Source organism: Pedobacter sp. Leaf194 (genome assembly GCF_001423945.1).
Taxonomy (GTDB): domain Bacteria; phylum Bacteroidota; class Bacteroidia; order Sphingobacteriales; family Sphingobacteriaceae; genus Pedobacter.
Window position 1 is genome coordinate 230,327 of the sequence record NZ_LMPU01000010.1, and the last position, 57,671, is coordinate 287,997.

At 39.2% G+C, this 57,671-nt stretch carries 49 protein-coding genes and 1 pseudogene (2 of these 50 running past the window's edge); 28 read left to right on the top strand and 22 right to left on the bottom strand.

Translation table 11 applies throughout. The features are described from left to right. A protein-coding gene (locus ASG14_RS15590; RefSeq protein ID WP_056871991.1) for a hypothetical protein crosses the window boundary here: on the top strand, window positions 1-358 show its final stretch. Its footprint begins 2,102 nt before the window's first position; 358 of the gene's 2,460 nt are visible here — the last part of the coding sequence; the start codon falls outside the window, past its left edge; it ends in the stop codon at window positions 356-358. A 42-nt stretch (window positions 359-400) separates the two neighbouring features. Here ASG14_RS15590 and rsgA read toward each other — a convergent pair whose 3' ends face one another. Continuing rightward, window positions 401-1,321 carry a ribosome small subunit-dependent GTPase A gene (gene rsgA / locus ASG14_RS15595; protein ID WP_056871992.1) on the bottom strand — a complete coding sequence of 307 codons (921 nt, stop codon included), beginning with the start codon at window positions 1,319-1,321 and terminating at the stop codon, window positions 401-403. 188 nt (window positions 1,322-1,509) lie between these two features. Between rsgA and ASG14_RS15600 the strand changes: the two genes are divergently transcribed. Further along, a complete protein-coding gene (locus ASG14_RS15600; protein WP_056871993.1) occupies window positions 1,510-1,959 on the top strand; it encodes a GyrI-like domain-containing protein in 450 nt (149 codons plus the stop codon). Window positions 1,960-2,078: 119 nt separating this feature from the next. Here ASG14_RS15600 and ASG14_RS15605 read toward each other — a convergent pair whose 3' ends face one another. After that, complete coding sequence (locus ASG14_RS15605; protein WP_056871994.1) at window positions 2,079-3,662, bottom strand: peptide chain release factor 3; 1,584 nt, start codon at window positions 3,660-3,662, stop codon at window positions 2,079-2,081. Window positions 3,663-4,288: 626 nt separating this feature from the next. Between ASG14_RS15605 and ASG14_RS15610 the strand changes: the two genes are divergently transcribed. Both ASG14_RS15610 and ASG14_RS15615 read left to right on the top strand, forming a co-directional pair. Next, complete coding sequence (locus tag ASG14_RS15610) at window positions 4,289-6,559, top strand: helix-turn-helix domain-containing protein (protein ID WP_056871995.1); 2,271 nt, start codon at window positions 4,289-4,291, stop codon at window positions 6,557-6,559. Between the two features lie 59 nt (window positions 6,560-6,618). After that, complete coding sequence (locus ASG14_RS15615) at window positions 6,619-7,230, top strand: SprT-like domain-containing protein (RefSeq protein ID WP_056871996.1); 612 nt, start codon at window positions 6,619-6,621, stop codon at window positions 7,228-7,230. A 47-nt stretch (window positions 7,231-7,277) separates the two neighbouring features. Here the strand turns inward: ASG14_RS15615 and ade are convergent, their stop codons facing one another. The 15 genes from ade to pdxA all read right to left on the bottom strand — a co-directional run bounded on the left by ade (window position 7,278) and on the right by pdxA (window position 24,206). After that, window positions 7,278-8,915 carry an adenine deaminase gene (gene ade, locus ASG14_RS15620; RefSeq protein WP_056871997.1) on the bottom strand — a complete coding sequence of 546 codons (1,638 nt, stop codon included), beginning with the start codon at window positions 8,913-8,915 and terminating at the stop codon, window positions 7,278-7,280. A gap of 86 nt (window positions 8,916-9,001) precedes the next feature. Continuing rightward, window positions 9,002-10,978, bottom strand: coding sequence for a thiamine pyrophosphate-dependent enzyme (locus ASG14_RS15625; protein ID WP_056871998.1), 1,977 nt, complete (start codon window positions 10,976-10,978; stop codon window positions 9,002-9,004). 268 nt (window positions 10,979-11,246) lie between these two features. Then, window positions 11,247-12,635: a LutB/LldF family L-lactate oxidation iron-sulfur protein gene (locus ASG14_RS15630; RefSeq protein WP_056871999.1), complete on the bottom strand. Its 1,389-nt coding sequence runs from the start codon at window positions 12,633-12,635 to the stop codon at window positions 11,247-11,249. 90 nt (window positions 12,636-12,725) lie between these two features. Then, a complete protein-coding gene (locus ASG14_RS15635) occupies window positions 12,726-14,360 on the bottom strand; it encodes a M28 family peptidase (protein ID WP_056872000.1) in 1,635 nt (544 codons plus the stop codon). A gap of 27 nt (window positions 14,361-14,387) precedes the next feature. Beyond that, a complete protein-coding gene (rpiB, locus tag ASG14_RS15640) occupies window positions 14,388-14,825 on the bottom strand; it encodes a ribose 5-phosphate isomerase B (RefSeq protein WP_056872001.1) in 438 nt (145 codons plus the stop codon). Window positions 14,826-14,871: 46 nt separating this feature from the next. Further along, the gene (gene tatC, locus ASG14_RS15645) at window positions 14,872-15,753 is read right to left on the bottom strand and encodes a twin-arginine translocase subunit TatC (protein WP_056872002.1); all 882 of its coding nucleotides are present in this window, start codon (window positions 15,751-15,753) and stop codon (window positions 14,872-14,874) included. A gap of 70 nt (window positions 15,754-15,823) precedes the next feature. Then, window positions 15,824-17,164 (bottom strand): acetyl-CoA carboxylase biotin carboxylase subunit, encoded by a 1,341-nt coding sequence (accC, locus tag ASG14_RS15650; RefSeq protein ID WP_056872003.1) that lies wholly within the window; start codon window positions 17,162-17,164, stop codon window positions 15,824-15,826. 106 nt (window positions 17,165-17,270) lie between these two features. After that, window positions 17,271-17,747, bottom strand: a complete 477-nt coding sequence (gene accB / locus ASG14_RS15655; RefSeq protein ID WP_056872004.1) for an acetyl-CoA carboxylase biotin carboxyl carrier protein — start codon at window positions 17,745-17,747, stop codon at window positions 17,271-17,273. A 145-nt stretch (window positions 17,748-17,892) separates the two neighbouring features. After that, window positions 17,893-18,888 (bottom strand): beta-ketoacyl-ACP synthase III, encoded by a 996-nt coding sequence (locus tag ASG14_RS15660; RefSeq protein ID WP_056872005.1) that lies wholly within the window; start codon window positions 18,886-18,888, stop codon window positions 17,893-17,895. An 18-nt stretch (window positions 18,889-18,906) separates the two neighbouring features. Next, window positions 18,907-19,845 (bottom strand): phosphate acyltransferase PlsX, encoded by a 939-nt coding sequence (gene plsX, locus ASG14_RS15665; RefSeq protein ID WP_056872006.1) that lies wholly within the window; start codon window positions 19,843-19,845, stop codon window positions 18,907-18,909. A 100-nt stretch (window positions 19,846-19,945) separates the two neighbouring features. Further along, entirely contained in the window at window positions 19,946-20,137 is a 192-nt protein-coding gene (gene rpmF, locus ASG14_RS20060; protein WP_025143959.1) for a 50S ribosomal protein L32, read from the bottom strand. 15 nt (window positions 20,138-20,152) lie between these two features. After that, complete coding sequence (locus ASG14_RS15670) at window positions 20,153-20,683, bottom strand: DUF177 domain-containing protein (protein WP_056872007.1); 531 nt, start codon at window positions 20,681-20,683, stop codon at window positions 20,153-20,155. A gap of 271 nt (window positions 20,684-20,954) precedes the next feature. Then, window positions 20,955-21,797, bottom strand: coding sequence for a sulfurtransferase (locus ASG14_RS15675; RefSeq protein WP_056872008.1), 843 nt, complete (start codon window positions 21,795-21,797; stop codon window positions 20,955-20,957). A gap of 4 nt (window positions 21,798-21,801) precedes the next feature. Continuing rightward, a complete protein-coding gene (locus ASG14_RS15680) occupies window positions 21,802-22,980 on the bottom strand; it encodes a nitrate/nitrite transporter (RefSeq protein ID WP_056872009.1) in 1,179 nt (392 codons plus the stop codon). 146 nt (window positions 22,981-23,126) lie between these two features. Then, complete coding sequence (pdxA, locus tag ASG14_RS15685; protein WP_056872010.1) at window positions 23,127-24,206, bottom strand: 4-hydroxythreonine-4-phosphate dehydrogenase PdxA; 1,080 nt, start codon at window positions 24,204-24,206, stop codon at window positions 23,127-23,129. A 158-nt stretch (window positions 24,207-24,364) separates the two neighbouring features. Between pdxA and rsmA the strand changes: the two genes are divergently transcribed. Both rsmA and ASG14_RS15695 read left to right on the top strand, forming a co-directional pair. Then, on the top strand, window positions 24,365-25,150 hold the full coding sequence (gene rsmA, locus ASG14_RS15690) for a 16S rRNA (adenine(1518)-N(6)/adenine(1519)-N(6))-dimethyltransferase RsmA (RefSeq protein ID WP_056872011.1): 786 nt from the start codon (window positions 24,365-24,367) through the stop codon (window positions 25,148-25,150). Window positions 25,151-25,275: 125 nt separating this feature from the next. Next, window positions 25,276-25,872, top strand: a complete 597-nt coding sequence (locus tag ASG14_RS15695) for a thioredoxin family protein (protein WP_056872012.1) — start codon at window positions 25,276-25,278, stop codon at window positions 25,870-25,872. 2 nt (window positions 25,873-25,874) lie between these two features. Here ASG14_RS15695 and ASG14_RS15700 read toward each other — a convergent pair whose 3' ends face one another. After that, complete coding sequence (locus ASG14_RS15700) at window positions 25,875-26,156, bottom strand: ATP-dependent Clp protease adaptor ClpS (protein ID WP_056872013.1); 282 nt, start codon at window positions 26,154-26,156, stop codon at window positions 25,875-25,877. A 127-nt stretch (window positions 26,157-26,283) separates the two neighbouring features. Here ASG14_RS15700 and ASG14_RS15705 point away from each other — a divergent pair, with 127 nt between their 5' ends. The 4 genes from ASG14_RS15705 to ASG14_RS15720 all read left to right on the top strand — a co-directional run bounded on the left by ASG14_RS15705 (window position 26,284) and on the right by ASG14_RS15720 (window position 31,598). Then, window positions 26,284-27,330, top strand: a complete 1,047-nt coding sequence (locus ASG14_RS15705) for a 3-oxoacyl-ACP synthase III family protein (protein WP_056872014.1) — start codon at window positions 26,284-26,286, stop codon at window positions 27,328-27,330. Window positions 27,331-27,424: 94 nt separating this feature from the next. After that, complete coding sequence (locus ASG14_RS15710) at window positions 27,425-28,993, top strand: DUF1800 family protein (RefSeq protein WP_056872015.1); 1,569 nt, start codon at window positions 27,425-27,427, stop codon at window positions 28,991-28,993. Next, window positions 28,990-30,576 (top strand): DUF1501 domain-containing protein, encoded by a 1,587-nt coding sequence (locus ASG14_RS15715; protein ID WP_056872016.1) that lies wholly within the window; start codon window positions 28,990-28,992, stop codon window positions 30,574-30,576. The genes ASG14_RS15710 and ASG14_RS15715 overlap by 4 nt, the downstream gene beginning before the upstream one ends. Window positions 30,577-30,644: 68 nt before the next feature. Beyond that, on the top strand, window positions 30,645-31,598 hold the full coding sequence (locus ASG14_RS15720) for a Smr/MutS family protein (RefSeq protein ID WP_056872017.1): 954 nt from the start codon (window positions 30,645-30,647) through the stop codon (window positions 31,596-31,598). A gap of 102 nt (window positions 31,599-31,700) precedes the next feature. On the opposite strand, the gene ASG14_RS15725 is transcribed toward ASG14_RS15720, so the two are convergent. Next, entirely contained in the window at window positions 31,701-32,399 is a 699-nt protein-coding gene (locus ASG14_RS15725; RefSeq protein ID WP_056872018.1) for a hypothetical protein, read from the bottom strand. Window positions 32,400-32,693: 294 nt separating this feature from the next. Between ASG14_RS15725 and ASG14_RS15730 the strand changes: the two genes are divergently transcribed. From ASG14_RS15730 to ASG14_RS15740, 3 genes are all read left to right on the top strand, one after another. Beyond that, window positions 32,694-32,993 carry a hypothetical protein gene (locus tag ASG14_RS15730; RefSeq protein WP_056872019.1) on the top strand — a complete coding sequence of 100 codons (300 nt, stop codon included), beginning with the start codon at window positions 32,694-32,696 and terminating at the stop codon, window positions 32,991-32,993. Between the two features lie 135 nt (window positions 32,994-33,128). Further along, window positions 33,129-36,431: a preprotein translocase subunit SecA gene (gene secA, locus ASG14_RS15735; RefSeq protein ID WP_056872020.1), complete on the top strand. Its 3,303-nt coding sequence runs from the start codon at window positions 33,129-33,131 to the stop codon at window positions 36,429-36,431. Between the two features lie 190 nt (window positions 36,432-36,621). Then, window positions 36,622-36,834 carry a hypothetical protein gene (locus tag ASG14_RS15740; RefSeq protein ID WP_056872021.1) on the top strand — a complete coding sequence of 71 codons (213 nt, stop codon included), beginning with the start codon at window positions 36,622-36,624 and terminating at the stop codon, window positions 36,832-36,834. Between the two features lie 74 nt (window positions 36,835-36,908). Here ASG14_RS15740 and ASG14_RS15745 read toward each other — a convergent pair whose 3' ends face one another. Continuing rightward, a complete protein-coding gene (locus ASG14_RS15745) occupies window positions 36,909-37,442 on the bottom strand; it encodes a thioredoxin family protein (RefSeq protein ID WP_056872022.1) in 534 nt (177 codons plus the stop codon). 109 nt (window positions 37,443-37,551) lie between these two features. Between ASG14_RS15745 and ASG14_RS15750 the strand changes: the two genes are divergently transcribed. From ASG14_RS15750 to ASG14_RS15785, 8 genes are all read left to right on the top strand, one after another. Further along, entirely contained in the window at window positions 37,552-38,208 is a 657-nt protein-coding gene (locus tag ASG14_RS15750; RefSeq protein ID WP_056872023.1) for a TatD family hydrolase, read from the top strand. Window positions 38,209-38,513: 305 nt separating this feature from the next. Further along, complete coding sequence (locus ASG14_RS15755) at window positions 38,514-39,308, top strand: ThiF family adenylyltransferase (RefSeq protein WP_056872090.1); 795 nt, start codon at window positions 38,514-38,516, stop codon at window positions 39,306-39,308. Between the two features lie 114 nt (window positions 39,309-39,422). Further along, window positions 39,423-42,641 carry an exodeoxyribonuclease V subunit beta gene (locus ASG14_RS15760; RefSeq protein ID WP_056872024.1) on the top strand — a complete coding sequence of 1,073 codons (3,219 nt, stop codon included), beginning with the start codon at window positions 39,423-39,425 and terminating at the stop codon, window positions 42,639-42,641. Between the two features lie 9 nt (window positions 42,642-42,650). Continuing rightward, window positions 42,651-45,515 (top strand): PD-(D/E)XK nuclease family protein, encoded by a 2,865-nt coding sequence (locus ASG14_RS15765; RefSeq protein WP_056872091.1) that lies wholly within the window; start codon window positions 42,651-42,653, stop codon window positions 45,513-45,515. A 325-nt stretch (window positions 45,516-45,840) separates the two neighbouring features. Continuing rightward, a complete protein-coding gene (locus ASG14_RS15770) occupies window positions 45,841-46,398 on the top strand; it encodes a GNAT family N-acetyltransferase (protein ID WP_056872025.1) in 558 nt (185 codons plus the stop codon). A gap of 534 nt (window positions 46,399-46,932) precedes the next feature. Next, a complete protein-coding gene (locus tag ASG14_RS15775) occupies window positions 46,933-47,919 on the top strand; it encodes a pyruvate dehydrogenase complex E1 component subunit beta (RefSeq protein ID WP_056872026.1) in 987 nt (328 codons plus the stop codon). 327 nt (window positions 47,920-48,246) lie between these two features. Next, window positions 48,247-48,822: a pentapeptide repeat-containing protein gene (locus ASG14_RS15780; RefSeq protein WP_056872027.1), complete on the top strand. Its 576-nt coding sequence runs from the start codon at window positions 48,247-48,249 to the stop codon at window positions 48,820-48,822. Between the two features lie 32 nt (window positions 48,823-48,854). Continuing rightward, window positions 48,855-49,229: an iron chaperone gene (locus ASG14_RS15785; RefSeq protein ID WP_056872028.1), complete on the top strand. Its 375-nt coding sequence runs from the start codon at window positions 48,855-48,857 to the stop codon at window positions 49,227-49,229. Here the strand turns inward: ASG14_RS15785 and ASG14_RS15790 are convergent. After that, a complete protein-coding gene (locus ASG14_RS15790) occupies window positions 49,226-49,645 on the bottom strand; it encodes a hypothetical protein (RefSeq protein ID WP_157274954.1) in 420 nt (139 codons plus the stop codon). The two genes, ASG14_RS15785 and ASG14_RS15790, sit on opposite strands and share 4 nt — an antisense overlap. A gap of 425 nt (window positions 49,646-50,070) precedes the next feature. On the opposite strand from ASG14_RS15790, the pseudogene ASG14_RS15795 reads away from it, so the two are divergent. Next, a pseudogene (locus ASG14_RS15795) lies at window positions 50,071-52,361 on the top strand (Tex family protein). A gap of 68 nt (window positions 52,362-52,429) precedes the next feature. Here ASG14_RS15795 and ASG14_RS15800 read toward each other — a convergent pair. After that, window positions 52,430-53,509, bottom strand: a complete 1,080-nt coding sequence (locus ASG14_RS15800) for a mechanosensitive ion channel family protein (RefSeq protein WP_056872030.1) — start codon at window positions 53,507-53,509, stop codon at window positions 52,430-52,432. A 55-nt stretch (window positions 53,510-53,564) separates the two neighbouring features. Between ASG14_RS15800 and ASG14_RS15805 the strand changes: the two genes are divergently transcribed. The 6 genes from ASG14_RS15805 to nagA form a co-directional block, all read left to right on the top strand. Then, window positions 53,565-54,176 (top strand): ORF6N domain-containing protein, encoded by a 612-nt coding sequence (locus tag ASG14_RS15805; RefSeq protein WP_235528604.1) that lies wholly within the window; start codon window positions 53,565-53,567, stop codon window positions 54,174-54,176. A 459-nt stretch (window positions 54,177-54,635) separates the two neighbouring features. Further along, window positions 54,636-55,079 carry a 50S ribosomal protein L13 gene (gene rplM, locus ASG14_RS15810; protein WP_010602007.1) on the top strand — a complete coding sequence of 148 codons (444 nt, stop codon included), beginning with the start codon at window positions 54,636-54,638 and terminating at the stop codon, window positions 55,077-55,079. Window positions 55,080-55,082: 3 nt separating this feature from the next. After that, window positions 55,083-55,469 (top strand): 30S ribosomal protein S9, encoded by a 387-nt coding sequence (gene rpsI / locus ASG14_RS15815; protein ID WP_055913282.1) that lies wholly within the window; start codon window positions 55,083-55,085, stop codon window positions 55,467-55,469. An 18-nt stretch (window positions 55,470-55,487) separates the two neighbouring features. After that, window positions 55,488-56,348, top strand: a complete 861-nt coding sequence (gene rpsB / locus ASG14_RS15820) for a 30S ribosomal protein S2 (RefSeq protein WP_056872031.1) — start codon at window positions 55,488-55,490, stop codon at window positions 56,346-56,348. Window positions 56,349-56,451: 103 nt separating this feature from the next. Further along, window positions 56,452-57,297: a translation elongation factor Ts gene (gene tsf, locus ASG14_RS15825; RefSeq protein WP_056872032.1), complete on the top strand. Its 846-nt coding sequence runs from the start codon at window positions 56,452-56,454 to the stop codon at window positions 57,295-57,297. A 105-nt stretch (window positions 57,298-57,402) separates the two neighbouring features. Next, window positions 57,403-57,671, top strand: the 5' end (the start) of a protein-coding gene (gene nagA / locus ASG14_RS15830; protein WP_056872033.1) for an N-acetylglucosamine-6-phosphate deacetylase. 826 nt of this gene lie beyond the right edge of the window; only the first 269 of its 1,095 coding nucleotides appear in the window; its start codon is at window positions 57,403-57,405; its stop codon lies beyond the right edge, outside the window.

Below are 57,671 nucleotides of genomic sequence, written 5' to 3' on the forward strand. Positions count from 1 at the left end.
CTGGTCATCTTATGATAACAGCAGCGCACCTAAATTTGGTTATGATGTAGATTACAAAAAAGCGCAGACCGCCAAATCCTGGTATTTAAAGGCGAGAGCCTTAAGCACAAATGCTGATTTTAAAGCCAAGTGTACTTTCATGCTTGCAAAGTGTGCGCAGAAACAGATTATCATGAATTACAATACCGTTTCTTTCAGTTATTATGATACAAAAGATGTAAAATATCAAAACTTTTTAACTGCGAACTATCACAATCCATACTTCAAAGAGTTAAAACTTAAATATGCTAAAACGCCATTTTACAACACAGCAATTAGCGAATGTAGCTACCTGAAAGATTTTATTACGAGAAGATAAATTTCGGTTGTTTTATGATTTTGAACTTTGTTTAAGGCTAATTTAATGCCTTGTATCATTGCCATGATAAATGCTGAGGTAACTTTCGTAGCGTGACACAGCAATATCACCTTCGTTTACGGCTTCGATAACTGCACATCCTGGTTCATTAACATGCCGGCAATTGTTAAAACGACAATTGTGAGAGGTTTTGAAAATCTCAGGGAAGAAATGGCCAAGTTCTTCTTTTTCGATATCGATGATACCCAACTCTCTGATTCCGGGCGTATCTACAATAAAACCACCTTGCGGCAGTTCGAACATTTCGGCAAAAGTAGTGGTATGCTGCCCTTTATCGCTCCAATCAGAAACCTCGCCGGTACGCAAATCCCTGTCGGGCAATAAGGCATTAATTAAACTAGATTTGCCAACACCGGAATGGCCGGAAATCAGTGTAATCTTGTTGGTAATTAATTCCTGAATGACTGGAATGTTGATGCCTTTCAAAGCCGAAACTTCGTAGCATGGATAACCGATGTTTTCGTAAATATCCTTAAATTCCTGTAGTATTTCTAAACCTTCTTTACTAAACAAATCGAGTTTATTAAAGACCAGAACGGCAGGAACATCATAGGCCTCGGCGGTAACTAAAAATCTATCGATAAACCCTAAAGATGTTCTTGGAGATGCCAGCGTAACCAGCAAGATGGCCATATCTAAATTCGCGGCCAAAATTTGCGCCTGTTTGCTCAGGTTTATGGATTTGCGGATGATGTAATTTTTCCGCTGCATCAGTTCGTTTATCAAACCCTGGTTGCTATCCTTCTCGAGCTCGAATTTTACACGGTCGCCAACCGCAATCGGATTGGTCGTTTTAATACCTTTAATTCTGAATTTGCCCACAATACGGCAGTCGTAACGCTTACCATTATCGGCCAAAACGCTATACCAACTTCCGGTAGATTTAATAACTAAGCCCTGCATATTTTGTAACAAAGGTATAAAAAGGAGTTAAAAATGTGGCGCTAAAATAAAGATGATTCGGAAACCAATACCCTAAGTTTTGAATTAACCTTATCCCAGCCTTTTCGCTTTACTTAAACACAAGCGCTCAACGAAAAAACTGTCTGTTTAACCTCTCAATAAACACTATCTTCGTTCAAAATTTACCCATGGAAAACTTCAAAATTATCGGCATCTCAACGGAAACGACCAATCAAAACAATCAAGCTGCATCAGATTTGGGAAAACTTTGGCAACAGTTCTACCTCGAAGAAATTTTTAATAAAATCCCAAACAAAGAGAGCAACGATATTTATGCCGTTTATACGGATTACGAGAGTGATTATACCGGAAAGTATACCGCCATTATCGGCCAGCGGGTAAGCACCCTGAACATTATACCTGATGGTTTGGTGGGTAGAGAAATTACAAATGAAAAGCTTTTAAAATATAAAGCAAAAGGGGAAATGCCACAAGCAGTTGTAGCCATTTGGAAAGAAATCTGGGAAGATAACATCGCACTATATCGAACGTATAATGCTGATTTTGAAGTTTATAGCGAAAGATCTCAGCAAGGCGCAGATTCGGAAGTAGAAATTTACCTAGGTGTTAGAAAATAGGTAAACGCTGCCTGAAAGTTGTAGGCGCTTGAGTCCGGAACCTTAACGCCGTAACCCAAAAAACCTCATTAGAGTAAAATGAGGTTTTTGCTTTTCAAAATTTTCTATTCGATTATCAATTAGCTTTTGAACTCGCTTGTTTTATGGAAATCAATATCAGGATAATCCTGCTTGGTTAAATTAATCATGTATTCGCTATCCGATAAATAAACAGGATTTGCCTCTTTATCGAAACCGATATGCTGCTGCTTACGCTTTACAAACTCATCTAATTTTTTTCTATCGGTAGAAGTTACCCAGCTGGAACGCGTATAGCTTAGCGTACGAAACCTACATTTTGCACCATATTCATGCTCCAGTCTGAAATTAATTACTTCAAACTGTAATTCGCCAACTGCGCCAATTACTTTCCGGTTTCCGGGCTGCATCACAAATAGTTGCGCCACACCTTCATCAGTTAATTGCTCAATTCCTTTTTCCAATTGTTTGGTACGCATCGGATCCATATTTTCTACCTCTTTAAAAATCGACGGAGAGAAACTCGGAATGCCTTTAAACTGTAATTTTTCGCCTTCTGTTAACGTGTCGCCAATTTTAAAGTTGCCGCTATCATACAAGCCGACTACATCTCCCGGCCATGCCTCTTCAACAATACTTTTCTCATTTGCCATAAAATCCATCGGGTTAGAAAATTTAAGTTTCTTATCCTGACGGGTATGGTAGTAAAATTTATTTCGCTCAAATTTGCCAGAACATATCCTTAAAAAGGCAATCCTATCCCGGTGTTTAGGGTCTAAATTGGCATGAATTTTAAATACAAATCCACTAAAGTTTTTCTCTTCTACCAAAACGTCACGCTCTTCAGCTTCCCTGTGCCGCGGACTAGGCGCAATGTCGATAAACGTGTCCAAAAGTTCCTTAATACCAAAGTTATTTATCGCGCTCCCAAAAAACACCGGCGCTACCAAACCATCAGTATATAAATCTTTCTCAATTTTACCGTAAATGCCATCCACCAGTTCAACGTCATCTTTAAGGTTGTTTATTTCATTTTCCTTAAGGTAATTCAGCAAAGAAGGGTCATTCAAATCATTTGCCGCCACAACCGAATCAGTTACCTTGGTTTTATCAGAATTGAATAAATTTAAATGTTTATTGTAAATGCTATAAACGCCTTTAAAGGTGTGTCCCTGCCCAATAGGCCATGAAAGCGGGCATAAACTGATGTTAAGTTTTTCCTCAATTTCATCTAATAAATCGTAAGCCTCTTTCCCCTCGCGGTCCATTTTATTTATGAAAATGATTACCGGCGTATTCCGCATCCGGCAAACCGACATCAATTTTTCCGTCTGTTCCTCCACACCTTTCACACAATCTACAACCAAAATTACACTATCTACGGCCGATAAAGTCCGGTAGGTATCTTCAGCAAAATCCTTGTGGCCGGGGGTGTCTAAAATATTAATTCGCTTGCCGCTGTATTCGAAACCCATTACCGAGGTTGCCACCGAAATTCCACGCTGTTTCTCAATTTCCATAAAATCGGAAGTATTGCTCTGGTTCGCTTTGTTACGTTTTACCGCTCCAGCCGTATTAATTGCACCACCAAAAAGAAGAAACTTTTCCGTTAATGTGGTTTTACCCGCATCGGGGTGACTAATAATTGCAAAGGTTTTACGTTTTTCTATTTCAGGGTTAAGCATAATAAAATTTTGGGTAAAAAAGGGTGATGAAACCTAGGTTAAAGAAATTTAACTGCGATAAGATTTGAATAATTTTGTTTCATCAGCCTGCAAAGATAAGAATTATGGTTAACTGTTTAAACTGCTTAATTGTTTAATCTGCAAGCGCATGTTTGCAATAAACATTCTATCTTAAAAGCCTGATAAATATTTTTAGAAAAGCAAATTTAGTGTTGCTTGGGAACGACCGCCCCGCCATTTATTTCAATCTTTTTTAAGCTTCTGGTCTGCTCATAATCACGCCTCAAGCGGCATAACAAGTCAAAAATTCCTTTTCGTGAGCTGCATAAAAAAGTATTTTCATTACTGTCGGGTTTATTAAACCTCTTTTAGCGCTTCGTGGTTCCGTTTGCCCACCTAAAAGCGCCGGCCCAAACATTTTAAACCTGACTGGAGCGGCAGCCGCCGATTTTTCTTCGGCGCTACAGCGAAAGGTAAGCAGTTTACAATAGAAAGCCGAACGTAAATTTCCAGAAAAGAAAAATCAATTTTCCAGTCAGATTATGAATAAATCATGCCTATTTTTGTGCTAAAGTTGTTAGCTTTAGTAATCCCTCCAAAGTAAAGCAAACCAAAATTTTAAGTCGATGCCACAATTGGAAGAAATTTCTATGCCTGCAGAAATTGCTGCAAAATTTATTAATTACACTTCAAAACATGTTTTCTTAACCGGGAAAGCCGGTACTGGTAAGACAACCTTTTTAAGGAAATTAATCCAGCTTACCCACAAAAAAGCTTTAATTTGTGCACCAACGGGCATTGCGGCAATTAATGCGGCGGGGGTAACCATACATTCTCTATTTCAACTGCCTTTTGGGGCGTTCTTTCCTGATGCTGCAGGCAATTTAATTAATCAAAACATCACTTTTAATTTTAATACGCCGAGAACAATTGTTAAGCATTTAAATATGCAGGGCAATAAAAGGCGTATGATCCAGGAGCTCGAACTTCTTGTGATTGATGAGGTGAGTATGTTGCGTGCTGATATGCTCGATGCAATTGATTTTTCACTTCGGTACATTCGCAGAAGCAGAAATGTGCCCTTTGGCGGCGTGCAACTGCTTTTTATTGGCGATTTGCACCAATTGCCTCCTGTAGTTAAAAATGATGAGTGGCGGGTTATGGCTGGTTTTTACAAAAGCATTTACTTTTTCGATGCGCTTGCACTTCAAAATAACCCACCGGTATATATTGAACTGGATAAGATTTACCGGCAGGATGATGCCGTATTTATTGATCTGCTGAATAACCTTCGAAACAACAAAATAACACCAGAAGATACGGCTCTGCTTCGCCAACATTTTCAGCAGGATTTTAAGCCTGCCGCCAATGAAAATTACATCACGCTAACTACGCACAACAATAAAGCCGATGCGATTAACAGGGAAAGGCTGACGCAACTGAAAACAAAATCTTATTTTTTTGATGCCAAAATAACCGGCGAGTTTAGCGAATATGCTTATCCGAATGAAAAAAGTTTAGAGCTTAAAGTTGGCGCACAGGTAATGTTTATCAAAAACGACATGACTGCCGATAAACGCTATTACAATGGCAAAATTGGCGTTGTGCACCATATCGAAAAGGATATTATAGAAATTAAACTGCCGGAAGAGCAAACCATTATTGCCGTTTCGCCATATACCTGGGAAAATGTAAAGTATAAATTGAACGAAGCCACCAATGAAATTGCAGAAAATGTTGCGGGTTCGTTTGTTCAATATCCATTAAAATTAGCCTGGGCAATTACGGTTCACAAAAGTCAGGGTTTAACTTTTGATAAGGCAATAATTGACATTGGGGATGCATTTGCGCCCGGCCAGGCCTACGTCGCGCTTTCGCGTTTACGCTCGTTAAAAGGCTTGGTGCTCACTTCGCACCTGCGTGAAAATGGCTTACAGCAGGATCAAAACATTCATTATTTCTCAAACACCAAACAGCCTGCAGATATTCTTAAACAACAAATTAGTTTTGAGAGTTACGATTTTATTAGAACTTATTTACTTGCAGCTTTCGATTTTAACCTGGTTCGTTATTACCTGAAAGAGCATGTAGAAACCTTCGATAAAAGTGAGGCAAAATCGACCAAGCAACGTTATGACAGCTGGACGATGGATTTGTATAAGGAATTTCAGAAAATTACGGCTACTGCCGACACTTTCATTAATCAGCTCAAAAATCTCTTTTCACAACAAACTGAACACACTTTGTTTAACGTTTCGAAAAGAGTTGAGGCAGCGCTAAAATATTTTAATCCGCTTGTAAAAGAAGTATCTGATAAATTTTTGGCGCAAATTGAATCGGTAAAAGAAGAGAAGGGGATTAAAACTTACTTAACCGAACTCCTGGAACTAGAAATTCTTGTTTATGAACAGCTGAAAAAAATGCACAAAAGTAAGGCGTTATTGCTGGCCATTATCCATGGCAAAGAATTTAGCAAAGCGGATACAGATGCCTTGCTAAACATTGCTGAACGTAACAACCAGTTGCAAAAAGCGATTCAGCTGAAAGGTCAGGTTTTGAAAGTGAAGTCGGCTGTTGAAAAGAAGAAAAAGGAACCAAAGGTAGATACGAAGTTAATCAGTTTTGAACTTTTTGAACAAGGCAAAAGTTTAGAAGAAATTGCGAAAGAGCGTGGTTTTTCTGTTGGAACGATTGAAGGGCATTTAGCTTATTATGTGTCAACACAGCAAATTGATGTTTCGAAGTTAGTTAAGCAGAACAAAATTAAAAACATTAGTGACGCTGTTGAAAGCCAGAAAACAAAATCGATGGCCACCATTCGTGAATTTCTTGGCAAAGATTACTCCTTTGGCGAAATTAAACTGGTGCTGGCATCGTTATCTCCGTCTGAAGAATAGGGCGTTAAAATCGTGCAACTCGCTGAAACAACGAAAAACTTTGCGAACTTTGCGGTTAAATGGAGAAAGTTAACCTTTTAGCGCAATACATGCCCCCAGAGGCGGCGCCGCTAATTGCAAAGTGGATAGATTATTTTCAATGCGAATTTAAAATCGCGAAAACCCGTTCTACTAAGCTTGGCGATTACCGTCACCCTTTTCGGGATAAAGGCCACCGTATTTCAGTAAATTTTAATTTAAATAACTACGCTTTTCTGGTTACAACCGTTCATGAATTTGCGCATCTGCTAACCTGGAACGACTACAAAAACAAAGTAAAACCACATGGTTCGGAATGGAAAAAAAACTTTCAACGCATGATGGTGCCATTTTTCGACATGAACATTTTTCCTTCAGATATCCACAAGGCAATTGATAATTATATGTCGAATCCTGCAGCATCTAGTTGCTCGGATTTACATCTTTCGAGGGCTTTGAAAAAATATGATTCTGATAAAACTGAAACTTTACATTTAGAGCAAATCCCTAGAGATTCTGTTTTCAAGATAAAAGACGGGCGACGGTTTAAAAAAGGCGAAAGGATTAGAAAACGCTACCGCTGTGTCTGTCTCGATGATAAAAGGATATATCTTTTTAATCCTCTGGCTGAAGTTTTTCTTATTGAGCCATAGCGCCAATTATCAATTAATGTTTGTTTAATTTGAAAGCCTGTACAAATTTAAACAAACTCGAATTTATCTCCATCAAATAAGCCTTTGTCGCTGAGTTTTAAACGCGGGATAACCAGCAAAGCCATAAATGAAAGCGTCATAAACGGAGCAACCAGCGTAGAACCCAGTTCTTTTGCAAACTTATCAATCAGCGTATAACTTTCTGCAACTTTATAGCCGTTTTGATTGCTCATTAAACCTGCAACAGGCAGCGCCAGCACCTCTTCCCTTCCATTTCCAACCGCTACTACGCCCCCGGTTGCTTTAATAACCAGATTTACAGCATCGCAAATAGTTTCATCATCTACGCCTACGGCGATAATGTTATGGCTGTCGTGCGCCACACTGGATGCAATTGCTCCTTGCTTTAAACCAAAGTTTTTAACAAATGAAATGGCTATTGGCGCATCATGGTAACGGTTTAAAACAACCATTTTTAGAATATCATTCTTCAAATCGGAAACCATGTTTCCGTCTAAAACGAATGGCTTTGCCGAAATTCGATTCGTAATTAACTGACCATCCAATGCTTCGATAACAGGAATTGTATCTTGCCCGGTATAAGGGTAAATAAAATCTTTTACGTCTTTTACGCTACAATCGAACTGATTTACCGATGCGCCGTCATTGGTATGTTTTACCCAATCCCCAACAACATTACCGTTTTCGGCAAGCAGCACACCTTCAATATAAGTTTGCAAAACGTTGAAGTCTTGTAAATCCTGTACCACAATAAAATCAGCAGCATCACCAATTTGCAATACGCCTACATCAAGTTTATAGTGCTTAACAGGATTTATACAGGCAGCCTGAAGAACGTTGAAAATATTAATTCCTTTGGCAACTGCTCTGGCACAAAGTTTATTAATGTGGTTTTCCACTAAACTATCGGGATGCTTATCATCGCTGCAAAACATAATCTTTTCCGGCCAGTCATTTAGTAAATCAATTAAAGCCTCGAAATTTTTTGCCGCACTTCCTTCGCGGATAAGGATTTTCATTCCGCGTTGGAGCTTATCCAGTGCTTCTTCAGCGGTGAAACATTCATGATCTGTAGAAATACCTGCGTCAATATATTGCTGAACCGCATCGCCACGTAAACCTGGTGCATGCCCATCAACCGGCTTCCCAAGCGCATGCGCAGCAGCAATCTTTTTCAATACTTCTTCATCTTTGTAAAGCACGCCAGGGAAATTCATCATTTCACTTAAATATTTTATCTCTGGCCGCTGTAAAAGTAATTTAACGTCATCATGATTTAACTCCGCACCTGCGGTTTCGAAAATTGTTGCAGGAACACAACTTGGAGCGCCAAAATTAAATTTAAAAGGGACGGTTTCACCATTCTCAATCATAAATTCCACACCTTCCATACCGCAAACGTTGGCAATTTCATGCGGGTCGCTAACGGTAGAAACGGTTCCGTGAACTACTGCCAACCTGGCGAATTCACTAGGAATGAGCATACTGCTTTCAATGTGAACATGGCTGTCTATAAAGCCCGGAAGAATAAAAGGCGTATCAATTTTAGCACCCGAAATTTTACTAATGGCTTTTATTTTCCCATCCTCTACCTCAATTCCGCCGAAGTAAATATTTCGCAATTTGATATCGACTATGTTCCCCTCAACTTTAAAACTGCTCATTTATATTTTTTTAATTTAAAAAGGATTTACTGTTAATTGTTCCTAAAAGACGACTCCAACTGATAAATTTCAACAATAAACCAAGCCTAATATTTCAATAGCTTATCAATCGTTTCTGCCAGTCTTGCTTTAGCCAGGAAATCCTCTTCAAGCACTTTGCTCATTGGTATAGCGGTATCCAAACTGGCGCACCGTAAAATCGGCGCATCCAGATACTGGAAACAATGTTCGCTTATCCACGCCGAAATTTCAGCACCAAAACCATTTGTTAAGGTATCTTCATGTAAGATCAAAACTCGTCCTGTAGATTTTACTGTTGCTAAAACCGTCTCTTTATCCCAGGGCTGCAGGGTTCTTAAATCGATTAAAGTTGCACCGCAATCGGGGTTGTTTTTGATAAATTCCAATGCCCAATGAACGCCCAAGCCGTAGGTGATGATTGCAAATTTATTCCCATTCGCCAAGGTTGCGGCCTTTCCAATCTCTGTGGTATAGTAACCATCCGGAATAGGTGCAGATAAACTTCTGTACAGATATTTATGTTCAAAGTATAGCACAGGGTTTGGATCTTCTATCGCGGCAAGCAGCAGACCTTTTGCATCATCCGGGAAAGCCGGATAAACAATTTTCAACCCTGGTGTTTTAATAAACCAGGCCTCGTTACTTTGCGAGTGGAATGGCCCTGCGCCTGTGCCGGCGCCGGTTGGCATCCGAACTACAACGTCTGCCTTTTCACCCCAGCGATAATGGGTTTTTGCCAAATTATTTACAATTTGATTGAAACCGACCGTCACGAAATCGGCAAACTGCATTTCTACCACCGCTTTATAGCCATTAATGGATAAACCTAAACCTGCACCAACAATTGCCGATTCGCAAATGGGTGTATTCCGTACCCGGCCTTTTCCAAATTTTGCGGTAAAGCCGTCGGTAATTTTAAAAGCGCCGCCATAATCCGCAATATCTTGTCCCATTAGTACAAGGTTTGGATATTTTTGCATGGCCAAATCCAACCCATCGCTTATGGCATCTAAATATCTTTTTTCGGTGGATGACTGACCAGGTATAACCACCTTTTGCTGATAAGGAAAGTACATATCTGTCTCTTCCCGCACCGCGTTTGCCTCAGGCTCAGGTTCATCAAAGGCTTCTTCCACCTCCAATTCTATTTCTTTCTTGATTTCAGTTTTTATAGCACTTACTGAATCAGGCGTTAAAACACCTTGTTCAACCAGATAGGATTCGAAATTGCTTAAGGGATCTTTCTTCTCCCATTCATCGAACAATTCCTGAGGAACATATTTGGTACCAGAAGCCTCCTCGTGTCCGCGCATTCTAAACGTTAAGCACTCTACCAAAACAGGACGCGGATCTTTTCTCAATTCATTTGCCAGTTGATTAATGGTATCAAAAACTTCGAGAATATTATTACCATCAATCTGAACACCTTCAATGCCGTAGCCTATGGCCTTGTCGATAAGGTTTTTGCACTTAAACTGCTCTGATTTTGGCGTAGATAACCCATATCCATTATTTTCTATCAGGAAAATAACAGGCAGGTTCCAAACAGCAGCAACGTTAACTGCTTCATGAAAATCACCCTCGCTTGTTGCGCCGTCGCCAGTATAAACTAAAGTTGCCTTTTGCTGGTTGTTCAAAACGTCGGCCAATGCAATCCCATCAGCTAAAGCCATTTGAGGCCCGAGATGAGAAATCATGCCGATGATTTTATAATCTTGTGTACCAAAATGAAAGGAGCGGTCCCGGCCTTTGGTAAAGCCCGATTGTTTGCCTTGCCATTGCGCCATTAATCTTTTTAAAGGAATATCCCGGGAGGTGAAAACACCGAGATTTCGATGCATTGGCAGAATATATTCGTCGGCCTCCATGGCCAAAGTAGAACCAACGGCAATGGCTTCCTGACCGATTCCTGAAAACCATTTTCCAATTCTGCCCTGACGCAAAAGTTTAAGCATCTTTTCCTCCACCATCCGAGGATAAAGCAATCTTTTATATAAACTCAGTAAGAATTTGTCGTCTTTGTCCCGGCGGTTGAAATGCATATAAAATTTGAAAAAAAATCGACCATTCTTCAGCTTTAACTAAATCCTGATTGGTGAATTTAAAAAAACACTCGCGTCTTTATCTTAGGTTCTCTGTTTAAAATTAACATAGTATCTGCTCTTTAGACTTTAGCTCACGCAAATGAATTGACAGATGCTGCTTGCAATTGGAAAAAACGCCTTCAAAAAACACTTGCGATTGGGCGAAGCATTTTGCCGATACGCTATCCTGAATTTAGGAAATTGCACTCAACAATTCGAGTTCCCGTTAATTTTCCTTGCTCTTTTTCAACTCTTCCCATTGCTTCGCGAAAGATTTGTCTGCAACTTTAGGCATCTCGCGATATTTACCCCAACTTTTTCTAAAAAATGTTTTCAGCATGAAATTTTTAAATTTCCCACCAAAAAAATCCATCCATTTACGATTTTGCATCATACGGTTAAACATGCCCCAACCCACTTCTTCCACCTTTCCGTTTTCGTGGCTTGTTGCCGCATCTCTACGGTTCAGCAATAACATTTTATGAATATCGATTTTTACAGGACAAACTTCAGAGCATTTTCCGCAAAGGCTGGAGGCGTAGCTTAAATGTTTAAACTCTTCCATCCCTTTTAAATGAGGTGTAATTACCGAGCCAATTGGTCCGCTATAAGTGGTATTGTAAGTATGGCCGCCAATATTTTTATAAACAGGGCAGGCATTTAAACAGGCGCCACAACGGATGCAATACAAACCTTGTCGCTGATCTTTCTGAGCCAGCAAATTCGTACGCCCGTTATCTAACAAAATGACGTACATTTCTTCCGGTCCGTCAGTTTCATTCGGTTGGCGGGGGCCGCTTAAAATGGTATTGTAAACTGTTAAATTTTGCCCGGTGCCGTGCGAAGCAAGTAAAGGCCAAAACAAATCAAGATCTGCAATTGATGGTATTATTTTTTCTATGCCAACAATGGCAATGTGTATTTTAGGGAAAGTGGTGCTCAGGCGGGCATTTCCCTCATTTTCGGTAATGGCAATACTCCCAGTATCTGCAATTAAAAAGTTTCCGCCGCTAATGCCTATGTCGGCATTTAAATATTTATCACGAAGTAATTCTCTTGCTTTTTGAACGAGTTGAGGTGGGGTAGCGTCAATCGGTGTTCCGAATTTATCGTGAAATAACTGCGCAATGTCTGTTGCGCTAAGGTGCATTGCAGGGGTAACAATATGGTAAGGCGCCTGGCCGAGCAGCTGAACAATATATTCGCCTAAATCACTCTCTAACGATTCTATTTGATTACGCTCCAGGAAATCATTCAGGTGAATTTCTTCGGTCGTCATCGATTTAGATTTGATAACCGTTTTTCCGTTTTTTCTTCTGATGATTTTTAAGATTTCCTGCTGCGCTTCTTCGGCATCGTTTGCCCAGATAACTTTTCCGCCTCTGCGCTGGAAATTAGATTCAAACTCGGGCAGAAATTTATCGAGATTTTCCATCACACGCCATTTTACAACATGTGCTTTCTTTTTTGATGCCTCGAGGTTTTCGAACTTTGATAAGCCTCGCTCTACTGCCGTATTGTATTTGCCAATATTATAATTAATGGTTTTACGATGCGGTAAATCGAACGCTTTCTCATCAGATTTCTCTAAAAATTCTTCGGCAGTTTTCATCATATCTCAAAGATAGGAATTTCTATTGCCGCCAAAAGTAATGTGCATAAAAAAGCCTCCCGAATAATCGGGAGGCTCAATATTTTTACTTTATTATTTCTTTGGGTTACCTTTTCCATCCATATCAACAACCGGACGTTTAGCCTGATTAGCCAACTCCCATGCAATATAGTAGGTTAAATGTGCCCTTTTTGCTAATAATTCGAAGTTAATTTTGCTTACCTCATCACCTGGTCTGTGGTAGTCTTGTTGCAACATACCATCATAATAAAAGATAATCGGAATGCCTAATTTCGCAAAATTGTAATGGTCTGAACGGTAATAGATTTGCTCAGGATCTTTCGGATCATCGTATTTAAAATCCAGCTTCATTTTAGTGTAGGTTGCATTTACACGTTCCTGCAAATTAGCCAAATCGCTGCTCAACATTTTCGAACCAACGGAGTAGATGTAGTTTGCAGAATCTGGTTTACCTAAATATTCCTCGCCAATGCGGCCAATCATATCTGTGTTTAAGTCTGCAATTGTGTTCTCAACAGGAAATACCGGATGCTCTGAATACCACTCAGAACCCCATAAGCCTTTTTCTTCACCCACAACAGTCATAAATAAAATACTGCGCTTTTGCCCTTTACCTGCTTTTTTTGCATCAGCAAATGCTTTTGCCATTAACAAAACACCAGTTGTTCCAGAGCCGTCATCGTCGGCACCGTTATTAACTTTATCTGTCGCATTTGGGTCAGTAACCAATCCAATGTGATCATAATGACCTGTTAAAACCAATACTTCTTTTTTAAGTACAGGATCAGAACCTTCCAGGAAACCTAAAACATTTTCACACCGAACAGGCGTTTCAGTTTTTGCTGCACTGGCAGAAAATGGAACGTTTAGAACCTGAGAAGCCGGCGCCTGACTATCAACAATTTTCTTTTGTAAATCTGCAACTGTTGTGTTTGATGCTTTTAAGAGCTCGTTCGCCACAGTAGTAGAAATCGAAATACGCGGGATATCATTTTGCTTCTGCGCTTCTAAGGCAGCATTCGTTTTAACGAATACCCGTCCTTTGTTTAAAGTTTGCTTTGTGTTATCCGTAATTCTATCAACCATTGGGTCGATAAGAATAATGGCTTTTACCTGATTTTCAGCAAAATATTTTGCTCTTGATTCAAGCATGGCACGATAAGCTTGTCTGTCTACTCTCGTTCCGGCTTTCACAGTCGGATCACCCGCACTAAACATCATTACCACTTTACCTTTGATATCGGTTCCAGCGAAATCGTTGTAACCGCCTTTGTTTATTGCGTAACCCACAAAAACAATTTGATCAGTTGAAAACGTAAATCCTTTATCACTGATTAAGGTTGGAGAAACGATATAGTCTTTTTGATACTCTTTTGGCTGGCCATTTACGGTCAACTGACTTTGTTTAAGGGTAACATTTACCAGATCAATTTTCTGGAAATATTCGCCGTTAACCGGTCCTTTTAAACCGATTGATTTAAAATAGTTGCGAATGTAATCTGCTGCCATCCAGGCGCCTTTTGTACCAGTCTCACGACCTTCGTACTCATCAGAAGCTAAAACAGAAAGGTGTTTAAAGCCATCGGCAGGATTAATCGCCTTGCCAAATTTAATTGCATCCTTGTTGGCCACAAGTGGTTTAACTTGTGCAAAGCAGCCAATACTAAGTACGGAAGCTAAGCCAAGGGTTAAAAATTTTTTGTTCATTATATAGTAAAAGTTAGTTTCTGATAATTAGCAGGATATTTTATCAACCCTGTTTTGGTGGCGACCACCTTCAAATTTGGTAGTTAAAAAAGTGGTTGTAATCTCTGTTGCAAGCGCATCAGATACAAAACGTGCCGGAATACATAATACGTTAGCATTATTGTGCTTTCTAACTAAAGATGCAACTTCATTTTCCCAGCACAAACCGGCTCTGATTCCCTGGTGTTTGTTTGCCGTTATTGCAACACCGTTTGCAGAGCCGCAAAGTAAAATACCAAAATCAAAAGCACCGTTTTCTACAGCCGAAGCAACCGGGTGAGCAAAATCCGGATAGTCTACAGAATCTGCCGTGTGTGTTCCGAAATCCTCAACTTCATAGTCTGCCAAAAAATTTTTCAATAATTCCTTTTGGTCGAAACCTGCATGATCTGAACCAATTGCAATTTTAATTTTGGTGTTTGTCATCCGTCAAATTTATAGAGAAATATGAAATCTCTGCGTAATGTTTTTGTTAGTTAGCGTAGAACTCAGCCTCCGCTTTTTTCTTCTTTTTTTCGATGTATGCCGAAACAAAAATACTGGCCTCATACAATAAAAACAAAGGTGCAGCTACTGTAAGCATTGTTAAAATATCTGGTGTTGGCGTTACTATTGCTGCGATAATTAGAATAATAACCGCGGCATATCTCCTGCTCGAACGCATTAGCTTTGGCGTCATCAAGCCTAATTTCGATAAAATGAAAATAATGATTGGCAATTCAAAAATAATACCTGTTCCAAGTGTTAAAGTAGCAATAGAGGATACATATGAATCGACCGTGAATGTATTTTTAATTTCAGAGCTGACCGTGTAACCCGTTAAAAAGTTAATGGACAATGCGCAGATAATGAAATATCCGAATACAATACCGATGATAAAAAGTACCGATGCAAAAAACACAAATCCGCTTGCAGATTTACGTTCTTTCTCATGTAAAGCAGGCTTAACAAAGCGCCAGATTTCCCACAGGAGATACGGAAAACCGAGTACAATACCACACATAACACAAACGTTAAGCTGCAGATTAAACTGGCCTGCCATTTCAGTGTTGATAATTTCACCGTTGATTTTGGTGATACACATGTCTTTGCCTAAAGATGGGAAATGTTCAACCAGTTTACACATCATTCTGTAAGTCCAGAAATCTGGTTTTTTAGGCCCGAAAATTATCTTGTCAAGAATTTCTTCATTAAAGTAAAATGCGATTCCTGTAAAGACAGCGATGGCGATTACGGCTCTGATTAAGTGTTTACGGAGAACATCGAGGTGATCGAAAAAAGACATTTCTGCCTCGAGGGTTGTGCTCTTTTGTCCGATAGCTTTTGTAAGTAATGATTTTTTAGTGTCGCTCATGTTGAAAACAAAAATACCATTCTAAATGAATAGAATGGTATTTACGTGTTAAATATAGAAATAGTTTATATTATTCTGAAAATTCAAATGTTTCCATAAATTTTGTTGTGAAATTTCCGGCCCTAAAGTTCGGATCTTTCATTAACTGTAAGTGAAATGGAATGGTTGTTTTTACACCTTCGATTACAAACTCACCTAAAGCACGTTCCATTGTACAAATGGCTTCTTCCCTTGTTTGAGCAACGCAAATCAACTTTGCAATCATCGAATCGTAGTTTGAAGGAATTTGATAACCTGCATAAACATGGGTATCTACACGCACACCATGACCGCCTGGCGAGTGAAAATTGGTAATTTTACCTGGCGACGGGCGAAAATTATTTGCAGGGTCTTCTGCGTTAATCCGGCACTCAATTGCATGCATATCCGGAAAATAATTTTTACCTGAAATAGGGATTCCAGCGGCAACTTTGATTTGCTCCTTAATTAAATCGAAATTAATTACCTCTTCTGTAACCGGGTGCTCTACCTGGATACGGGTATTCATTTCCATAAAGTAAAAATTACGGTGCTTATCTACCAGGAACTCAATTGTTCCGGCGCCTTCGTAATTTACGGCCATTGCACCTTTTATCGCAGCTTCACCCATTCGTACGCGTAGTTCGTCTGTCATAAACGGAGAAGGAGATTCTTCAACCAATTTCTGGTGACGGCGCTGAATAGAGCAATCTCTTTCTGAAAGATGGCAGGCTTTACCAAACTGGTCGCCAATAATCTGAATTTCTATGTGGCGAGGATCTTCGATGTACTTTTCTAAATATAAACCATCGTTACCAAAGGCGGCACCAGATTCCTGGCGGGCACTATCCCAGGCATTTTCAAAATCTTCATCTTTCCAAACCACCCGCATACCACGGCCACCACCACCGGCAGTAGCTTTAAGTATAACCGGATAACCCATTTCATTAGCAATTCCAATACCTTCTTTAACGCTGGTAAGCAAGCCTTCAGAACCTGGAATTGTTGGTACACCCGCAATTTTCATGGTTTCTTTAGCCGAAGCTTTATCACCCATACCATTAATCTGCTCGGGCGTTGCACCGATAAATTTAATGCCATACTCGCGGCAAATATTCGAAAACTTAGCGTTTTCGGATAAAAAGCCATAACCCGGATGAATCGCATCTGCATTAGTTAATTCTGCAGCTGATATAATATTTGGGATATTCAGATATGAATCTTTACTTGGCGGTGGGCCAATACAAACAGCCTCATCAGCAAAACGTACATGCAAACTCTCCCTATCAGCAGTAGAGTAAACTGCAACCGTTTTGATGCCCATTTCCTTACAGGTACGGATAATACGCAAAGCGATTTCGCCCCTGTTGGCAATTAGTATTTTTTTAAACATGATTTTTTAATTGATGATTACACCCATGGATGGACTACACCGATTCTTTGACAATTACTATTGTAACTGAAACAGTGCACACACCTCAAATATGTGAAATCAATTTTTAAATAGGTTCTACTAAAAATAATGGTTGGTCGTACTCTACCGGCGAGGCATTATCAACCAGAATCTTAACGATACGGCCTGAAACTTCGCTTTCAATTTCGTTGAAAAGCTTCATTGCTTCAATGATACAAATTACTTTACCGGTTGCAACTTCATCACCAACGTTAACAAACATAGGCTTATCCGGACTTGATGAACGGTAGAAGGTGCCAATCATTGGCGATTTAATGGTAATGTATTTCGAGGTATCTTCTGCAGCTGGAACAGCTGGAGTTGAAGCTGCCGGTGCAGTAGGAGCTGTAGCAACCGGTGCTGCTGCCTGTAAAAGCGGAGCTTGCGGTACAGTTGCGTGCACAACCGTAGGCGCCTGGTTTGTTTTAATTGTAATTTTGAAATTCTCTTGCTCGATTGCAACTTCATTTACACCAGAACGAGAAACAAATTTAATCAGTTCCTGTATTTGTTTGATATCCATTTTTTAGGCTAGTTATTGTAAAAAATAGTGTTTATTGAATTAACTAAGTTATACTTTTTTTGTTTTAAATTTTAGTTGGTTAGCTGTTTGAGTGTTCTTATTTAGCAAGCCCCTTATTAATATGACGCTGCCTGAAAAAAACCGACTAACTGTTGTATGCCCACTTAAGGTAGATAGAACCCCAGGTAAAACCGCCACCAAAAGCAGCCAATACGATGTTATCGCCTTTCTTTAACCTGCTTTCCCATTCCCATAAACATAATGGAATTGTTCCGTTTGTGGTATTGCCGTAGCGTTCTATATTAATCATTACCTTATCGGTTGTTACACCCATTCGGTTTGCGGTTGCATCTATAATACGTTTGTTTGCCTGATGAGGCACTAACCATGCAACATCGTCAGCCGTAAGGCTGTTGCGTTCCATAATTTCTGCAGCAACATCTGCCATGTTTGTAACGGCAAACTTAAACACTGTTGGCCCTTCCTGATGCGCATAATGCTCTCTTGCATCAATTGTTTCGTGGGTTGCCGGCTTAACTGAACCGCCCGCCTTCATACCTAAGAAATCTCTTCCTGCACCATCAGTTCTTAAAATCGAATCCTGAATGCCGAGGCCTTCTTCATTTGGCTCGAGCAATGCACAACCACAGCCATCACCAAAAATAATGCAGGTTGTACGGTCTTCGTAATTAATTATCGACGACATTTTATCGCCGCCAACAACCAATACCTTCTTATGTCTTCCTGATTCTATAAAAGAGGCGCCTGTAGAAAGGCCAAAAATAAAGCCAGAACAGGCCGCTTGTAGATCGTAACCCCAGGCATTCGAAGCACCAATTTTATCCGCTAAAACGTTAGCCGTAGCAGGAAAAGTAAAATCAGGAGTAGTGGTGCAAAAAATAATTAATTCAATTTCCTTTGCATCAATACCTCTCTTTTTTAGCAAACCATTTACAGCATGAACGGCCATATCTGATGTTCCCAGCCCTTCTCCTTTTAAAATTCTGCGCTCTTTAATCCCAGTTCTGCTGGTAATCCATTCATCCGAAGTATCAACCATGGTTTCTAACTCTGCGTTTGTAAGCACATAGTCGGGGACGTAACCATTTACTGCTGTAATAGCAGCGTGAATTTTACTCATTTTAAAAATTTTAATGAATTATTTAAATGCCACTCTAATTTTTTCTACTAATCCGGTTGTTATCATCTCACGCGATTGCAGAACCATGTTTTTCACCGCCAGCGGACTTGAAATTCCGTGCCCGATTACAACCGGAGCATTAACGCCCAAAACGGGGCTGCCTCCGTATTGCTCGTAATTGAAACGATCGAAAAACTCATCTTTCATGCCTTTTTTTACGGTAAGCACATAAAATGATTCTGCTAATTTTAGCACTACATTCCCTGTAAAACCGTCGCAAACAATAACATCCGCTTTATCATTAAACAAATCCCTTCCCTCTACATTACCAACAAAATTGAATAAATTCGTGTCTTTCATTAAAGGGAAAGTGGCCATGCTGAGCATGTTGCCTTTTTCATCTTCTTCGCCTATATTTAATAACGCAACTTTAGGGGAATTTATTTGCCATAAATTTTCTGCATATAAACTTCCTAACACACCGAACTGCAATAAAATATCTGGCTTGCAATCTGCATTAGCGCCAACATCAAGCAATAAGCCTGTGCCACCTTTTATTTTCGGAAGAATTGTACATAAACATGGGCGGATAATGCCCGGAATTGTTTTAACGCTAAAAACTGCGCCAACAAGCATAGCGCCAGAATTGCCTGCACTTGCAAACGAATCGATTTTGCCTTCCTTTAAAAGGTTAAAGCCAACAGCTATGCTCGATTTAGGTTTCTGAACAATTGCTTTTGTGGGGTGTTCGCCCATACCAATTACTTCATCAGTATGAACGTATTCAAAATGATCCGGATTAAATCCTTCTTCTGCGAGAATTGGTTTAATCTGTTCGGTATCGCCGATAAGAACGAGGTGTTCTCCAGCGTTTAGCGATTGATGAGCTGCTATTGCTCCTAAAACAATTGCTTTAGGAGCATAGTCTCCGCCCATTATGTCGAGGCCTATTTTCATAGAAAAAATCTGTCTGTGTTAGTTTAGGTTAATCCTAAAAATTTCAGTTGACTAAGGTATGACTAAAGCCGCTGAAAACACAAACAATTTTTTAAGAAAATTACCCGATTTGAGTATTTTCGATAACCAATTTACCGTTATAGTATAGGTTACCATCAACGTTGTAAGCACGGTGAGGTACGTGGATAGCACCTGTTGCTGAGCATGTTGCTAAAGAAGGAGTCACTGCTTTATAGTGGGTTCTTCTTTTATTCTTTCTCTGTTTCGAGATTTTCCGTTTTGGATGTGCCATTGGTGTATAATCTAATTATTTTTTTAACTTATTAAGTGCTTCCCAACGCGGGTCGCTCGATTGTTCATTTTCTTCAGCCTGTTTATCGATAGAAAGTTGTTCTAATCTATCAATCATTTCCTGATCGCACTCCTTACCAGCTTGCTCACAGTTTTTAATATAAGGCACCGCTACGTTAATCATTTCGTATAAAGGCCCCGAAATATCAATTGACGTTTCCTTTCTGCTAAGTGAGATAATCTCGTCATCATCACTCTCCAGATTGTCGCCCTCAAATTTTACAATCTGCCTTTCGTACAAATTAACCGGCAATGGAAATTCAGATAAGCATTTATCGCAATCTAAACTTACCGTACCAATAACTTTGAATTTTAATAGCAACATGGTTTCTTGTTTCTCAAGTTCCAGGTTTACTTTTAAATTTCCACTTTTAATTAACGAGTACTCGAAGGCGTTAAAAAAGGTGTCATCAAGCTCATATTCAAACTGATGGCTTCCCAATTTTAATCCGGTAAACGGTACAGAAAATTGTTTTAGCGGGTTCAAAGTACTGTAAAATTTTAGCCTGCAAATGTAGGGATAAAATACTTAGATTAAAAATGTTTTTTTAAAAATTGTTGCCATTCTTAAAGCGAAATTTCAAAATCCCGGCCTGAAATATTATTTTTTTGAAAATCAGTGTCATTGCTAATCGGTCAGGAAACTCCCGCTTTCTGTTCAATCTTTTTTTTTACCTGTAAGCAGTACTATTAAAAAAAAAGTATTTTCACGGCAATCGGGTTTAATTAACAACGGCCTTTGCTAAAAAACCAAGCGCTTAATTTTTAGCCAAAACCATTTCTTTGTTGTTCCTGCTCCATTCGCTCCATGAACCAACATACAGCTTTGGGATGGGCAAACCTGCATAATTCATCGCTAAAAGCGTATGGCAGGCAGTAATGCCAGAGCCACAGTGAACAATTACTTGTCCAGGCTCAACACCCTCCAAAACTTTTAAATATTTGGCTTCTAAAACCTCAGGACTTAAAAAACGCCCTTCTGCATCTAAATTTTCGGTAAAAGGAATATTCGTTGCGCCCGGAATGTGGCCGGCTATTAAATCAATCGGTTCTGTTAATCCGGCGTAACGGTTTGCATCGCGGACATCAATAACCTTGTAGCCATCGGTTTTAGCTGCTTTTTCAACTTCGCTGATATCAGATAACGGTAAGGTCCAGTTTTGCACATCGTATTTTTCGACTGCTCTAGGGATTTCAACCTTATCAGTTACCGGGAAACCAGCTTTCACAGCGGCCTGGTAGCCACCATTAATCACCTGAACTTTTTCGTGCCCGATTGCGCTTAGCATCCACCATAATCTGGCGGCAGCGTTACCGCCATTTTTATCGTCGTAAACAATAACATGGGTATTTTTTGTAATGCCAAGTTTTTGTAAAACATTGGCAAATTGGTAAGAACCAGGCAATGGGTGGCGACCGCCCAAAGCAAAATCGCCAACATTAGCTAAATCTTCATTCACATCAGCGAATAATGCGCCAGCTAAATGCTCAGTTTCGTAACGCGTTTTAGAGCCGGCACTCGCATCAATAATTACAATTTCATCATCCTGGTTTAACCAGGTTAAATCTTCTGGCTGTATAATTGGAGAAAGTTTTGACATAAAGTTATTTTTTTGGCTTCGTTAATGCTATTAAGCCCAACACAGGCCCAATGGCTAACAACATATAAAGATAGTGTGAATTGATTTCTTTCGCGAACAAATTGATCATTTGAATACTGATGATTGTAATTGCAAACCCAATGCAATTAACCAGCGTTAAAGATGTTCCTCTTAATTTTTCCGGCGCATGCTTGGCCACAAGCGAAGAAAATAATGGCGAATCGGCGGTGCCGGATAAACCCCAGGTAAACAAAAAAGTCAGGAATAAATACATGGAGCTGCTAAAGAGAAATAAAGGAGAAAGTAAACAACATAAACCTGAAAGGGCGAGTGCAATTGTGGCGATTCTTTTTGCTCCAAATCTTTGCGAAAGTAATCCGCCGACCATACAGGAAATGCCTCCTGATGCGATTATCAAAAAAGAAAACAGCGATACGTTAATTGTTGCCGCCGGGTGCGTGCTATTGTAAAGCAGCAACATACCTGGCAAAAACGCCCAGAAAGTGTACAGCTCCCACATGTGGCCGAAATAGCCAAACGCTGCCGCTCTAAAACTCGCGTTTTTGAAACCACTTAACGATGCTACTAAATTAAATTGCTGTGCCGCTACTCGAAACGGGCCATCTGGAACGAGCATAAATATTAAAAATGCACCCAAAACTGCTAATGCGGACGTGGCATAAATAACGTACTCCCAGGCAAAACTGCCCGTAAAATTTTTTAGCAAATGTGGAAATGCAGTACCAAAAACCAGGGCGCCAACTAAAAAACCCAGAGATTTGCCTAAGCCATCCTTAAAGTAATCTGAAGCGATTTTCATACCCACCGGATAAATTCCGGCCAGCATAAATCCGGTTAAGAAGCGAAAAAGCAGCAAGACATTAACTTCTTTCACATCAAGGCAAATGCCTAGGTTAAATAGCGCCGCAGCAATACCGCAAACGAAAAAAACTTTCGAAGGCGAAAAAATATCGGATAGCGCAAAAAATGCAAAAACCAGCGTTCCGCCAATAAAACCAAGCTGAACCATGCTTGTTAAATTGGCTAAAAGGTTCATTTCTTGAGGAAAATTGCCCGTAATATCTGCCAGTACCGCATTACCGGCAAACCAAAGTGAGGTGCAGAGAAACTGCGAAATCACGATAATTGGCAAAATGTATCGATTTGTTGTGGCGCTCATCATTTTTGAGTTGCAAGCACAATTTTAGCCAAATAAACCTGATTGTACGAAAAGCCCCAATTTTTTAATTGGGCTTGCAGGGAAAGCAGGACTTTCGAAACCGATGAAATGCAACGCTTTGCTTTTCAAAAAAAAGCGATTAGTTAATTTTATGAAGCATCATCTTTAATGTCGAACTGTGTTTCGACAATTTTTCCGCCTGTGCGTAACTGGTTGCTTAACATTTCTTCTTGCTCCCTCCGGTTTTTTACGATATGAATTGCCGAAAATAAGGCTTCTGTAAACGAGGTAGAATCAGCCAAATCTTTGCCCGCAATATCGTAACCTGTACCATGATCTGGCGAAGTACGAACAAAATTTAAACCGGCCGTATAATTTACTCCGTTATGAAAAGCAAGTGTTTTAAAAGGAATCAAACCCTGGTCGTGATACATCGCCAAAACGGCATCAAACTGTTTGTAGCTGCCATTGCCGAAAAAGCCATCGGCGGGATAGGGCCCGAAACAAACAATACCCTTGTCGTAAGCTTCCTGTATGGCCGGCGAAATGATTTCAGCTTCTTCAGTGCCCAACAAACCGTTGTCGCTGGCATGAGGATTTAAACCCAAAACCGCAATTTTTGGTTTCTCAATCCAGAAATCTTTCTTTAAGCTTTCGTTTATAAGTTTTATTTTATTGAGGATTTTTTCTTTGGTAATTGCTGTTGGAACAGCCGCTACCGGAATATGACCTGTAACCACACCAACACGCAGATTCTCACTAATTAAAAACATCAGCACATCTTTACTTCCGCTTTTTTCTTGCAAATATTCGGTATGGCCGGGAAATGCAAACGTTTCCGATTGAATGTTGTGCTTATTAATTGGCGCAGTAACCAGGGCGTCGATATCGCCGGCAACCAAATCGGCTGTTGCACGTTCTAATGATAAGAGGGCATATTTTCCACCGGTTTCGGTTATTTGGCCAAGCTCAATTTTCACATCTTCCTCCCAGCAATTAATCATATTTGCTTTTTTAAGCTGCGCTTGATTGGCATGATTAATAACGTTAAAAGTAAAGTCGCCAAGGTTGTTTGCCTTTCTATGAAAAGACGAAACCTTTGTATGACCATAAACAATTGGAGTACAATAATTTAAAATAGCCGGGTTGGATAATGTTTTGATAATTACCTCTAAACCTATGCCGTTCACGTCGCCAATACTGATGCCAATTTTAAGTTTATTGCTCATAATTAATGGAAAATTTTAGCGCAAATTACTGATTTTCGGCTAAAGACATCAAAAAAAATGAAACGGCAAAGAACACTTAGTTATTCGCAAAGGAATATTAAGCCTATCTTTGCCAACAATTAAATTTTAAAAGGTCTTGAATTTTCAGGATTAAAGGTATGAGTTTAGTAAAAGCGAAAAAGCATTTAGGTCAGCATTTTTTAACCGATAAAGGAATTGCAAACCGCATTGTAGAAAGTCTGGTTAATACCGAAAAGTATAATCAGGTTTTAGAGGTGGGCCCCGGCATGGGAATTCTATCTGATTTTTTGCTGCAACGCCAGGATTTACAAACTTATTTAATCGATATTGATACAGAATCTTTTCATTTTCTTAATGAAAAGTACCCGCAACTGGGCGACCGACTTATAAATGGCGACTTTTTAAAACTCGATTTTGATTCTATTTTCCCTGGTCAATTTGCCATCATCGGCAACTTTCCTTACAATATTTCATCTCAGATTTTATTTAAAATTTTAGATAACCGCCATAAGGTAGTTGAAATGGTTGGGATGTTTCAAAAAGAAGTTGCACAACGGTGTGCATCTCCGGCAGGCACTAAAGATTACGGAATATTAAGCGTTTTTCTTCAGGCATATTATAAAATTGAATATCTGTTTACGGTTAAACCGGGCACTTTTAACCCGCCACCAAAAGTACATTCTGCTGTTATCAGATTAACAAGAAATGAAGTTGAAAATTTAGACTGCGATGAAAAGCTCTTCTGGCGGGTGGTTAAAGCAGGTTTTAACCAACGTAGAAAAACGTTACGCAATGCCGTTTCGGCCGTGATGCCAAAAGATAAAATGGATGACCATATTTACTTCGAAAAAAGAGCTGAACAGCTAACAGTTGCCGATTTTGTGGCTTTAACCCAGCATGTTAGTAAATTAATGGAAGCTTAAGTTTAAGGTAAATCAAAAGCTCTGCAATTAAAGTTTGCTAACGAAATTAGGGTAGTATTTCTTGCAAATAAATGATTATTTTCGTTGATTTTCTCCTTTTATTTGCAACATAATTTTTAAAAACCATGGTTAATTACAGGGGAATTTTTAGCGGGCAAGGAATGGATTATTTAAGCTACCGTGCTTTAATAGATCGACTTCTTTTAGAAGGAAAGGCCACAGGCGATGTTACCTACGATTTGCACTACACCAAGATGAATGTGCAAAGGATGAGCCGCGTGGATAAAACGGTTAGCTTAACCGATGAATTACTTTCATCTATTAACCAGCTTAAAGAAAATTATAAGTTTTTAGTAATCACTGAAGGTTGGTGTGGAGATGCGGCTCAAATTGTTCCGGTATTTAATAAAATTGCAACGGCTTCACTCGGCAAAATTGAGTTAAAATTTGTACTCCGCGATAAAAATTTACCCTTGATTGATGCACACTTAACCAACGGCGGTAGAGCGATTCCAGTGCTTTTGGTTTTAAATGAAACGGGCGATAAGGTTTTGGCTAGCTGGGCACCCAGGCCACAGGTTTTACAGCAATTGCTGAAAGAGTGGAGAAAGGAAACGAGTGAAATGACAATTTTATCAGAAAAGCTTCACAGCTGGTACGCTAAAGATAAAACCCAAACCACGCAGGCAGAACTTAACACTTTATTAAAAAGTTTAGCGTAGCATTAATCTACACTTACTGTTAAGCCTTCTTGCTGTAAAATTTTCCGGTAAATTTCCATTTCGGTAAAGGAACCTTCTAAAACCGGGCATTTACCTTCGTTATGAACTTTCCAGGCAATTTTCTCTGATTGAGATTCGTTGTAATCTAAATACTTCATCATGCAGTAAATTACATGTTCAAAGGTATTTACATCATCATTCCACAAAATAAGGCGATGTACGGTTTTTATAGAAGTTAAAATTTCTTCGAGCGTAAAGGTCTCTTCTTTGGTTTCTGTAGACATGGCGCAAAAATAAACATTAGTATCAAGTATTTGGTATCAACCATCAAGATTTTGTTGTTTTACGATTAATAATGGCTTAGGCAATAAATGATTAACTTTACTTAACCAAATCATAATATAAACAAGTATGCACCAATCCAAAATTGCAGGAATCGGCTATTACGTTCCCAAAAATATTTATACCAATAACGACCTGAGCCGTTTTATGGACACAAGTGATGAATGGATTAAGGAACGCACCGGCATTAAAGAGCGCCGCTTTGCGGATAGATATGAGGAAACGACAACCACCATGGGAATTGAGGCTTCAAAAATTGCAATAGAACGGGCAGGCATTACCATAAAAGATGTTGATTTTATCATTTTCGCTACGCTTACCCCTGATTATTACTTTCCTGGTTGTGGAGTTTTGCTGCAACGCGAAATGGGAATGGGCGAAATTGGTGCGCTTGATATCCGTAACCAATGCTCTGGCTTTGTTTATGCATTATCTGTAGCCGATCAGTTTGTAAAAACCGGTATGTACAAAAATGTTTTGGTTGTTGGTAGCGAAAAACACTCGTTTGCGATGGATTTTGAGACCCGTAGCAGAAATGTATCGGTAATTTTTGGAGATGGCGCCGGCGCAGTTGTATTGCAACCAACCGATGAGCCTGGCAAAGGCATTTTGAGTACACACTTACACAGCGATGGTGCCGACGCTGAAATCCTGGCTATGCATTATCCAGGCGCTCATGCAAATAAATGGCTCAAAGATAAGCCGGCCTTCCCTAATCAGGAACTAGGGGGCTTATTTATGACGCCTGAAATACTGGAAAGCGGTGTCGCACTACCATATATGGATGGCCCTGCTGTTTTCAAAAAAGCAGTGGTTAAATTCCCGGAAGTAATTAAAGAGGCTTTGGCAGCTAATAATCTAACCGAGAAAGACATAGATATGTTGGTACCACACCAGGCAAACCTGAGGATTAGCCAGTATGTGCAACAGCTGCTTGGCTTAAAAGATGAGCAGGTTTTTAACAACATTCAGAAATATGGAAATACAACAGCTGCATCTGTACCGATTGCACTGTGTGAAGCCTGGGAAGCCGGTAAAATTAAAGGCGGCGATTTAGTTTGTCTGGCAGCTTTCGGATCAGGTTTCACCTGGGCGAGTGCGCTAATCCGGTGGTAAAATGACGTTTCGTAACTGAATTTTAACATTTCGTGTAAAATAACTGAATTTCAGCTGATTAATTTTTAGTTTTATTGCGATTCTATAGGAATTTATGGCAATAGACGTTTACTCAGGAAATTTCGGGACAAAAGAATTAAATCATTTACTAAAACGCACGCTTTTTGGTGCGAAAAGAAGTGATATAAGTAGCCTTGCGGGCCAATCTTTGAGTCAGGTTGTTGATTTGCTATTGAAAGACCTTCCACTTCCAAATCCACCGGTTAACAATTACAACGATGCTGGCTATACCGATGCAAACGTGCCGGCAGGGCAAACCTGGGTAAATGCAATTTATACCGATGGAACAGCTAACAGCCGGAGGGTTGCGTCTTTTAAAGCCTGGTGGTTAACACAAATGCTAAACCAGCCAGTTTCATTGAGAGAGAAGATGACTTTGTTTTGGCACAATCATTTTTCTACCGAAGCGGATATTGTTGATGACGCACGGTACATATACAAGCATAACAATTTGCTGCGAAGCATGGCTTTTGGCAACTTTAAATCTCTGGTTAAACAGGTAACTATAGACCCGGCAATGCTTCGCTACCTTAACGGTTATGCAAGTACAAAAACCGCTCCCGATGAGAATTACAGCCGGGAATTACAGGAACTGTTTACCGTTGGGAAAGGACCTGATTCGAAATACACCGAAGCCGATGTTAAAGCCGCTGCCCGATTGCTTACTGGCTATACACTTGATGGTGTTAACATAACATCAGTTTTTAATACCTCAAGGCACGATACAACAGATAAGCAATTTTCATCATTTTATGGAAATAAGTTAATTAAAGGGAGGACTGGTACAGATGGCGCTAAAGAAGTAGACGATTTACTCGACATGATTTTTACTCAGGTTGAGGTAAGTAAGTACGTTTGCCGCAGACTATATCGCTTTTTTGTTTACTATGACATTAGTGCCGACATTGAAGCTAATATAATTACGCCACTGGCAGAAATTTTTAGAACGGCAAACTATGAAATTAAGCCTGTTTTAAAAGCATTGCTCACCAGCAGCCATTTTTATCTCCCACAAAACCGTTCCTGCAATATAAAAGCACCCGTTGATTTTGTTGTTGGCTTGGCCAGGGAATTTGAAATTGTTTTCCCTGATGCTTCTGATTATGTAAACGTTTATTACATGAGCGATTATTTAAGAAGTACGGCATCTAACCTGCAACAAAACCTCGGCGACCCGCCAAATGTTTCAGGCTGGCCCGCCTACTATCAGGTTCCTCAATTTTACGAATTGTGGATTAACTCGGATACCTTACCAAAACGGAACATTTTTACCGATAGATTTATAAGTACAGGTTATACCCGCAACGGAAAAAAAATTGTTATCGATCCAATTGCATACACGGCGAAATTTAGCAAGCCGGAAGACCCAAATGTAGTTGTAGACGAAGCGATTGCACACCTATATACCATTGACGTAAGCGCTGATGTGAAAAAATTCTTAAAAAGCATTTTGCTCAGTAATCAGGTTAATGACGCCTATTGGACCACAGCCTGGACCGATTACAAAGCGGCTCCAACTACGGCAAAAACTACTATTGTACAAACACGTTTACAGGAGTTTTATAAATATATTATGAACCTGGAAGAGTACCAACTGTCATGAAAAGACGTGAATTTTTAACCAAAGCAATGCCTGCGGGTGTCGTAATCCCATCAATGCTTGGCGGATTTTCCCTTAAGGCTTTTGGTGCCTCAAGCTTACTGTCGGCAATAACGGCAGCTAACCAGGAAACCGACCATGTTTTAGTTATAATTCAATTAAACGGCGGCAACGATGGTTTAAATATGATTCTCCCTTTGGATCAGTACGACAACTTAACGCTGGCCCGTCCGAACATAATTCTTCCAAAAAATAAAATTATAAAACTTTCAGGCTACAACACTGGTATACACCCCGCAATGTCTGGCTTGGCCGGTTTGTATGATGATGGTAAAGTTCAGGTTATTCAGTCTGTTGGTTATCCACAACCAAATTACAGTCATTTCCGAGCGACTGACATTTGGCTTTCCGCATCAGCTTCCGACCAGGTGATTGATAGCGGCTGGGCAGGAAGATACCTCGCCGAGGAGTACACCAACTTTCCGATAGGTTACCCCAACACGGTAATGCCAGATCCTTTGGCCATTCAAATTGGCTCATTTATTTCGCCGGCTTTTCAAGGGCCTTCTGTAAATATGGGGATGGCAATTTCTGATCCGGTAAATTTTTACAACCTGATAAATGGTATTCAATCGCCGGCTCCGAACACCAATGCTGGTAAAGAACTAACCTATGTTAGGCAGGTTGCCCAACAAACGCAACAGTACGCTTCAGTTATAAAAACTGCAGCTGGCAAAGTAACCAAGCAAGGAACCTACCCGAGCAACAACAGCCTCGCCGATCAGCTTAAAGTTGTAGCCAGATTAGTTGGTGGCGGCTTAAAAACCAGGCTTTACATGGTAAATATTGGCTCTTTCGATACGCATGCCGCTCAGGTAAACACAGGCGCAAATGAAACCGGCACACATGCCGTGCTGCTTCAAAAAGTGAGCGATGCTATCAAAGCATTTATGGATGATTTAAAAGGGCTTGGCGCCGCAAAGCGAGTAGCCGGAATGACCTTTTCAGAATTTGGCCGGAGGATAAAATCAAACGCCAGTAACGGGACAGATCACGGTGCTGCAGCTCCGCTCATTGTTTTTGGCGATGCCATACAAGGTGGTGTTTTGGGGAAAAACCCAACCATTTCGGCAAGTACTTCCGTAAACGATAACGTTCCGATGCAATACGATTTCAGGTCGGTTTATGCTACCTTGCTCGAGAAATGGTTCTGCGTTGATAAGGCAACGTTATCTAATGTCATGTTAAAAGATTTTCAGTCTTTACCCCTAATCCAGCCGGGAACGAATTGCATGTCTACAAGTCTGGCTCAGGCAAACCATTTAAGTGGTGAGAGTTTAATTTCAAATTACCCAAATCCTTTTACTACTTCTACCACCATAAAATATTCTTCTAAAGGCGGGCATGTTTTAATTCAGGTTTACAATACCATGGGCAGGCTAATGGCAACCGTTGTCGACGCTGTAAAAGATGAAGGCACCTACAACATCAATTTTGAAAATCAACGCTATGCACCGGGCGTGTATTATGCACGACTTCAAAATGGCGAACTGCAACAAGTTCGCAATATGCTCATCGTAGCCTAACCAAAAATCGGTACCTTTGTCTAAACCGATTTTCTGAGCAACTCAGAGCATCAATTTAATATTTTAAGATGAAATTTAAGCTGGGCGATTTTGTGCGTTTTGTTGATGAGAAACGCGAAGGATACGTAACAAAAGTTATCGATTCGCAAACTTTGGGCGTTACTGATGAAGATGGGTTTGAAATTCCTGTGGCTGTTAGCAACCTAACTTCTGTACACGGACATGGCGTTGTTGCAGAAGAGATAGATGTACCCAAGCCAATCCACGTTAATGTACCAAGCGTTAGCAAAATCGAAAATGGAATTTATGTTGCTATAGCTACAGATGATAAAGCGGGCAACGTGGTGCATTTTCACTTACAGAATCAATCTGAACACGTACTTCTGGCCACACTAACCTCTGAGCGGAAGGAAAAATACGCCGGTTCATTTTATGGAGTTTTGGAGGCATACGAGTCCAAATTAATCTATTCTGCTTCGCTGGCAGATTTAGATATTTGGCCAGCGTTTACGTTTCAGGTTTTGTTGTTCAGCAAGGCTGATGTTAAACCTGCAGAACCATTGGTAATTAAGAAAAAATTTAGAGCGAAAGATTTCTCCGTTGAACAGAAAGCGTTGCCTCAACTCAAAAACAAGGGTTGGCTGGTGCGTTTAGATGAATTGGCACCAGCTACAATTGACCCGCAAAAATTAAAGGAAAGCTTTTTCAAGTCGCCCGCCGAAAGGAAAACGGTTGAGGCACCTGCAAAGGAAATTGATTTGCATATTGAGAAACTTCGCGATGACCACCACTTTTTAGAAGCAGATGAAATTTTGCAAATTCAATTGTCTCATTTTCAAAATGCTTTGGACGCCGCAATTGTTCATCATTTCGAAAAAATAGTGTTTATACATGGTGCCGGCAACGGAACTTTGAGAGATAAAATCCATAAAATAATAAGCAAAAACCCCCATATAAAAACTTATATGGATGCCCGAAAAGAAAAGTTTGGTTACGGTGCAACCGAGGTTGTTTTTAAGTAATGTTTCTGCTAACCCTTATCCCGACTCTAGCGGAGAAATTTTTAAACAAACTGCAAATCGAAACCAGCTCCATTTAGCTACGCTTCTCCTGCTTTCATGAGTCTAAAAACCTGGCTCCAACATTTCTAAAACCATTACGATAGCATTATTAGATAAAGCCTGAAATTTTACAGTTTCCGTTTCCCAAATGGCTAGTCCATCACGTGCGTGCATTAATCTGCCCGAAGTTTCGAAGGAACCACCAATTACAAATAGGAAAGCATTGCTTTCTGCAGAGCGCAGCCTGTAAGTAGTTTCTGCTTTGGCTCCAAAAATGCCAGCGCTTAATTTAAAAGCTAGTTTCGGATTTGAAACGATTTCGATAAGTTTATTTTTGTCTTTTTCAAAATCGAAATTAAACAGCATCTCGCTGTGCCTCAACAAGAATAAGTCGGTTTTTAAGCCAATTTGAATATAGTTTACAGCATCGTTTTGATAGGGATTACTGATTTCTAAAACTTCACCTTTTCCAACATTAAATATCTGAACCTGGCCTGTTTGCAATGCATATTCTTTGCCGTTGAAAACGATGTCTAATCCGCCAGTTACAGGCATAAATATCTGATACGAATCTTCTTTCGAAAGGAAGAATGTTAGTTTTCCGCCAGAAATTGAATCATCATTAAAAAGAAACAGATCGCCGAATGGCATGCTGTTATCGTTAAAATATTGCTCAAAATTAAAAGTACTGTAACGCCGCAAAATAGTTGATTGCACAAAGCCTCGTTGATCTGCTAAAAATATTTTACCCGGCGATTCCATTACAAGTTGTATTTAATTGAGTTGATAGTTATGGCCAAAAAATGTTTTTAGCTCCGACCTTTCTGTCTGTGAAAATTACCTGTGCCTAAAGAAAAAGCATTTTTCCCTGCCGCAAGTAACCAAATAAAATTTTAAAACGCAGCGAATGGTAACCACATTGTGACGATTTTACGATGATTAAAAATGCTGATTGTGCAATTTTCGCTTACACCATAAGAGGCCATAAATTGGGGTACGCTTTTTGAGATGGTGTAATTTCATTTTGTAAAAGATTAAAACTAGCTTTGCGGCTTGATGAAACACCTCGTTACCATATCTCTAGTATTTTTTAGCTTAACACACTTAGCAAGGGCTGAGCGTGTAGAAGGGCTTAGAATATTAAACGAATATTGCAGCGAGCATAAAATCAGCGTTAACGATGCCGGGAAAATCTCCGTTCAACTTAACGAAGAGCGCAATCCTTATTTGCTATCGTACACAAGCCTTGCGCTAATCGGAACGCAAACGCCCCTTAAGATTGAGAAACATGTAAATTCGAATCAGGTAATTACTGATTTAACCATAAGGAAAAAGCCAAAAAATAACAGCCCTTAGTTCCTGACTTCCTCAATCAAAGGTGATTTCTCGCCCCTTTTTACCAACAACTGCCAAACTGACTTACGCAAGACAGTGGTTTGGTTGTTGCAAAACACCAATTTTTTAATTAATACGATTTAATATATAATAATAATGTTAGGATTTTTAGCGAAGGTTTTCGGAAGTAAATCAGAAAGAGATATAAAAAGCATCCAGCCGCTGGTTGTTAAAATAAATGAAGAATATGCAAAGCTATCTTCAAAAAGCAACGATGAGTTGCGGGCTAAAACTATAGAGTTTAAAGGTAGGATTTCTTCCTTTTTAGCTGATATTGACGCCAAAATTTCTGCTTTGAAGGCAGATGCAGAGGGTGAAGATGTAGATCTTCATCAAAAAACTGCTATTTATGATCAGGTAGATGCTCTGGGCAAAGATCGTGATGCAGAGCTGGAAAAAGTACTTTTGGAAATACTTCCAGAGGCATTTGCAGTGGTAAAAGAAACCTCCCGTCGTTTAAGTGAAAATGAATACCTGGAAGTTACAGCCACGCAGTTTGATAGAGATTATGCTGCGAGAAAAAGCAATGTTAAAATTGTTGGCGATAAAGCACAGTGGGCAAACCGCTGGGATGCTGCCGGTACCGAAGTTGTTTGGAACATGGTTCATTACGATGTTCAGCTAATTGGTGGTATCGTTCTACACAGTGGTAAAATTGCTGAGATGGCAACTGGTGAAGGTAAAACCTTGGTTAGCACGCTTCCGGCATATTTAAATGCCCTTGCCGGACAAGGTGTTCATATCGTAACCGTGAACGACTATCTTGCTCGACGTGATAGTGAGTGGAATGGCCCTTTATTTGAGTTTCACGGCATCAGCGTTGATTGTATTGACAAACATGAGCCAAATTCTGAAGAACGCAGAAAAGCTTATGCGGCTGATATTACCTACGGAACAAACAACGAATTTGGTTTCGATTACCTGCGTGACAATATGTCGCAAACGCCCGACCAACTGGTTCAAAGAAAGTTACACTTTGCAATGGTGGATGAGGTCGATTCAGTTTTAATTGATGATGCCCGTACCCCATTGATTATTTCTGGTCCGATACCACGCGGCGATGAACATGAGTTTTATGAGTTAAAACCACGTATCGAACGCCTGGTTAATGCACAAAAAGCGTACGTTTCTTCAGCTTTGAATGAAGCGAAAAAACTAATTAACGCAGGCAACACGGGTACAGAAGAAGGCGAAGGTGGTTTGGCTTTGCTTCGGGCTTATCGTGGTTTACCGAAAAATAAAGCGCTAATTAAGTTCTTGAGTGAAAGTGGTGTTCGTGGTTTATTGTTAAAAACAGAAAATCACTACATGGCAGATCAGTCTAAGAATATGCCGAAAGTAGACTCTGAGTTGTATTTTTATATCGATGAGAAAAACAATCAGGTAGAACTAACGGAAAAAGGTATTGAATTGATTACCCAATCTGGTGAAGACCCTAACTTTTTCATCCTGCCAGATGTTGGTACCGAAGTTGCCGAATTGGAGAAATCTGATTTGCCTTTGGATGAAAAAGTTGTAACGAAAGATGCTTTAATGCGTGATTACTCGGTGAAGGCAGAACGTATTCACTCTGTAAATCAGCTTTTAAAGGCTTATACCTTATTCGAAATTGATGTTGAGTACATTATTGACGAAGGAAAAATTAAAATTGTTGATGAGCAAACCGGTCGTATTATGGATGGCCGCCGTTACTCTGATGGTTTACACCAGGCAATTGAGGCAAAGGAAAATGTAAAAGTTGAGGATGCTACTCAAACCTACGCTACAGTAACCCTGCAAAACTATTTCCGTATGTACCACAAACTTTGCGGTATGACGGGTACAGCAACTACAGAAGCTGGTGAGTTTTGGTCTATCTACAAATTAGACGTAGTTGAAATTCCAACCAACAGAAACATTTCCAGACTGGACCAGCAAGATTACGTTTACCGTACAGTTCGTGAAAAATATAATGCTGTTGCCGATGAGATTGTAAAGCTAACGGAAGCAGGCAGGCCGGTTCTGGTTGGTACTACATCTGTAGAAATTTCAGAATTACTGAGCCGAATGCTTAAACTTCGTGGCATTAAACACAATGTACTGAACGCGAAAATGCACCAGAAAGAGGCTGATATTGTTGCCGAAGCCGGGCAGGCAGGTCAGGTTACAATTGCAACGAACATGGCTGGCCGTGGTACCGATATTAAGTTAGGCCCAGGCGTTAAAGATGCCGGTGGTTTAGCAATTGTAGGTACGGAACGCCACGAATCTCGCCGTGTAGACAGGCAGTTACGCGGCCGTGCTGGACGCCAGGGCGATCCGGGTTCGTCTCAATTCTTTGTTTCGTTGGAAGATAACCTGATGCGTTTATTCGGGTCCGAACGGATTTCGAGTATCATGGTGCGTATGGGTATTGAAGATGGAGAGGTTATTCAGCACTCTATGATTACAAAATCAATCGAACGGGCACAGAAAAAAGTAGAAGAAAACAACTTTGGTATTCGTAAGCGTTTATTGGAGTACGATGACGTGATGAACTCTCAACGTACTGTAATTTATGCTAAACGTAAAAATGCATTGTTCGGAGAACGTTTAGATGTTGATATGAATAACATGGTTTTCGACGTTGCTGAAGATATTGTTAACGAATATAAACAAGAAGCAAATTTCGACGGATTTAAATTAGAAGTAATTAAAAACTTCTCTTTAGATACTGCGATTACTGAAAAAGAATTCTCATCAACCAATGCGGCACAGCTTACAGAAAAGTTATTTGAAGAAGCTGAAGCATTTTATGCCCGTAAATCGGAAGCAATAGTTCAGCAATCTTTGCCCGTTTTAACGCAGGTTTACGAAGAACGCGGTCAGCATATCGAACAAATCGTAGTACCATTTACAGATGGTATCCGTGGTATTCAGGTAGCGGTAGATTTGAAAAAAGCCATCGACAATAAAGGAAAAGAAGTAGTTCGTTCGTTCGAAAAAACAATTGTTCTGGCTTTAATTGATGACAGCTGGAAAGAACATTTGCGTGAAATGGATGATTTGAAACAATCTGTTCAAAATGCGGTATATGAACAAAAAGATCCGTTGGTGATTTACAAAATGGAAGCCTTCAACTTATTTAAAAACATGCTAACTGCGGTTAATAAGGAAGTGGTAAGTTTCTTGTATAAAGGTGGTATTCCGGTTCAGCAAGAACCCGAAGATGTAAAGGAAGCACCTGCTCCAAAAAAACAGCCTAAGTTGCAAACTACCAAACAAGAGTTTGGACAGGAAGAGCCTGGGATTGAATTTGGAGATACCCGCGAGGCTGTTCCTCAACAACCAATCCGTAAGGAGGCAACAGTTGGCAGAAATGAACCCTGCCCTTGCGGTAGTGGCAAAAAGTATAAAAACTGCCATGGCGCAAATTTATAAAAGATAGTTTCTCAACACATCAAGCCGGATTTTGCTCAAAAATCCGGCTTTTTTTTTATGCATATTGATTGCCTTTTTTACATAACCTGCAAAACCATTTAGATGGTAAAAGGCTCTTGCTGATCCATTTTGAGATAAATTAAAACAATTCCTTACTCTAAATCATTATCTATTTATAAAACTTAAAATTATGATAGACCCAGAAAACGAGGAATATTCTAACGACCCTAATGATGCGTTGCGGAGAGAGGATGATACTGAAAACATTAACGAATTAGATGGTGACGATACCAACATAGAGCATGATAAAAATATGTTGGAACAAGCTGATGAAGCTTCAAAAGCATCATATGAACTAAATCTTGATGATTTAAAAGATGATGACAACACCTCAAATGATTAAACTAAAAAGCCGAAAGTAACAGCTAAATACTGCTAACTTTCGGCTTTTTTAAGGGATATACTTCTACCTAAATCTTACTTAGCTTTGGGTTTATATGTTTCGGGATTGACTGCCGCAACTGTCCACCCTTTTAAAAATGATATCGTTTTCTTTACGTCGTGTCCCACTTTCTTTTTTCCATTTGCTGAAATCTCATCCGTTTCCAGGTATGCAGAATTCTCTATATGCAAAACTTTTCCTTTTCCGTCTAAAACTACAAAAACCGGATAGCCGAAACGATTCGGGAACCCAAGGTACTTCATAGCCTCATCGTTGTGGTGGTCTTTATCCCAGTTTACCAAAACATATTCGTAATTATCGTTGATGGTTTGTTTTAAAACCGCAGTTGTATCAACCAAATTATGAAAAGCTATGCACCAGGAACACCAGTTGCCACCAACCTGAACTAACACATGTTTGTTTGCCTTTGCGGCTTTTTCAGTTGCAGCTTTCAAATCTGCCATAGCATTGGCTTCAGGATTGTAAATATGAACGCCCTCTGTTTTTGCCTGACTAAAAGCGGTAGCTGAAATCAGAACCGCAGCTACTATTGTGAACAATTTTTTCATAATCTTTTGAGTATTAAGGCAAAAATAAAAAAGTCTACAAACTTAATAGAGTACCAACGAATTCTTTACAGAACAAATACAATATACAAAACCATATCTTTGCCTTGTTATGGATTTTCTAGATGTACATACGCATAAAACTGCCAGGCAAAAAGGTGTGGAAAGTATCCAAAGTTTGTCGTTAACCAGTGATGTATTTCTTGCGATGCCGAAAACCCGGCCCATATCGCTTGGTTTGCATCCATGGTATGCGCAGTTAGATAAACTAGACATCCAACTGAAATACTTGAGCGTTTTGGCTAAACAACCAAATGTAAAATTAATTGGCGAATGTGGTTTAGACAAACTTAGAGGCGAAAGTTTGGAGAATCAAACCTTAATATTGACGCAACAGGTCACTCTGGCACAGGAACTGAACAAACCATTGATTTTACATTGCGTTAGAGCATTTGCTGAACTGATTTTATTGAAAGAAAGACTAGAGATTAGTGTTCCGATGATTATCCACGGTTTTAACAAGAGTGAAGAGTTGGGCAGGCAACTAATTAACAAGGGATTTTTGCTTTCATTCGGACAAACAATTCTAAAACAGGATTCTGGAGCAGCAAAATTGCTTGCACAAAACGAAAACTTTTTCTTGGAGACGGATGATTCTGAGATAACGATTGAAGAGATTTATCAGGCCGCAGCAAATTTAAAAAAATGCTCGGTTGATGAACTCAAAGCACGTATTTTTGCAAACTGGAAAGAATTGAATTTATTATAAAAGAAGTGCAGTGGAACTCAGAACCCACAATAACTCCAAGGATTTGCATTGGTGCGTGTTTCCACGGTAAATATCCACAGAACACAAAAATCACAGAGCAAAGAAAATATTCTGTGTAAATCTGTGCTTCCGTGGCAAAAAATAAACCGCCACAGAAACACAAAAATCACAGAGCAAACAAAATATTCTGTGTAAATCTGTGCTTCTCTGGCAAAAAAATAAACCGCCACAGAAACACAAAATTCACAGAAGCAAATAGAATATTCTGTGTAAATCAGTGTTTCTTTGGAAAGAAAAATGCAATTATGTCTGATACAACCTGGCTTTCACGCTCCGCCCTACTATTAGGAAACGATGGAATTGATACTCTACAATCGAAACATGTTTTGGTTATCGGCCTCGGTGGCGTCGGTTCGTTCGCTGCTGAGTTTATTTGCCGCTCGGGCATTGGAGAAATGACCATCGTCGACGGTGACGTGGTTGACCCCACCAATCGTAACCGACAATTACCGGCCTTGGCAACAAATCATGGCATAAGCAAGGCGGAGATAATGGAAGATCGTTTGCGCTCCATAAATCCTGAGCTGAAACTGCATGTAGTAAAAAGTTTTCTTACGCCTGAAAAGTGTCGAGAAATCCTCGAATCGAAGTTTGATTACATAATGGACTGCATTGACAGTGTTATGCCAAAAATAACGCTACTTTCTACGGCACTGGAAAAAAACATTCCAATTGTAAGTTCCATGGGCGCTGGTGGTAAAATAAACCCAACGAAATTGAGGATTACGATGTTGCCTGATACCTATCAATGTGTTTTTGCGAGTTACGTTCGCAAACGGCTAAATAAGCTTGTTGGCGCCGACAGGATAAAAGCTGTTTTTTCTACCGAACAAATGGATAAAAATTCAATGATTATGACCGACGGCAGCAATTTCAAACGGTCGGCTTATGGAACAGTGTCTTACCTTCCGGCTGCCTTCGGTGGCGCATGCGCTTCGGTCGTAATCAGGGATTTATTAGGCATGCCGATTGAAATGGCCGAACGCCCGGCTAGAATTAGCCACAAGGTTTTAGCAAAAAAGAAAAAGAAAGGTATTTAGTTTTTTGCTTCAGACCAAAGAGTAAGCAACTCGCCCACCAATTTGTTGATACTATGATTTCGGGAAAATTTTAAATTGTTGTAAGTTTAAAATTCTGAAAAGCAAAATCATTTTATGCCTCAACCCCTCAAAATTCTGCAAGCTTCTGCCGGTTCCGGGAAAACATTCAGTTTAACCGCCCACTATCTTACTTTGCTATTTTCAGGCGAAAATAAGTACCGCGAAATCCTGGCCGTAACATTTACAAACAAGGCTACGGAGGAAATGAAGTCGCGAATTCTGGAAGTGCTTGTCGGACTAGCAAAGGGCGATCCATCCAAAAAAATTGAAGATTACCGTAAGCTTATTTTACTTGCCTACCCGGAACTAAAACCCGAAGGGTTAAAGCTGAAAGCAGATAACATTTACCGAAAAATTCTGCACGATTACAGTCGCTTTTCTGTGAGTACGATCGACGGTTTTGTACAGAAAGTAATTCGTGGTTTCGCTTTTGAGCTTGGTTTAAACGCAGACTATAATTTAGAAATGAATTATGATAAAGTTAAGGATGATTTGGTGAACAAACTCGACGAGGCTTTAAACGACAATAAACAACTATTGCAATGGATTATCGATTTGGCTATCGAACGCATTAGCGATAATAAGAGCTGGAACTACAAAACTGAGTTATATAATCTTATCGGAGAAATTTTCTCTGAAAGATTTCAGGTTTTTGAAGCTGCTGTTGAAGCCTTAGGATTAGAAAACATTGACGAACTTTTTAAAAGGTACATTACCATAACAAAGGATGAACTCAAAAATTTTGAAGGTGAAATCGTTCAATTGGCAACCGATGCACATACCGCACTCGAAGTTTTAGGGGTAGAAAACGAGCAACTTAAAGGAAAGTCGAAAAGTCCTTTAACAAAACTAATTGCAGTTGCCCGGGGCGATTTTTCTAAAATTGAATCGCTTTTTAAGTTGATTGATAACCCCGAAGAATGGTTCCAGAAAAACGCAAATGTTCAGGAGGTTTATGAAACCATAAATCCCATTTTACAAAAGATTAAAGCACATTACGTGGCGCATTTGCCAAATTATCAGCTCGCCATAGCTTTCAACAAAAACCTCTATTATTTAAGGTTGATGCAAGAAATCGCAGTGCTTTTAAAGGAATACAGGGCAGAAAATGATAACCTTTTAATCAGCGATGCGCAAAAGTTAATATCCGGAATTACCGAAGATGCAGGAGACAATCCATCTTTCATTTGGGAAAAAGTTGGTAATCGTTACCGGAATTTTCTTTTTGATGAATTTCAGGATACTTCAACCAGTCAGTGGGGAAGTTTCAAGTCGCTTTTAACCAATGCTATTGCTACTCCAAGCCTTGATTTAACAGATCATTTAATTGTTGGCGATACAAAGCAATCTATTTACCGCTGGCGAAATGGCGACTGGAATATTCTGCACAAACATGCGAGATTGGATGTTGGTGCACATAATGTTATCGAAGAAAGTTTAGAAGAAAACTATCGTAGTGCCGAAAATATTATCACATTTAATAATTTCCTTTACCGCTCTATACCGGCAACGCTTCAGAATGAATTGAACCAAAACCTGGAAAGTAAACCTGGAAGCATCTCGGCATGGTGGGCTGGCGAAAAGTATGATTCCATAATTACCGATATTTACGCAGGTTCTACCCAAAACTTCGCAACCAATACGCTAAAAGGTGGAACCATAAAGATTAAAAGGTTTGGTAAAGATAATGCGCCAGACGAGCCTCGCTTTACCGAAACCGTTTTTAGGGAAATCGCTTTAGATGATATCATTAAGGAAATTTTTCTGTTGAAAAACGAACAAAATTATGCCTTAAAAGACATTGCAATATTGGTTCGTTCCAATAGTGAGGCAATGCTCACAGTTCAAAAACTGATGGAACAAAAATTACCTGTACTGTCGGGCGATGCGCTGTTGATTTCCAATAATACCGCTGTGCAACTTATTATCAACACGTTAAAAACCTTAATTGGTTTAGATGCGCAAACGGCGTTATACAAAGCCAATTGTATTGCGCTTTATCATGCTCTACATGAAAAAGAAGTTCACGCAAATCTTTATCTAAACCTCAACAATGTTTCTTTAAGTACCTTAAGTAACGTTTTGCCGCCATCGCTTTGCGAAAACTGGCAATCTTGGTTACAACTTCCGTTGGCAGAATTAGTTGAAATCTTGCTTGAGGCTTACAACCTGAAAAATTTGAGTCAGCACCTGCCCTATTTGCTTGCTTTTAGAGATTTAACGGCTAACGCCGGAAAACTTGGCGAAAAGGGGATCATTTCATTCCTGACCTGGTGGGATGAAGACGGTGTGAAAAAGTCGCTTCCATCGCCAGAGGGTGCAGATGCAATACAGATAATTACCATTCATAAATCGAAAGGCTTGGCATTCAGGGCTGTTTTCGTGCCTTTTTGTAATTGGGAAGTGAAGGGTAAAACAAATTCGACATTCTGGGTTTCATCAGAAGATACCGCCTACAAAGAACTTCGCGGAATTCCTTTAAAATATAATGAGGCACTGGCAGATTCGTCTATCGCAAAAGCATATTACGAGGAATTGCTCTATAATAATATGGATGCTTTGAACATGCTTTACGTGGCCACAACGAGGTCTAAAGATTATCTTTATATAGCTACAATGGCTAAGAAAGAACCAAAATTATCGAATATGGGCGACGTTATTAACCACACTTTCGATGACCAGTTTGACGAAACCGGCATTTATGAAATCGTAGATTATGTGGCGACTGACAACAAACATGATGATACAAATTTCATCAATTTAAAAAGTTACCCAACCACTACCCGGCTATCCGAACTTTATGTTTCATCAGAAGAAAAGCATTTAAAACATCTGGTGAACATTGAAAAATCGGGTAGAAAAGGCTCCTTGCTGCACGATATTTTAGCGAGTGCTACCACCGAAAACGGGGTTGAAGATTATACCTCCAACCTTGTTTTACAAGGCATAATTAAGGAGGAAGAAAAACAGAAACTGGTTGATTCTGCCTTGGAGGTTTTAAATCATCCAGAGCTTAAAGAAATTTTAAGCAGCGCAACTGAAAGCATTACCGAGAAAAACATTATCGATGCTAATGGCAAACTTCACCGACCAGACCGCGTATTGATTAATCCCGATGAAGTTATCATTCTTGATTATAAATTTACTTTGGAGGAGAGCGACAGCCACATTAAACAGGTAGATTCCTATCGGAATTTGCTTAGTGAAATGGGTTACCGCAATATTAAAACCTATCTTTTTTACGCAGTTAAAGGCAAACTCAAGTTAGTTTAAGCTATGCAGATGAAACCATTTTTACAAGAAGTTGCAGAAGATTTAGTTGCCAGATTTGGAAATCAACTGGAAAACTGTGCTATAGTTTTCAATAATAAAAGGCCTGCTGCGTATTTGCAAAAACATTTCGCCGATATTATCGGCAGGCCATTTTTTAGTCCTTCGTTTTTTACAATTCAGGAGTTTTTTGCCTGCTCTACCAGTTATAAAATTGCCGATTTTTACTTACAGTTTTTCACGCTGCACCAGCTCTACAACCAACTTTTAGCAGAAGAAAAACTGGAAACCATTTCGAGTCATAAGTTTTTCCCTCTGGCTAAAATCATTTTGAGTGATTTTAATCAGATCGATGCCGACTTAGTTGATGCAGAAAAGCTCTACCGCGATTTGGAAGATATTTCGGTAATTAACCAGGATTTCGATTATTTAAGTGCGGAGCAGTACCAGTTCCTATCTCAATTCTGGACTTCCTACTCTGAGGGCAAGCATAAGAAACAGCAGGAATTATTTATCAAAATGTGGCGAAGGATGCCAAAATTGTACAATAAATTCCATGATGCGTTAAAAAAGCAAGGTTATTTAACCAATGGCTTAGTTTATAGACATCTCGCAGATGATATCATAAGCCACCATGAATTTATTTCTAATTTTGATAAAGGGAAAATTATTTTCGTTGGATTTAATGCCTTAAGCAGTGCTGAGGCGAGAATTTTTACCCAGTTACAAGAGGCAGAAAAAGCGCTTTTTTACTTCGATGCGGATGGTTATTATTTAGATGATACCGCCCAAGAGGCTGGTTTGTTTCTGAGAAAGAACTTAAATCTGCTCGGACTGAAAAATGAGTTTGCAAACCGTGTAAGTTTAATGAAAACGGGCAAGCATGAAGTTAATGTGTTTAAGGTTCAGGGGCAATCGGCGCAAGCGAAAATTCTCAATAATATTTTAGAAGAAGATTATACAAATGCGGAAACGGTAGGTAAAACGGTGGTGGTTTTAGCGGATGAAAGCCTGTTGATTCCCACATTACAAACCATCCCGACGAGTTATAACGGTACACCAGTCGACCTTAATGTAACGATGGGTTTTGCGCTATCTACATCAAGCATTTTCGGCTTGGTTGATTTGTGGTTAACCAGTCAGCTGGAGATTTTGCAGGCCAGTAAAGTAACCTACAAAAATGTTGAAGCTTTTTTAACACATCCGTTAACTGGGTTAACGCAAAAAATGCGTGATAAAATCATGACTGCGTTGCTCGAAGAAAATCAGGTTGAGATTGACCACAAACGATTGTTGCGGCAGAGTGGTTTATTTGAAATCTTCTATAAAAAAATTGAAAATCCTCAGTCGGTTGTTTCCAGTTTATTAGAAGTTTTAGATTTTGTTTTAACGAGATTATCCAACGCAAAAACACTAAAGAAAATTGATGCCGAACTCTTTGTAAAAACCATTCAGGAACTGAACCGCTTACATGATACCTTCAATAATCACATCGGAATGGAAGAAATTCCGTTTGTGATATATCTGGTTCAGAAATCGCTGCAGGCGATTGCAGTTCCACTCTCCGGCGACCCGCTGAATGGAATTCAGGTGATGGGTTTACTGGAAACGAGAAATTTAAATTTCGACAAAGTGGTAATTCTCGGGTTCAATGAAGGAATCATTCCTAAATCATCCATAGGAAATAGCTTTATCCCCGATTCTATCCGCCGCGTTTATGGCCTGCCAGTGCTCGAAAATCTCGATGCAATTTCATCTTACATGGTTTATAGGTTAATGCAGCGGGCAAAAAGCATTAATTTAGTGTACAATAGCCTAACCGATGAATCGACTTCGGGCGAAGCCAGTAGAATATTGAAACAACTGGAATATGAGAGTGGTTTCGACTTTACTTACAATGAACTTAACCTCGAAGTAAAAACTGAACAGTTTAAAGAGGTTCAAATTGAAAAGACTGGCAACGACTTTATCCAAGGGAAACTGAACCGCTACCTGAATAAAACGAAATCGCTGTCTCCATCGGCATTAACACAATATATTTCCAATCCAATCGACTTTTTCTTCAATTATATTGCAGAAATAAAAGAGCCCAAGGAAATCAGCGCAGTTGTAGAGGCAAATGAAATTGGCTCAATTTTGCACAAAGTGATGGAATATTTCTATGCCGATTTAAAAACCGCAGAAATTACCGAAGAGCGAATTACGGCGCAGCGAAAAAAAGTGCCGATGTTAATTCAGAAAGCTTTTAACGCAGTGATGTTTAAACATCCTGATTTGGTAATGGAATATAAGGGTATGCAAAAAGTTATTCTTGCGATTGTTGATGCTTACGTAAATATTATTCTCAATCAGGATATTTCGCAAACGCCGTTTACTATTATCAGTTTAGAACAAAAAGTTGAGGCCGAAATAACTTTTCCGCTTAATGGAAAAGAAGAAAGCATTAAAATTTTCAGTTATATTGATAGGGTTGATGTTAAAGATGGAGTAACAAAAATCATCGATTATAAAACCGGAAGTGATAAACTGACTTTTAAAGATGTAGATGAACTTTTTAATTCGGACGGAAAACACATCAACAAAGCACTTATCCAGACTTTGCTTTACACATATGCTTATGAGCAATTCGCCGGTAAAACCTGCGTAGAACCAAATCTGTATATCGTAAAAACCATGAACGACCCAATTTATGGTGGCGTTTGGTTTAAATCTAACAGACAGGTTTTGCGGGGAGATTTTCTTGAAGAAATTAAACCTTTGTTTTTAGCCAGACTTAAGGAAAAACTAAGTGAATTATTTGGCTCACCGTATTTTGAGGCCAGCGAAATCCCCGACAATTACAAATATTCCATTTATAAAACTTTGTTTGGAAAGTAAGCTGGCTAAAGCCATTTTAGTTAATTAGTTATCCGTTGGTTGAAACCATCGGTAAGGAATATAGCTGCTTGATATCGATTTGAAAAGAACAAACCGTAGCTAAAATTGCAAAATTGATTAAAGGAGAACCTGCCCACTGGAAATAATGACAAACTACTTCCTGAAACCTTTACTTGGCAGGACGATTATTTCGCAGTTTCTGTTAGTGAATCCAGTTAGAGATTGTCAATAATTATATATGAAACTATCATAGTAAAAAAACTTTTCAAGCTGAGGTAAAAGAGTTCGTCGATAAATTTAAATTTGAAATACCAAAGGAGTAAAAATGCTAACCCTCAACTTCACAAAATTTCCGACGCTCGAAACTGAACGACTAATCCTCCGCGAGCATTCCCTTTCGGATGCAGAAACGCTATTCGCGATGCGTACCAATGAAAAAGTTATGAAGTATATCGACCGCGAGCGGCCCAAAGAATTACTCGAAATTAAAACGTTTATAACCACCTTTAATGAAGGTTTTGAAAACGGTGATAATTTGGCTTGGGTAATTGCACTTAAAGAAAATCCGGAGCAAATGATCGGTTCAATCGGTTACTGGCGAACTGACTTTGCAAATCATAGGGCAGAAATTGGTTACATGCTTCATCCAGATTTCTGGAGAAAAGGATTTATATCTGAAGCGCTGAAAAGAACAATTCAGTTCGGTTTTACTGAAATGAACCTGCATACCATCAAGGCAAATATTAATGTAGAAAATAATGCATCGAGGCAAATGCTTATTAAACATGGCTTTGTAAAAGAAGCTCATTTTAAACAGGATTTTTATTTCAGAGGACAGTTTTTAGACAGCGAAATTTATGGATTGCTAAACCCTAATCATTGAAAAAATCTCGAAACACGCAGTTCCGATGCTTGAATCTTTGAAAACAACAAATAGTAAAAATCACCTAGAAATTTGGGCTTAAATTTTCATTAAAACCGGATGGTTGTTTGATTTTTAATAAAGTGTATATTTTAACACTTGGCCGACTTAAAACCTTGCTTACCTAAAAAATACTGGCTCTATTTCTAAATTAAATCAACGGGAGAATATAATACACAGCAGGTACTTCATCTGGAGAGCGAGCTAAAAATATGTTTTGGAACATGCGCCAATTTTCTATTAAAGATAATAATGGAAATATCATTGATTTTGGCGAACATATTTTGTAGAAACCAGTAAACCTGGTACAAAAACAAGCTCGGAGAAACCATTGCAAAATAAAATTTTAGCCAATTTCGTATCGATGTTAAAATGCTGAGCCGAAAGCCTTAAAAATCACCATTATCAACCATAATTATTACAAAATACAGGCTTAATTCCCTTTGGTTTGGTAGCGATTAATATTTATATTTGCCACCGTTATTAAAATTTACAATGAGAGAAATCCAATTTAGAGAAGCACTACGCGAAGCCATGCAAGAAGAAATGCGTAAAGATGACCGCGTTTTTTTATTAGGTGAAGAAGTAGCAGAATATAACGGAGCGTACAAGGTGAGTCAGGGCATGCTTGATGAATTTGGTGCGAAACGCATTATCGATACCCCGATTGCCGAATTAGGTTTCGCAGGTATTGCAACTGGAGCTGCAACAGCAGGCCTTATTCCAATTGTGGAATTCATGACTTTCAACTTCTCATTAGTTGCAATCGACCAAATTATTAATGGCGCTGCTAAAATTTTATCAATGAGTGGTGGTCAGTTCTCTTGCCCTATGGTTTTCCGCGGTCCAACTGGTAACGCAGGCCAATTAGGTGCACAACACTCTCAGAATTTCGAAAACTGGTTTGCAAATACTCCTGGTTTAAAAGTAGTTGTTCCATCAACTCCTTATGACGCAAAAGGATTATTAAAACAAGCAATTATAGATCCGGATCCGGTTATTTTCATGGAATCGGAGGTAATGTACGGTGATAAAGGCGATGTACCTGCTGAAGAATATTATATTGAATTCGGTAAAGCAAACGTAACTAAACAAGGCACGGATGTAACCATTGTAACCTTTGGTAAAATGTTAACACGCGTGGTTAACCCGGCTGTAGAGGAATTAACCAAAGAAGGAATCAATGTAGAGGTTATCGATTTACGTACCGTTCGCCCAATTGATTATGATACGATTATCGAATCTGTTAAGAAAACGAACCGTTTAGTTGTTGTAGAAGAAGCCTGGCCATTAGCATCACTTTCAGGTGAAATCGCTTTCATGGTTCAGAAAAAAGCCTTCGATTATTTAGATGCACCAGTTCTACGCATCACTTGTGCGGATGTTCCACTTCCATACTCGCCAACTTTAATTGCCGCTAGTTTGCCAAACGCAGAAAAAGTTGTAAAAGCAGTTAAAGAAGTAATGTACGCAACGAAATAAAGAAAACTCTCGGCCGCCCGGGAACCAAAATATAAGAATCCTCCAAAGCAATTTGGGGGATTTTTGCATTATACGTCATTGCGAGGCACGAAGCAATCTCATTTAGAAAAATAAATTCTGTGTTTCCTTGGTAAATATTTGAAAACCAACATTCAGTAATTCTTCAGAAACAGCAGCCCCGCCATCCATTAATCCGATGAAAAATCGGAATCATTCCTGTCGGGTTTATTTTACTAAAACCCGTGTAAAAAACCAGTTCAGTTCCTGCTCAAACCTTAAAAACCGAACGATATTTTTTAACTTCGCTACAACAAAAAACCACATTACATGTCCGAGAATTATATAGCCGAGCAAACATTCAGCAAAGAAGATTTTTCTTTGCGAGCCTTACCAAAAGCTGAATACGAAAATTGCAAATTCATTAACTGCAACTTCTCCAACTCCGATTTAAGCGGCGTTAAATTCCTCGATTGTGAGTTTATCTCTTGTAATTTAAGTTTAGCAAGCTTAACCAAAACCTCACTTAACGATATCACTTTCAGTGATTGTAAAATGCTTGGCCTCCATTTCGAAAACTGCAACGATTTCGGTTTGGCATTCAGTTTTAATAACTGCAAATTAGACCATTCCTCTTTCTACAAACTGAAACTAAAGAACACGACTTTCAAAAACACCCAGCTTCATGAAGTCGATTTTTCAGAATGCGATCTATCTAATTCCATATTCGAAAACTGCGATTTGCTTCGCACAACATTTGACAGAACAAATCTCGAAAAAGCCGATTTTAAAACAGCTTACAGTTTTTCTATAGATCCCGACAATAATCGTATTAAAAAGGCAAGGTTTTCTGTCTCGGGTTTAGCAGGTCTATTACACAAATACGATATCCTAATTAGCGAATAAATTGTGTTTTTTTGCAATTCCAAACTTAGATTATGGAAAAATCAGAACCAAAAACCATCGATGAATACATTGCCTCATTTCCGCTAAAAACGCGGGAAATTCTACAACAAGTTCGAGAGACTATTCAAAAAGCCGGACCGGATGCAAAAGAACTTATAAGCTATAAAATGCCTGCATTTAAACAACGCAGTGTGTTGGTCTATTTTGCAGCTTATAAAAATCATATTGGCTTTTACCCGACAGGCTCTGGCATTGAAGCTTTTAAGCATGAATTCGGAGATTATAAATGGAGCAAAGGAGCTGTTCAGTTTCCAATAGATAAACCCATGCCTTTAGATTTAATTACAAGAATTACGAAGTTTAAAGCAGAAAGAGATTTGGAGAAAGTGGCGAAGAAGACGTCCTAAGTTATCCAAACTTCTTCTTTCTTATCAAAGACCCAAATTCCTTTAATTTTCTTCGCATAAATATAAGTACCCATTCCCCAACCTCTTCCTATGCCAACCATTTTGCCTTGTTCAAAATAGTATTTGGCAAGATTTCCTTCTTTATTAAAAATTACCCGGCTAAAAGTTAAATTTCCATTGTAATTAGAATCTAATTCTGCAACGTTTTTAGATGCTTTTATAATTTCGAATCCAACCATATCTTTAGAATTTTTAAAGGCTTTGAATCGGAAAGGCACAGTCTTTTTAATGGATTTCCCTGCCGTATCACTATGTGCGAATCTAAATTCACGCATAGATAAAAGTGAGTCTGTTACAGTGTATTTCCTGGTTCTTTTTGCCTTTTTTAGTGGAAGATGATGTATTTCAGCGTGCATATTTTTAAAGTCATTTTCCGACACCCAGCAATTCCATTTGCAAAAGTGTTAAGTATTACCTGAACTTCTACATTAACATTCTCTTTTTTCTCAGACGCTTTATTTGTACACCCGAGACAAAATGCCAGCAGAATAACGATTACATTTTTCATCTTATAAATATGATGCGATTATTTTACTTTTCCATAACTTCTATCTCTCCATCATGCAACCAAAAAATAGTAGCAATATCCAAATTACCTAAACGTAATTGAAGCGGTATATGCCGATTTTTCATCGGGGATTTAGCCTAAAGCCCGGTTAAAACAATGCTTGTTCTTTTCCTTTTTTTATAATTTTACTCACAAATTTCGGTGGAAAACTTCCCTTTAAAAAACCTGAAATACCGCGAATCCTGATTAGCTTTGCCCCTTTAATTTTAAACTATGCACACTCATCATAAAATAATCGCCGCCGAATTAAAGGTTGCGGAAAAACAAATATCAGCCACTATTAATTTGTTAGATGAGGGCGCAACTGTGCCCTTTATTTCCCGGTACCGGAAAGAACTAACCGGGAGTTTAGATGAGGTTCAGGTTGCGGCAATTCGCGACAGAGTTCTGCAATTACGCGACCTTGACAAGCGCCGGGAAGCGATTTTAAAATCAATGACTGAGCTTGGAAAGTTAACGCCAGAACTTGAAAAACAGATAAACGAAGCTGAAACTATTTCGCTTTTAGAAGATATTTATTTGCCTTATAAGCCCAAACGCAAAACACGGGCTTCGATGGCGAAGGAAAAAGGTTTGGAGCCCCTGGCTTTGGAAATCTTTAAGCAACAAAACTTTGATTTAAATGCTGCTGCAGAGAAATTTATTGATACAGAAAAAGGGGTCAACTCGCTGGAAGAGGCCTTGGCCGGCGCACGCGATATCATCGCAGAAATGATTGCGGAAAACACTGAGGCACGAACAAAAATGCGTTTGTATTTTCAGGAAAAGCGGTATTTAAATCGGAAGTAATTAAAGGCAAAGAAGAAGAAGGCATTAAGTACAAAGATTATTTCGACTGGCATGAACCGGTAAAAACGGCTGCCTCTCACCGTGTGCTAGCCATGCGCCGGGGTGAGAAGGAATTAATTTTACGTTTAGATGCCTTGCCTCCTGCAGAGGATGCGTTGGCAATTTTGGAAAATCAATTTGTTACCGGAAACAACGCAGCAGCAAAACAAGTGCATCAGGCGCTGGAAGACGGCTATAAACGTTTGCTCGAACCAGCAATGGAAACTGAGCTTCGCGTGCTTACAAAGCAAAAAGCAGATGAGGAAGCCATTCGGGTTTTTGCAGAAAATGCCCGCCAGCTATTGTTAGCCGCTCCAATGGGACAGAGAAACGTTTTAGCGATTGACCCCGGTTTTAGAACAGGCTGCAAAGTGGTTTGTTTGGATGAGCAAGGTCAGCTATTGGAAAATACAGCCATTTATCCACATACCGGACAGGGGAACGTAAAAAACGCTGAAGCAACCATTCGCCAGCTTTGCGAAAAGCATAGTATCGAAGCCATTGCTATCGGCAACGGAACTGCCGGAAGAGAAACTGAATCTTTTATTCGGGGGTTAAATTTGCCAGGCATCACCATCGTAATGGTTAATGAAAGTGGTGCATCAATATATTCGGCTTCAGAAGTTGCCCGCGAGGAATTTCCAACACAGGATATCACCGTTCGTGGAGCAGTTTCTATCGGCCGAAGGTTAATGGATCCCTTAGCGGAACTGGTGAAAATAGACCCAAAATCCATCGGCGTTGGTCAGTACCAGCACGATGTTGACCAAAACAAATTGCAAGCAAGCTTGGATGATACCGTGATAAGTGCTGTAAATGCTGTGGGCGTTGAGCTAAATACTGCTTCTAAACAGATTCTAGCCTACGTATCTGGTTTAGGGCCAAGCCTTGCGCAAAACATTGTAGATTACAGAAACGCCAACGGTGCGTTCAAAAACCGCGAAAGTTTAAAAAAAGTACCTCGGTTAGGCGGTAAAGCTTATGAGCAAGCCGCAGGTTTCTTACGTATTCGCAATGCGGAAAACCCATTAGATACAAGCGGCGTTCACCCGGAGCGTTATGCTGTAGTAGATAAAATGGCGAAAGATTTGGGCACAACGGTATCTGCATTAATAAACGATAGCCAACTCCAAAAACAGATTAAACCACAACAATATGTAACCGGCGAACTTGGTTTACCAACGCTTACCGATATTTTAAAAGAGTTGGCCAAACCTGGTCGCGACCCGCGTGAGCAGTTTGAAGCCTTTAGTTTTACTGACGGTGTAAATGAAATCGGCGATTTAAAAATTGGGATGAAACTGCCAGGAATTGTAACAAATATTACCAATTTTGGGGCTTTTGTAGATATTGGTGTGCATCAGGATGGTTTGGTGCATACAAGCCAGTTAGCCAATCGTTTCGTTGCAAATCCGAACGATATTGTAAAAGTGCACCAGAAAGTTCAGGTTACCATTATGGAAATTGATGTGCCCCGCAAAAGAATTTCACTTTCAATGAAAACTGAAGAAGGTGCTAAGCAAAATAACCAGAGCCGAAAGCCATTTGCAGAAAAAACAAAACAAGATTTGAAGTCGGGTAATCAGAAGCAAAACTTTAAGCCCCGTAACGAGCCAAAAGATGCTGATGGCGATTTGCAGGAAAAATTAGCGCAGCTGAAAGGCATGTTTAAATAGCTTTGTAAATTTGTCAATCTGGGCCTGTAGAATAACTAAGCAATCTTCAACAGGCTCAGCCTGACGGTTTATAACTCCTCAGGCTTATCCTTAAACTCCAGTCTTTTCTTTGGCAAACTTTCAGGGTAATTAGCTTGAATAAATGAAATCATCGCTTCGCGGATGTTGCACCTCAAATCAAACGCTCTTGATGAATTTGCAGCACTCATTAGAAAACGCACCTCTATCGAGCCATCTTTGGTACTATCCGTAACCTGAACTACATTTACACGCTTATCCCATAGTGGGTTTGAGGTTAAAAGCCTTGTCATTTCCTGGCGTAGTGGCTCAATCGGAACCGTGTAATCGAGATAAAGAAAAACAGTTCCCAACAAATCAGCTGAAACTCTGGTCCAGTTTTGAAAAGGCTTTTCAATGAAATAAGTTATCGGCAAAATCAACCGGCGCTGGTCCCAAATGCTTACCACAACATAAGTTAAGGTAATTTCTTCTACTTTTCCCCATTCACCTTCTACTACTAAAACATCATCAATCCTGATGGGTTGCGTAAAGGCAATTTGAAAACCAGCCAACAAATTACCGAGCGACTTCTGCGCAGCGAAACCGATGATAATGCCACCTATACCTACCCCAGTAAGCAACCCGGCTCCTATTTTACGCATACTTTCGAAACTTAACAAAATGATGGCTGCCGTGATGAGTATGATTAAAGACACAATAAATTTTCGCACAAATTGAAGTTGCGTTCTTATCTTTCGCTCTTTTAGATTGTCTTCTTTGTTTAAGTCATATTTTAAGTAAAAATAATCTTCCAGTACATTAATTAATCTTATCAAGATAAGGGCAAATGTTATCGTTAGCGCAATTTCAAGTGCTTTATCTAACGGCAACCTGATAACCGACGGCATCACCATTAAATTCAACGAAAAGTTAAGAAATAGTAAAGGAATAAAGACAGCAACTGGCCGCCTTAAATGTTTCATCGTAGATTTGATGATGATAAAATCCCACCAGCGAGAGAGTAATATGAAGGTTTTGTGGATGATGAATTTGACCAACATTCCAAGTAATACAGCCAATATTCCAATAATTAAATTCTTAAAAAACAAAGGAATTGGATAACCGAAAAAATGGTCTAAATACTGCATAAAGAAATCTGTTGGTTAAGGGAATATGTAAATAACAACAGGTAAAGTTTATTGTTTGAAGTTGCAATTTGCGACTTCAAAAATCAAACCTGTTTTTAGTATCTTTAAATTAAATCCAAATAATGATATGGCAGCTGAACAAACGCTCTTTATCATCCCTGAAAATATATTAGTAAATAAAATTTATGAAATTCGAGGTCATAAGGTAATGTTAGACCGCGATTTGGCTGAGCTTTATGGCGTTGAAACTAGGACTTTAAATCAAGCAATCAAAAGAAATATCGAACGATTTCCTGAAGACTTTATGTTTCAGTTAACGAAAGAAGAATGGAGTTATTTGATATCACAAATTGTGACATCAAAGAAAAGTAGGGGTGGTACAAGAAAACTTCCTTTTGCTTTTACTGAACATGGTGTATTGATGCTTTCTAGTGTTCTAAACAGTCAGCAGGCTATTCAAGTTAATATTCAAATAGTTAGAATCTTTACAAGATTAAGGCAATGGTTGCCTGAAAATGGAGAAATGAAACATGAGATTGAAGACATCAAAAGAAAATTAAACAATCAGGATAAAAATATAGAGCTGGTTTTTAGTTATCTTGATAAATTGATGGAGAAGAAAATTGAACCGAGAAAAAGAATTGGTTTTAAGCCAGATGATTTGTAGCTTGATTACGTGAGTTCAGTAAAATATTTGCATCAATACATTATATTTACTTTAAGTCATCAAAATCAGTTCTCATAAATCTTCATACCACAAAATAATTGCAAGAGCGTCTATCCTATTTCTCCTAGGTCTTGCCATTTCGCTTGGTGCATTCATATGTATTTACATTTCGACTGTCCTTGATAAAAGTAAGATTGGAAATATTAACGCTCAAATTACGGTCGAAAAAAAGGCTATAGAAAGTCTATCACGCTGAGGCACGAAGCATCTGCAGCCGATGAAACAGATGCTTCAAACAATCTTCCAATAAGACTGCGACATCGCTGCGGTGTCTGCAATGACTATAAATACTCAAACTTTTTTACCACCAACTATTTGATAATAAAACTTTTCTATCTATCTTTGCAGTCCCAAATTTAATGGGAATAAATAATTGTTTAATAAATTAAATACAAGCAAGTGAATACGTTAAGTTACAAAACTGTCTCTGCCAATGCGAAAACTGTTAACAAACAGTGGATTGTTGTTGATGCACAAGGCGAGATTTTGGGGCGCTTGTCATCGAAGATCGCTATGATCATCCGTGGTAAAAACAAGCCTGAGTACACCCCACACGTAGACTGCGGAGATAATGTTATTGTTATCAATGCAGACAAGGTTAAATTGACAGGAAACAAATTCAGCGAAAAGCAATATGTTTCTTATACTGGTTATCCAGGTGGTCAGCGTTTTATCTCTCCAAAAGAGTTAATGGCGAAACACCCTCAACGTGTAATCGAGAAAGCGGTACGTGGTATGTTACCGAAAACTAAATTGGGTAAAAAACTTTACACCAATCTTTTTGTGTATGCTGGTGAAACTCATCCACATGCAGCTCAATCTCCAAAAACCATTAAACTTTAAGAAATGTCAGTTACTAACACTTCAGGAAGAAGAAAAACAGCTGTTGCACGCATCTACTTAAAAGATGGTGCTGGCGCAATTACCGTAAACGGTAAAGATCACAAAGTTTATTTCCCAACTTTACCTTTGCAATATATCGTGAACCAAAGTTTAGAGGTTTCTGAGCTTACAGGCCGTTACGATATTACTGTAAACGTACAAGGTGGTGGAGTAAAAGGACAAGCAGAAGCTGTTCGTTTAGCTATTGCTAAAGCGATTGTTGAACTAGATGCGGAGAAAAAACCTGCATTACGTGCTAAAGGCCTAATGACGCGTGATATGCGTATGGTTGAGCGTAAAAAACCAGGACGTGCTAAAGCTCGTAAGAAATTCCAATTCAGTAAACGTTAATCACAGGAGGCAAGAACAATGGCAAGAACAACTTATCAAGACTTATTGGATGCAGGTGTACACTTTGGTCACCTTACCCGTAAATGGAATCCAAAAATGGCTCCTTACATTTTCATGGAGCGTAATGGAATTCACATTATAGATTTAAATAAAACTTTAACTAAAACTGAAGAAGCTGCGGCTGCGATTAAACAAATCGTAAAATCAGGACGTAAAGTATTATTTGTTTCAACAAAAAAACAAGCAAAAGGAATCGTAGCTGAGCAAGCTAAAAAAGTGAACATGCCTTTCGTAACCGAGCGTTGGTTAGGTGGTATGTTAACTAACTTTGCTACAGTTCGTAAGTCAATTAAAAAGATGGTTACCATCGATAAAATGACTAAAGACGGTACTTATGCTATTTTATCTAAAAAAGAGCGTTTGATGATTCAGCGTGAGCGTATTAAATTAGAATCACTTTTGGGTGGTATTGCTGATTTAAACCGTTTACCTGCAGCTTTATTCTTAATTGATGTTAAGAAAGAGCATATTGCAGTAACTGAAGCGTTAAAATTAAACATCCCAACTTTTGCGATGGTTGATACGAACTCTGACCCTTCTAACATCGATTTTCCCATTCCGGCGAATGATGATGCTACAAAATCAATTTCTTTAATTACTGATGTAATTATCAAAGCAATTGAAGAAGGTTTAGAAGAACGCAAACGCGAAAAAGATGACGAAGCGGAAAAAGAAGCAGTAGCAGCGAAAGTTGCGGCTGATGCACCTGAAGTTAAAGAACCTAGAGCAGCTGGCGAAAAAAGACCAACTACAAAAAAGGTAACTGCAGAGGCAGAAGTTGAAGCGCCTTCATCAGAAGAAACTAAAACAGAAGAATAATCAATTCGGTTGTGGGTTACAGGTTATGTGTTACGGGATTTCTTGCAACATGTAACTTATAACCCATAATTTTTTTATTTAAAAACTTTAAAAAGGAAATAAAATGTCTACAGTACAAATTACTGCCGCAGATGTAAATAAATTACGCCAACAAACTGGCGCTGGTATGATGGATTGCAAAAAAGCTTTAGTAGAAGCTAATGGCGATTTCGAAGCTGCTGTTGATTTATTACGCAAAAAAGGTCAGAAAGTTTCTGCCGCTCGTTCTGGTAATGCAACATCTGAAGGTTTGGTATCAATTAATGTTTCAGCAGATGGCACAAACGGTAAATTAGTTGCTTTAGCTTGCGAAACTGAACCAGTTTCTAAAGTTGAGGATTTCCGTAATTTAGCTCAGGCAGTTTTGGCTGCAGCAGTTGCAAACAACCCTGCTCATACTGAAGAATTATTAGCGATTACTTTAGAAGATGGCCGTACGGTTGCGGAAACCATCACTGAATTAACCGGTAAAATCGGAGAAAAAATCGTTATTCAGGAGTACGCAAATATTTCTGGCGAAAAAGTCGTTTCTTATATTCACTCTAACGGCAAAATGGGCGTTTTAGTAGTGTTCGAAGGTGCTAACGGTGCAGATATTACAGAAGCTGGAAAAGATGTTGCAATGCAAATTGCTGCAATGAACCCAATTGCTGTTGATAAAGATGGTGTTGATCCTGCTACTATCGAGCGTGAAATCGAAATTGCTAAAGATGTAATTCGTGCTGAAGGTAAACCAGAAGAAATGGTTGAAAAAATCGCTGCTGGTAAGCTAAATAAATTCTACAAAGACAGTACTTTATTAAACCAGGAGTTTGTTAAAGATGGTTCTGTAGATGTACGTAAATTTTTAGATAACACATCTAAAGGTTTAACAGTTTCTGCTTTCAAACGTGTACAATTAGGTGCATAAGCACTTTTAAATGATAACGAAATCCCGATGAGAATCGGGATTTTTTTTTGCTGGAATTTTTTAGACAATTGTTTAAACCATAATTTAGCTTAAGCGTAAATAAGTATGATAACAATCAAAAATGTAAATCTCTTTGCAAACGATATTCTTGCTGAAAATCAAAACATCGAAATAAATGGCGGTTTAATTGCCTCCATTACAGCAAGCGATGCAAATTCGCATCAGGAGAAGTTTGTGGTTCCCGGATTTATAGATTTGCAAATATATGGTTCGGGCCGCCGCCTGTTTTCAGCAGAACCTTCCGTTGAATCTTTAAAGATAATGGAAGATGATCTACTTAAGAAAGGAACAACAGGTTTTCTTGCCTGTATGGC

Bases quoted from the DNA above. Each gene is read 5' to 3' on its own strand.
- rsgA (WP_056871992.1), bottom strand. From the start codon at position 1,321: ATGCAGGGCTTAGTTATTAAATCTACCGGAAGTTGGTATAGCGTTTTG.
- ASG14_RS15600 (WP_056871993.1), top strand. From the start codon at position 1,510: ATGGAAAACTTCAAAATTATCGGCATCTCAACGGAAACGACCAATCAA.
- ASG14_RS15605 (WP_056871994.1), bottom strand. From the start codon at position 3,662: ATGCTTAACCCTGAAATAGAAAAACGTAAAACCTTTGCAATTATTAGT.
- ASG14_RS15610 (WP_056871995.1), top strand. From the start codon at position 4,289: ATGCCACAATTGGAAGAAATTTCTATGCCTGCAGAAATTGCTGCAAAA.
- ASG14_RS15615 (WP_056871996.1), top strand. From the start codon at position 6,619: ATGGAGAAAGTTAACCTTTTAGCGCAATACATGCCCCCAGAGGCGGCG.
- ade (WP_056871997.1), bottom strand. From the start codon at position 8,915: ATGAGCAGTTTTAAAGTTGAGGGGAACATAGTCGATATCAAATTGCGA.
- ASG14_RS15625 (WP_056871998.1), bottom strand. From the start codon at position 10,978: ATGCATTTCAACCGCCGGGACAAAGACGACAAATTCTTACTGAGTTTA.
- ASG14_RS15630 (WP_056871999.1), bottom strand. From the start codon at position 12,635: ATGATGAAAACTGCCGAAGAATTTTTAGAGAAATCTGATGAGAAAGCG.
- ASG14_RS15635 (WP_056872000.1), bottom strand. From the start codon at position 14,360: ATGAACAAAAAATTTTTAACCCTTGGCTTAGCTTCCGTACTTAGTATT.
- rpiB (WP_056872001.1), bottom strand. From the start codon at position 14,825: ATGACAAACACCAAAATTAAAATTGCAATTGGTTCAGATCATGCAGGT.
- tatC (WP_056872002.1), bottom strand. From the start codon at position 15,753: ATGAGCGACACTAAAAAATCATTACTTACAAAAGCTATCGGACAAAAG.
- accC (WP_056872003.1), bottom strand. From the start codon at position 17,164: ATGTTTAAAAAAATACTAATTGCCAACAGGGGCGAAATCGCTTTGCGT.
- accB (WP_056872004.1), bottom strand. From the start codon at position 17,747: ATGGATATCAAACAAATACAGGAACTGATTAAATTTGTTTCTCGTTCT.
- ASG14_RS15660 (WP_056872005.1), bottom strand. From the start codon at position 18,888: ATGAGTAAAATTCACGCTGCTATTACAGCAGTAAATGGTTACGTCCCC.
- plsX (WP_056872006.1), bottom strand. From the start codon at position 19,845: ATGAAAATAGGCCTCGACATAATGGGCGGAGACTATGCTCCTAAAGCA.
- rpmF (WP_025143959.1), bottom strand. From the start codon at position 20,137: ATGGCACATCCAAAACGGAAAATCTCGAAACAGAGAAAGAATAAAAGA.
- ASG14_RS15675 (WP_056872008.1), bottom strand. From the start codon at position 21,797: ATGTCAAAACTTTCTCCAATTATACAGCCAGAAGATTTAACCTGGTTA.
- ASG14_RS15680 (WP_056872009.1), bottom strand. From the start codon at position 22,980: ATGATGAGCGCCACAACAAATCGATACATTTTGCCAATTATCGTGATT.
- pdxA (WP_056872010.1), bottom strand. From the start codon at position 24,206: ATGAGCAATAAACTTAAAATTGGCATCAGTATTGGCGACGTGAACGGC.
- rsmA (WP_056872011.1), top strand. From the start codon at position 24,365: ATGAGTTTAGTAAAAGCGAAAAAGCATTTAGGTCAGCATTTTTTAACC.
- ASG14_RS15695 (WP_056872012.1), top strand. From the start codon at position 25,276: ATGGTTAATTACAGGGGAATTTTTAGCGGGCAAGGAATGGATTATTTA.
- ASG14_RS15700 (WP_056872013.1), bottom strand. From the start codon at position 26,156: ATGTCTACAGAAACCAAAGAAGAGACCTTTACGCTCGAAGAAATTTTA.
- ASG14_RS15705 (WP_056872014.1), top strand. From the start codon at position 26,284: ATGCACCAATCCAAAATTGCAGGAATCGGCTATTACGTTCCCAAAAAT.
- ASG14_RS15710 (WP_056872015.1), top strand. From the start codon at position 27,425: ATGGCAATAGACGTTTACTCAGGAAATTTCGGGACAAAAGAATTAAAT.
- ASG14_RS15715 (WP_056872016.1), top strand. From the start codon at position 28,990: ATGAAAAGACGTGAATTTTTAACCAAAGCAATGCCTGCGGGTGTCGTA.
- ASG14_RS15720 (WP_056872017.1), top strand. From the start codon at position 30,645: ATGAAATTTAAGCTGGGCGATTTTGTGCGTTTTGTTGATGAGAAACGC.
- ASG14_RS15725 (WP_056872018.1), bottom strand. From the start codon at position 32,399: ATGGAATCGCCGGGTAAAATATTTTTAGCAGATCAACGAGGCTTTGTG.
- ASG14_RS15730 (WP_056872019.1), top strand. From the start codon at position 32,694: ATGAAACACCTCGTTACCATATCTCTAGTATTTTTTAGCTTAACACAC.
- secA (WP_056872020.1), top strand. From the start codon at position 33,129: ATGTTAGGATTTTTAGCGAAGGTTTTCGGAAGTAAATCAGAAAGAGAT.
- ASG14_RS15740 (WP_056872021.1), top strand. From the start codon at position 36,622: ATGATAGACCCAGAAAACGAGGAATATTCTAACGACCCTAATGATGCG.
- ASG14_RS15745 (WP_056872022.1), bottom strand. From the start codon at position 37,442: ATGAAAAAATTGTTCACAATAGTAGCTGCGGTTCTGATTTCAGCTACC.
- ASG14_RS15750 (WP_056872023.1), top strand. From the start codon at position 37,552: ATGGATTTTCTAGATGTACATACGCATAAAACTGCCAGGCAAAAAGGT.
- ASG14_RS15755 (WP_056872090.1), top strand. From the start codon at position 38,514: ATGTCTGATACAACCTGGCTTTCACGCTCCGCCCTACTATTAGGAAAC.
- ASG14_RS15760 (WP_056872024.1), top strand. From the start codon at position 39,423: ATGCCTCAACCCCTCAAAATTCTGCAAGCTTCTGCCGGTTCCGGGAAA.
- ASG14_RS15765 (WP_056872091.1), top strand. From the start codon at position 42,651: ATGAAACCATTTTTACAAGAAGTTGCAGAAGATTTAGTTGCCAGATTT.
- ASG14_RS15770 (WP_056872025.1), top strand. From the start codon at position 45,841: ATGCTAACCCTCAACTTCACAAAATTTCCGACGCTCGAAACTGAACGA.
- ASG14_RS15775 (WP_056872026.1), top strand. From the start codon at position 46,933: ATGAGAGAAATCCAATTTAGAGAAGCACTACGCGAAGCCATGCAAGAA.
- ASG14_RS15780 (WP_056872027.1), top strand. From the start codon at position 48,247: ATGTCCGAGAATTATATAGCCGAGCAAACATTCAGCAAAGAAGATTTT.
- ASG14_RS15785 (WP_056872028.1), top strand. From the start codon at position 48,855: ATGGAAAAATCAGAACCAAAAACCATCGATGAATACATTGCCTCATTT.
- ASG14_RS15790 (WP_157274954.1), bottom strand. From the start codon at position 49,645: ATGCACGCTGAAATACATCATCTTCCACTAAAAAAGGCAAAAAGAACC.
- ASG14_RS15800 (WP_056872030.1), bottom strand. From the start codon at position 53,509: ATGCAGTATTTAGACCATTTTTTCGGTTATCCAATTCCTTTGTTTTTT.
- rpsI (WP_055913282.1), top strand. From the start codon at position 55,083: ATGTCAGTTACTAACACTTCAGGAAGAAGAAAAACAGCTGTTGCACGC.
- rpsB (WP_056872031.1), top strand. From the start codon at position 55,488: ATGGCAAGAACAACTTATCAAGACTTATTGGATGCAGGTGTACACTTT.
- tsf (WP_056872032.1), top strand. From the start codon at position 56,452: ATGTCTACAGTACAAATTACTGCCGCAGATGTAAATAAATTACGCCAA.